This window comes from Nonomuraea sp. NPDC004580 (genome assembly GCF_040609855.1).
In the GTDB taxonomy this organism is placed as follows: domain Bacteria; phylum Actinomycetota; class Actinomycetes; order Streptosporangiales; family Streptosporangiaceae; genus Nonomuraea; species Nonomuraea salmonea.
In genome coordinates, this window is the sequence record NZ_JBEXLH010000001.1 from 1 (window position 1) to 56805 (window position 56805).

Here is a 56805-nt window from a genome sequence, read left to right on the forward strand (position 1 = left end):
AAGGCGGCCGGGGGCGGTGGCGCCGCCGCCTCAGCCGCGCCCTGCGCGAGCATGCCGGAGCCGGGCGCCGACTGCTGCAGCAGCCGCATCATCACCTGCTCGGCCGTGGGCCGCTGCGCCGGGTCCTTGGCCAGGCAGGCGGCCACGACCTCGCGCAGCGTGCCGTCCAGCACGCCGAGGTCGGGCTGCCGGTTGAGCACCCGGTTGATCACCGCGGGCATCGTGTCGCTGCCGAACGGCGCCCGCCCCGACGCGGCGAAGATCATCGTCCCGGCCCACGAGAACATGTCGGCGGCGGGACCCACCGTGTGCCCCATGATCTGCTCAGGCGGCATGTACGACGGCGTCCCCACCACCGAGTCGCTGATCGTCGAGGTGGCGTTCAGCGCCCGCGCGATGCCGAAGTCGATCACCCGCGGCCCGTCCGCGCCGATGATGACGTTGGCCGGCTTGAAGTCGCGGTGCACGATGCCGGCCTGGTGGATCGCGGCCAGCGCGGTCGCGGTGCCGATGGCCAGCCGGTGCAGCACCGTCCCCGTGCGCGGACCCTGCTCCTGCACCACCCGCTGCAGGGAGGGGCCCTCGATGAACTCGCTGACGATGTAAGGACGGTCCTGCTCGATGCCCGTGCCCAGCACCGCGGCCGTGCAGAACGGCGCCACGTGCCTGGCCACCTCGACCTCGCGCAGGAATCGCCCCACGCTCACCTCGTCGCCCGACAGGTCGGGCCGCAGCCACTTGACCGCCGCCTTGCCGCCGTCGGCGTTCTCGCCCAGGTAGACGACGCCCTGACCGCCCTCGCCGAGCCGGCCGAGCAGGCGCAGGCCCCCCAGCGAGCGCGGATCTGCCGGGCGAAGCGGAGCGAAGGATGCCATGTCAGGATTCTGGCCCCATGCCGCTGGTACGGGGAAACTTCGCAGTTCCAGTGATCGAGTCGGTACGTTCCTGGCGAAACTCCGGACCCCGCGCGTGCATCCCTGAAAGGCTGGACACGTGAGCTGGAACGCACGAGCCCTCGATGTGCTGGCGGCCGGGGAGCCCACCCCGCTGATCGAGTTCCCGGTGCGCGTGCCGGGGATCACGCTGTTACTCAAGGACGAGTCGCGCCAGCCCACCGGCAGCCTGCGGCACCGGCACGCCAGGGCGCTGTTCCGCCGGGCCGTGCTCGACGGGCTGGTCACCGAGGGCACCACCGTGGTCGAGGCGACCGGCGGCAACGCGGCGGTGGCGCAGGCGTGGTTCGCGCGGCGGCTCGGGCTGCCGTACATCGTGGTCATGCCGGGCAAGGCGGGGCCCGAGCGGGCGCGGCCGGTGGAGGAGCTGGGCGGCGAGTGCCGGTTCGTGACGCCGCCGCTCGCCGTCTACGACGCGGCGCGCGAGATCGAGGGGCACTTCCTCGACCAGTTCGGCCGCGCGGCCGAGCACGACCTGGCCGGTGAGCTGTTCTCCCAGGTGAGCCCCGACTGGGTGGTGACCGGCGCGAGCACCGGGGTCACCTCGGCGACGCTCGGCGGCCATATCAAGGAGCACGGCCTGGGCTGCCGGGTCGCGGTGGCCGACCCGGAGAACTCCGCGTACTTCCCCGGCTGGACGCTCGACGCGCATGACTACGCGACCGGCATGCCGTCGCGCGTCGAGGGCATCGGGCGGCCGCGGATGGAGCCGGGGTTCCGTCCCGAGCTGGTCGATCTGGTGGTGCCCGTGCCCGACGCGGCGAGCGTGGCCGCGGCCCGGCACATCAGGGAGGTCACCGGACTGCCCGTGGGGCCCTCGTCCGGCACCGCGCTCTGGGCCGCGCTTGAGCTGATCGAGCGCATGGTCGTCCGGGGTGAGCACGGCACGATCGTCTCGCTGATCGGCGACGCCTCCGAGCGCCACCTGGCGACCTGCCACGACGACGCCTGGGCCACGGAACGCGGCCTCGACGTCGCCCGCCACGCCGAGCGGCTCCGCCTGGTCAGCCCCAGCGGCGGCTGAGGGGCGCTGAAGGGGCGTCAGGTCAGGGGGTGGGTGACCCAGACGTTCGGTTCCACGTAGACGGCGTGGTCGTGGTCCACGTCGCAGTGCACCGGCGTGAGCGCCCCCGGCACCTCCACCGGGCCTGTACGGTCGAACGGCAGACCGGTCCAGGCCCGCCACTCCGCCAGCGTGCCCGGCACCACCATCGACCGGGGCGCCACCTTGACGATCTCGGCGCCGGCCCGCACGTGCACCCGCAGCCACGGGTCGTGGGGCAGGCCGTCGGGGCGCTTCCTGAAGGCGTACTCGGCCATGGGGGTGTGGGGTTCGAGGTGCTTGCGGTTCGGGCGTACGGGGGCGACGAGCGTGCGGAAGCCGAGCCGGGCGGCGTGCTCGCGCATGGCGGCCACCATCAGCCCCGACAGCCCGTGGCCCTGGAGGTCACGGCGCACGGTGATCTCTAGCGCGGAGACGGCGTCGGGCTCCTGGCCGCGCTCGCGGGCCAGCCAGGCGGCCCTGATCACGCCGTCCCAGCCGTCGTCGGGCAGCCCGTCGCCGCCGGCTGCGTACGGGACCATGCACGCCCGCGCCACCGCCCGCCCGGGCTCGGCGTCGTCGTCGGCCACGAGCACGTGGTCCTTGTGACGAGTGGTGACGAAGGGGTAGTAGAGGTCGGCGATCGGGTCGCGCAGGACGAACTCCTGCCAGGTGTGCTCCATTTCCCACAAGGTCGCGGCGAATTCCGGACGTTCTGCGAGCGTGGTGATGCGGAGAGCCATGTGATCATCCTGCCCTGCGTACATCCGAAAATCGCCCGAAATATCGACACTTAAGCCCGCTACCTGCGGTGCGCTAGCGTCGGCGGCATGACAGAACTTGACGCCAGGCTACGAGCCATCACCGACCTGATCGTGGCCGAGGCTCGCGAGGGCGGCGGCAGGCACGAGTACGACGGCCGGATCCAGGACCTGTCGCCCGACGGCGTACGGTCCGGACTGGCGCGGCTCGGCGAGGGACCCGCGCCCGCGGACGCGCACGACGCCAGGCACCTACAGGTGTTCGAGGAGTCTCTGCGCACCCAGCTCGGCGAGCTGGAACTGCACCGCAAGAACCCCCTGATCCACCTGTCCAACCTCGATCTCGCCTGCTACGACCGCGACTACGCGCCGGAGGAGGAGCGCGCGGCGGCCAAGTCGGCCCACCTCGCGCTCTGGCCCGAGGCCGTCGACCAGGCGCTCGCCTCGCTCGACCAGGTCCCAGCCCCCGTCGCGACCTCCCTGCTCGGCGCGGTCAAGGGCCTGGCCGCCGGGGTCACCGACGAGGCCGCGCTGGCCGCGCACGCCAGGCTCGTCGCGCACGTCGAGCGGGCCGCGCGCGAGGGCGACCCCGACGCGGCGCTCGGCGGCGACGCGCTCGCCCGCCTGATGGGCACCGCCGAGGGCCTGCCGGTGGACCTCGGCAGGCTGGCCGAGCGCGCCGACGCCGAGCGCGACCGGCTGCTCGACCGCCTCACCGAGTCCTGCGCCAAGCTGGGGGAGACCGGCAGGCCGCCGCTCGACGTCGTACGCGAGCTGGTCAAGGACCACCCCGACGCCGACGGCGTCATCGAGGCGGCCAGGATCGGCACCGAGAAGGCCATCGCGTTCACCCGCGAGAAGGACCTCGTGCCCTACCACGACGGCGAGTGCATGGTCGGGCTGGCGCCCGAGTCGCGCCGCTGGGCGATGGCCATGATGGCGTGGAACTCGCCCGGCGAGCCCGAGGGCCCGTCCTGGTACTACATCACCCCGCCCGAGCCCGACTGGCCGCGCCAGGAGCAGGAGGAGTGGCTGGAGGTCTTCAGCGCCACCACGCTGCCCGCCATCAACGTGCACGAGGTGGCCCCTGGCCACTTCTCGCACGCCAGGGCGCTGCGCAGGGCCCCGTCGGAGGTGCGCAGGCTGCTGCAGTCGATGGCGTTCATCGAGGGCTGGGCCCACTACGCCGAGGAGCTCTGCGTCGAGGAGGGGTTCGGCGACGGCGACCCGCGCTTCGAGATCGGCGTCTGGGTGGAGGCGCTCATCCGCGTCACCCGCCTGGCCTGCGCGATCGGCGTCCACACCGGGCAGATGACGGTCGAGGACGGCGCCCGCCGCTTCGAGTCCGACACCCACCTCGCCGGTCCCGCCGCGCTGTCGGAGGCGCGCAGGGCCTCCTTCGACCCGACCTACGGCCGTTACACCTGGGGCAAGCTGCTCATCCTCGACCTGCGCGAACGGGCACGCCAGGAGTGGGGCGCCGGCTTCACCCTGCAGCGCTTCCACAAGGCCCTGTTCGACCTGGGCTCACCGCCCCTGGGCCTGATGGACGCCGTCCTGTAGCGTCGCACGGACTGATCGGGGAACGACCTATGGCGTGTCCCTAGGAGGGTCTGTTCATGTGGACCAGGGACGAGGAGGACCTGTCCTGGCTGCTCGGCGTCAACCTGTGGGGCGTGCTGCACGGCATCCGCGCGTTCGTGCCGCGCATGATCGAGCAGGACACCGAGGGCCACGTCGTCAACACCGTCTCCGTGGCGGGACTGCTGGTGACGCCGGGGACCGGCGGGTACGCGGTGTCGAAGCACGCCGCGCTGGCCGCGTCCCTGGCGCTCGCCCAGGACCTGGCCGCGGCGGGGTCGAAGCTGCGCGTCAGCGCGCTGTGCCCCGGCGCGGTCAGGACCCGCATCGCCGACTCCGACCGGCTGCGCCCGCCCAGCCTCGCCATCGCGCCGGGCGCGGACGAGGTGGCCGTCAAGGAGCGGGTCGGCAAGGCGGCCGAGCGCGGCGTCGAACCGTCGGAGGTGGCCGACCTCGTGGTCGAGGGCATCCACGAGGAGCGGTTCCTGCTGCTGACCGACCCCTCGTACGCGGCCGCGCTGCGCCTGCAGACCGAGACGCTGCTGACCGGGACCCTGCCCGGCTACCACTGACGGTCGTGGGCGAGCACCCGGACGACGGTGCCGCCCGGCGGCTTGACCAGCAGGCGTACGGTGTCGCCCGGCAGCACGTCGCGATAGAGGCCCTGCTTGACCCGGAACGCGGCGGCCCGCTCGGAGCGCCCGTCGTGCAGCGCGATGTAGTAGTCGCGCCGCACGCCCTCCTCCTGCGGGATCACCGTCACCCAGCGCTTGACGACGTGGCCCGTCACCTCCTGGCGGCCCGAGCCGCGCGGCAGCTCGGCGGGCGCGATCTCGACGCCCTGCCAGCCGCTGCCGGTGAAGATCCACTCCTGGTCGGGGTTCGCGGGCAGCGGGCCGGGCCCGGCCACCTCCCGGCCGCGCGGGGTCAGCAGGAAGCCCCTGCCGCCCGACAGCAGCGAGACCCCCGCCACCAGCGAGACCATCGTCGCGATGATCGCGGGCCAGGAGAACAGGGCCACGGACACGGTCGCGTACCAGGGGACGATCAGGGCGGCCGTCAGCAGCACGGGCACGAGCACCGTGCGCCAGCGCCTGCGGGCCAGGCCGAGGTCGATGGCGTGCCGGCGGACGAGCTTGACGAACCCGCCCTCCAGGTCGGAGCTCTCGGGCATGAGGGCGATCACGGGCGCCGCGGGCCGGTCCGCCATGCGGGCGCGCACGCGTTCGAGCACCCAGGTCTCGTACGGGCGCAGCGGCTCGCGTACGGGCGGATCAAGCGTCAGGCGGTCGCCCTCGATCGTCGCCCAGCCGCGTACCGCCAGCTCGAACAGCACGGTGTAGAACACGTCCTGGGCGCGCATGCCGCGTAAGAGCTCGGCGACGGGGGCGGGCACCGGGTGCTCGGACGCCTCCGTGCCCCTGTCACGGCCGGACACCTTGAAGGCGGCGGCCAGCGTCGCGGCCCACAGGGCCCACGCGGTCGCCGGCCAGACAAGATCCATCGTTCTGTGTTTAGCACGTCCCACCCGGCCAGGCCAGGTGTCCTGGCCAAGGCCGATAGACTGGTGTCACCGCACTTCGCCTTTTCAGGGGGTTCTCACGGTGTCTGAATTCGACACGGTCCTGGTGGTCGACTTCGGCGCTCAATACGCGCAGCTGATCGCCAGGCGGGTGCGTGAGTGCCATGTCTACTCCGAGATCGTCCCGTCGACCATGCCGGTCGAGGAGATGATGGCGAAGAACCCGAAGGCGATCATCCTGTCCGGCGGTCCTTCGTCGGTCTACGCCGAGGGCGCGCCGCCGGTGCCCCACGGGCTGTTCGACACGGGCGTGCCCACGTTCGGCATCTGCTACGGCTTCCAGGCCATGGCGCAGGCGCTGGGCGGCGAGGTGGCCCGCACGGGCGTCGCCGAATACGGCGGCACCCCGCTCAAGGTGCTCGACGAGGGCGTCATCTTCGCCGGCCTGCCCACGTCGCAGACCGTGTGGATGTCCCACGGCGACAGCGTGGCCGCGGCCCCCGAGGGCTTCGCGGTGACCGCCTCCACCAGCGAGACGCCGGTCGCCGCGTTCGAGAGCGTCGAGCGCGGCCTCTACGGCGTGCAGTTCCACCCCGAGGTGCTCCACTCCGAGCACGGCCAGGCGGTGCTCAAGCACTTCCTCGAGGCCGCCGGGTGCCGGCCCTCGTGGACGATGCTCAACATCGTCGAAGACTCCATCGAGGCCGTGCGCCGCCAGGTCGGCGACGGCCGGGCCATCTGCGCGCTGTCGGGCGGCGTCGACTCCGCGGTGGCCGCCGCGATCGTCCAGCGCGCCATCGGCGACCGGCTGACCTGCGTCTTCGTCGACCACGGGCTGCTGCGCAAGGGCGAGGCCGAGCAGGTCGAGCGCGACTTCGTGGCCGCCACCGGGGTCAAGCTGCGGGTGGTCGACGCCGCCGACCGGTTCCTCAAGGCGCTCGAAGGGGTCAGCGATCCCGAGGAGAAGCGCAAGATCATCGGGCGCGAGTTCATCCGCGTCTTCGAGGACGAGCAGCGCGCCATCATGGCCGACGGGCCGGTCGACTTCCTCGTCCAGGGCACCCTCTACCCCGACGTCGTCGAGTCCGGCGGCGGCACCGGCACCGCCAACATCAAGTCACACCACAACGTCGGCGGCCTGCCTGAAGACCTGCAGTTCACGCTGGTCGAGCCGCTGCGGGCGCTGTTCAAGGACGAGGTGCGCAGGGCCGGCGAAGAGCTGGGCCTGCCGGCCGCCATGGTGTGGCGGCAGCCGTTCCCCGGGCCGGGGCTCGCCATCCGCATCGTCGGCGAGGTGACCGGCGAGCGGCTCGACCTCCTGCGCGATGCCGACGCCATCGCCCGCGAGGAGTTGTCGCGGGCCGGGCTCGACCGGCAGATCTGGCAGTGCCCGGTGGTGCTGCTCGCCGACGTACGGTCGGTGGGCGTGCAGGGCGACGGCCGCACCTACGGCCACCCCGTGGTCCTGCGGCCGGTCACCTCCGAGGACGCGATGACCGCCGACTGGGCGCGGGTCCCCTACGACGTGCTGTCGCGCATCTCCACCCGCATCACCAACGAGGTGCGGGAGGTCAACCGCGTGGTGCTCGACGTGACGAGCAAGCCCCCGGGCACCATCGAGTGGGAGTAGACCCACCCCGCTGATCGGCCGCACGCCACCGCAGCCCCGGCCCGTCATGGGCCGGGGCTGCGAGCTTTGCCACGGGGTGTTCAGGCCACCGGGGCTTCTGCGGGGGTCGCCGGCCGGGTGGTGACCTGGCGGGTGCGCCTGGGGAGCAGGGTCAGGGCGGCGATCAGGCCCAGCAGGGCCAGGCCGGCCGAGCCCATGAACGCCGCGTGATAGCCCGACACCAGGGCCTGCGGCGTGTCCGCGTCGCCGGTGACGGCCGTCGCGACGGTGGCCAGGGCGGCGATGCCGACCGAGATGCCCACCTGCGTCGTCGTGTTGAACAGCCCCGACACCATGCCCGCCTCGTCGGCCGCCGCCTGCGACGTGGCCGCCACGGTGACGGCGCCGATGAGCAGGCCGAAGCCGAACCCGCCGAGCAGCTCGGGCGCCAGCAGCGTCCCGATGAAGTCGTCCCGCACGCCGATGCGCAGGTAGAGCAGCGCGCCCACGGTGATGAAGACGAGGCCGGCGACGGCGGTGGCGCGCACGCCGTACCGGGTGAGCACGCGCCCGCCGAGGAACGACGCGGTCAGCGCGATCGTCACCGAGATGGCGACCAGCGACATGGCCGAGCGGGTGGCGCTGTGGCCGAGCACGTCCTGCGTGTAGAGGGTGAGCAGGAAGAAGATCGGCTGCATGCCGGCGGCCACCACGAACATGATGAGGTTGCCCGCCCGCAGCGTACGGCGGCGGAAGACGTCGAGGGGCACCAGCGGGGCGGCCGAGCGCCGCTCGATGATGAGGAACGCGCCGAGGAGCGCGATGGACAGCGCACCGAGCGCGAGGGTCCTGGCCGACGTCCAGCCGGCCTGCGGCGCGTCCGTCAGGGTGTAGATGAGCAGGCCGAGCCCGGCCGTCGAGGTGAACGCGCCGGCCATGTCGAAGCCGCGCTCACGTCCAGCGGCGCGTACGGCGGGCAGCATGACCAGCGCCAGCGCTCCGACGACCAGCCCGATGGGCGTGTTGACGAGGAACACCGACCGCCAGCCGAACCAGTCGGTGAGCAGCCCGCCGAGCACCGCCCCCGCGGAGGCGCCCATGCCGCCGACCGCACCCCAGAGGCCCATGGCCTTGTTCAGCGCCGGATCGTCCTTGAAGATCACCATCACCAGCGACATGCCCGCCGGCGCGACCAGCGCCCCCGCCAGCCCCTGCAGGGCGCGTACGGCGATCAGCACGGCGCCCGACGACGCCACACCGCCGATCAGCGACACCAGCCCGAACATGACCATCCCGGCGATGAACATCCGCCGCCGACCGGCGTGATCCGCCAGCCGCCCGCCGAGCAGCAGCAATCCGCCGAACACCAGCGAGTACGCCGTCGTGGTCCACGACAGGTCCGTGGCCGTCATGCCCAGCTCGCGCCCCATGGGCGGCAGCGCGATGCCCACGATCGTGGTGTCGAGGATGAGCACGAACTGGGTGGCGGCCAGCAACGAGAACGCGGCCCACTTGCCTTTCATGACCAACTCCCTTAGGGAACTATTTGTAACAGCCGCCATGATGTGTGACCATCGAGGTCAACCGGAAGAAGGCACTTTCATGTCTCAGAGGAACACCGCTGTAGCAGCGCAGCTCAAGACGTTGGATGACGCCGACCTCTTCTTGGAGAGCGGCGAGTGCCCGGTCCCGCCGCGCGAGATCCTCGACCGCATCGCGGGCAAGTGGTCGATCCTCATCGTGGTGGCGACCGCGCGGCGGCCGAGGCGCTTCACGGAGCTGGAGCGAGAGATCGAGGGCATCAGCCGCCGCATGCTCACCCTGACCCTGCGCAACCTGGAGCGCGACGGCCTGCTGGAGCGTACGATCTACCCGACGGTGCCGCCCAAGGTGGAATACCAGGCCACGGAGATGGCATTGGAGTTGTACGAGGCGATGCTGACGATCACCAACTGGTCGCGTAAGCACAGCGCCTGCGTGGCGGCGTCGCGGCAGCGCTACGACGAGCGCCAGGCCGCGGAAGCCGATGACATATGACGGCTCTCGTGTGCATAGGGGGGAAAATGAGGGGAAGTGAGGTTTCCCCTGGGCCGGTTCCCCGCGATCGCTGACGGGCGCCGGCGGGGGTCGGTGTGTGCCCGGTGTCGTCAAGCGATCCGAGCGCGGCCGGCGACAGGCCGGTGGCGGTTCGGGAGCGGTTCAGAAAGGGTGGCAAGGCCTTCATGGCCCACGGGAGCGAAGACGGCAGCGACGCCGCCGGGCAGCCGCTGGTGCTGCTCGTGGAGGACGATCCGCAGGACGCGCTGATCGTCGAGGAGTTGCTTGAGGACAGCGGCCTCTTGGTCCGCCTGGAATGGGCCCGCTCGGTCGACGAGGCCCGCCGCGCCCTGGCCGGGCTGCGCCCGCAGTGCGTGCTGCTCGACCTCGGCCTGCCGGACGCCCACGAGTTCTCCGCGCTGTCGGCGGTGATCGAGGAGGCGGGCGACGCGGCCGTGGTGGTGCTCACGGGCCTCGCGGAAGAGCAGGCGGGCCTCGCGGCGCTGACCGCGGGAGCCCAGGACTACCTGGTCAAGGGCCGGGTGGAGGCCGAGTGGCTGGGCCGCGCGCTGCGCTACGCGATGCAGCGCAAGCAGGCCGAGCAGGCCGCCGTCGCGCTCAACGCCGAGCGCATGCGTGCCAAGGAGAACGAGCGGCTTGAGCGCGGCCTGCTGCCGACGCCGCTGCTGCAGAGCATGCCGATCGAGGTGGCATCGCGCTACCGGCCGAGCAGGGGCTCGGCCACGCTGGGCGGCGACTTCTACGACGTCGTCGAGGACGACGAGAAGGTCGTGCACGCGCTGATCGGTGACGTGTGCGGCCATGGCCCCGACGAGGCGGCGCTGGGCGTCTGCCTGCGCATCGCCTGGCGGGCGCTGGTGCTCAGCGGCGTCACAGGGCCGACGCTGCTGCGCCGGCTCGAACGCGTCCTGGAGGCCGAGCGGCCCAGCTCCGAGATCTTCGTCACACTGTCCACGCTGGAGCTCGACCACGACCGCCGTACGGTCAGGATCTGGCGGGCCGGGCACCCCGGCCTGCTCGTGCACGACGGCGAGACGGTGACGCTGGCCGAGCCGGGCCGCGGCCTCGCGCTCGGCTTCCCGGTGGAGACAGACTGGCACCAGGACGTGCTGGAGCTGCCGGAGGGCGGCGGGCTCACGCTCTACACCGACGGCCTGTTCGAGCGGCGCCTGCCCGGCGAGCCGGCCCGCTGGCTGGGCGAGGAGGGCCTGCTCGACCTGGCCGCCCGGCACACCCATCTCGACGGCGAAGGCTTCCTCGACGCGCTGATCGCCGACGTCGAGGCCGCCACGGCGCCCGACGCGCCCGCCGACGACCTCGCCGTGGTCCACCTGCGCTGGATGGAGCGGTGATGGGCGAACGCTGGCACCGGCTGACGGTGCACGGCTGGTTCGTGGCGGTCATCTCGGCCATCACGACCCTGCTCCTGGTCTGCGCGGTGGTCGGTGTCGTCACGCTCGACCGTACGAGCCGGCTCTCCGAGCAGCTCATCACCCGCATCTCGCCCGCCCTGGTCGAGGCGGCCAACATGCAGAAGGCGCTGATCGACCAGGAGACCGGCGTCAGGGGCTTCCTGCTGACCGGTCGCGCCGAGTTCCTCAGCCCGTACAGCGAGGGTGTGCGCGCCGAGCGGGCCAGCCGTGATCGGGTGGCCGCGCTGCTGGCCGACCGCGAGGACCTGCGGGCCGACCTCACCGCCATCAGCGAAAGGGCCGCCGCCTGGCGCCGCGACCACGCCGAGCCCATGACGGCGCACCGGCAGCGCGACGAGGCGGTGCCGGACGCCACGGTGGATGCGGGCAAGCGTGCGTTCGACGGCATCAGGGCGCTGCTCGAAAGCCAGATCGCCCACCTGACGCAGGCCCGCGAAGAGGCCAAGGCTCAGCTGGCGGGAGCCGAGCGGGTGCGCAACTTCGCCTTCCTCGGCATGCTCGTGGTGTTCACACTGGCGGCCGGCGCGGTGGCCGCGCTGCTGCGGCGCGCGGTCGGCCGGCCGCTCGACGAGCTGCGGGCGGCCTCGCGGCGCGTCGCGGCCGGCGACTTCGGGCTGGGCATCCCGGCCAAGGGGCCCGCCGACATCCGTGAGGTGGCCAACGACGTCGAGCAGATGCGCGTACGCATCGTGAACGCGCTGAACGAGTCCGGCCGGCAGCACGCGCTGCTGCGTGAGCAGGCCGAGGAGCTGCGCCGCTCGAACGCCGAGCTGGAGCAGTTCGCCTATGTCGCCTCGCACGACCTGCAGGAGCCGCTGCGCAAGGTCGCCACGTTCTGTCAGCTGCTGGAGAAGCGCTTCGGCGACGTGCTGGACGAGCGCGGCAGGCAGTATGTGCACTTCGCCGTCGACGGCGCCACCCGCATGCAGGTCCTCATCAACGACCTGCTGCGGTTCTCCCGCGTCGGCCGGGTCTACGACGAGCGCGAGCCCGTGGACCTGGAGAAGGCGCTCGACAAGGTGATCGACGACCTGTCGGCGCCGATCGAGGAGTCGGGCGCGACGTTCGAGCGTCCCGACCCGCTGCCCACGGTCGTCGGCGACGCCACGATGCTGCGCCTGCTCTGGCAGAACCTCATCAGCAACGCCATCAAGTTCCGCGACCCCACCTGCCCGCCGAAGGTCCGCATCGACTGCGAGCGCGGCGAGGAGGGGGAGTGGGAGTTCTCGGTCGCCGACAACGGCATCGGCGTCGAGCCGGAATTCGCCGATAAGATCTTCATCATCTTCCAGCGTCTGCACAGCCGCGAGACCTACACCGGCACCGGTATCGGCCTGGCGATGTGCAAGAAGATCGTCGAGACGCACGGCGGACGCATCTGGCTCGACACCGGCTACACCGGGGGCGCCCGCATCCGCTTCACTCTGCCGGCCAGCGAAGACACCGAACACGACGGCACGGAACACGACGACACCGAACACGAAGGAATCGACTCATGACCACCGGGCAGCCCATCGAAGTACTCCTCGTCGAGGACGACCCCGGTGACGAGCTCATCACCCGCGAGGCGTTCGAGGACAACAAGATCGGCAACAACCTCCACGTCGTCAGGGACGGCCTGGAGGCGCTCGACTTCGTCTACCGGCGCGGCGATTACGTCGGCGCGCCCCGCCCCGACCTCATCCTGCTCGACCTCAACCTGCCCAAGTACGACGGCCGCCAGGTGCTCGAACAGATCAAGGGCGACGCCGAGCTGCGCTCGATCCCGGTCGTCGTGCTGACCACCTCTTCCGCCGAGGAGGACATCCTGCGCAGCTACCAGCTCTTCGCCAACGCGTATGTGAGCAAGCCCGTCGATCTCGACCGGTTCATGGCGATCATCCGGCAGATCGACGAGTTCTTCGTCACGGTCGTCCGGCTGCCCGGTCGCGCGGCCGCGTACGGCGGGGACGATCGTCACTGACCGGCCGCCCTCGCGGCACCAGGCTGCCGAGCAGCAGCGGCACCAGCAGCGCCCCGATGAGGATGGGCGCGGCCATGTAGCGGAAGTCCTGCGCCGAGATGTCGGCGAGGACCGCGAGCTGCTGCCCGGCGACCACGGCGGCCACGCCGAGCACCAGCCGGTCACGCCGGACCAGCGCTGCCAGCGCCACCGCGACGTACGCCAGGTACGCCCACGACCCCCCGCCACAGGATCCGGTCCCACTCGGGGGTCAGCGAGCCGGCCGGGCCGGGTGTCACTCCCCATGGTTCCCGTCCCGAGCTGCGGGAGTGCTTACCTGAAGTAGCTCTCCCCGGCCGCCGGGCCACCCTTGCCGCGCAGCAGCGTGGGCACGGTGACGAGGTGGTAGCCGCGCTTCTTGAGCTCCTTGAGTATCTGCGGCATGACCTGCACGGTCTGCGGCACCACGTCGTGCATGAGGATGACGCCGTCGCGCTTGGCCAGCCTGAGCACGGCCGCCTTGATCTTCTTGGCGTCGCGCAGGCTCCAGTCGAGCGTGGTGCCCGTCCAGAGGATCTGCGACAGCTCGTTCTGGTACGCGACCCCGAGCACCCGCTCGTCGCTCTGCCCGTACGGCGGGCGGAACATGGTGGGCCGCTGCCCGGTGGCCTTCTCGATGGCCTCCTGGGCGAGCTTCAGCTCCTCGTTGATCTCGTTGTCGGAGTGCGCGGGGAGCGCGGCGTGGGAGTAGGTGTGGTTGCCGATCGCGTGCCCCTTGGCGACGATCTGCGCAGCGATCTTGGGGTGCGCCTCGACCCGCTTGCCCACCAGGAAGAACGTGGCCTTCGCGCGAGCCTTCGACAGCGTCTTGAGCAGGGCGGGGGTGTGGGCGCCCGGCCCGTCGTCGAACGTCAGCGCCAGGCACTTGACCCGGGAGCAGTCGGTGGCGGGCGCCTGGGCGGGCGCGGATGTCAAGGCAAGAGAGGCTGCGACAAGGGCATGAATCACCACATGCGCAAGCCTAGAGCCAACTTCGATCGCGGATGTGGCGGCAATGTCTCGTTCTGAGAACCGATCTCAGCGACGCAGGCGGGCGCGCAGGAACAGGGTGACGCCGCGCAGCGAGGTGACCGGCAGCCACCGCTCGGCCCTGACGACCGCCGACAGCCCGGCGTTCACCAGCACGGGCATCCTGCGCAGGTCGCTGCCCGCCGAACGGCGCCGGTGCAGGGCCACCAGGGGGCGCAGCAGCACGTTCCAGCTCCACACCCGCTCGACGGTCAGCCCGGCCTTCTCGACGACGACGGTGAGCGTCTCGCGGTCGTAGCGGCGTACGTGGCCGACGGCCTCGTCATGCGCCGACCACAGCGCCATGTCGCACGGCACCGCGATCAGCGCGTGCCCGCCCGGCGCCAGCACCCGCGCGATCTCGGCGGCGACCAGGTCGTCCTCGCGGACGTGCTCCAGCACGTCGAACGCGGTCACCAGGTCCATGCTGCCGGGCAGGAACGGCAGGGCCCGCGCGTCCGCGCGTACCGCGTCGAGCCCGCGCTCCCTGGCCGACTCGACCGCCTCGGGGCACATGTCGGTCGCCGTCGCCGCCCAGCCGGCGTCGGCGAGCACCCGGGTGTTCCCGCCGCCCGCCGCGCCGACGTCGAGCGCCCTCCCCGGCCGTCCCAGGCGGGCCAGCCGGCGGAGCTGCGCGCGCAGGATGGCCCGCCGCTCGCGGTACCACCAGTGCGTGTCCTCCACCGCGACCAGCCGGCGGACCTCGTCGCTCTTCACCGGTCAATTCCTCGTACGGGCCAGGACCAGGCGGTCCAGGGCGGCGAACCTGAGCAGCGTGAGCAGGCAGTACGTCGTGACGATCGCGCTCACCTCGGCGGCGAGCCCCGCCCACGGCGGCACGGTCAGCACGGCCAGCGTGGTCAGCACGTACGTCGCCAGGACGAGCGCCGGCGCCCGCAGCCGCATGGCGGCCCGCAGCCCAGGGGCCCAGCGCCGGTTGGCCGCCAGCGTGCACAGGCAGGTCAGGACGAGCGCGCCCAGGTTGGCGGGCACCGGCGGCCAGAGAGCACGCAGCGGCAGGTAGAGCAGCGCGTACAGGACGGCGGAGACGGTGCCGATGGCGGCGAACGAGGTGATGGCCGCGCTCGTCACCATGCGCGGTGAGAGCACGGGGTCGGGGTGGGCGGGCGCCGGCTCGCGCCTCGCCACCTCCACGCGGGCGCCGCCGCGCGCCATCGTCCGCGCGACCCTGGCCAGCCCTCTGAGGTCGTCGATGGCGGTCCTGACCACCTGGACGCGGGAGTCGGCGTCCTCGATCCAGTCCACCGGCACCTCGTGCACCCGCAGCCCGTTGTGCTCGGCGAGCAGCAGCAGCTCGGTGTCGAAGAACCACGAGTCGTCCTCGACCCTGGCCAGCAGCGGCCTCGCCACGTCGGCCCTGACCGCCTTGAACCCGCACTGGGCGTCGCTGAAGCGGGCGCCGAAGCCGTACCTGAGCAGGGCGTTGTAGCCGCGCGAGACGATCTCCCTGCGCAGCGAGCGCCGCGTGCGCGAGCCGTGTGCCAGGCGGGTGCCGATCGCGATCTCGGAATGGCCGCTCGCCACCGCGGCGAGCAGCGGGAACAACGCGTCGAGATCGGTGGACAGGTCCACGTCCATGTACGCGACGATGTCGGCGGGACTGGCCTGCCAGGCCGCCCGCAGGGCCGCGCCGCGCCCCCTGACCTGGATCCGCCGGGCGTGCACCTCGGCGAACTCCCCGGCCAGCGCCCCCGCCACCCGCCACGTCGCGTCGGTGCTGCCGTTGTCCACGATCGTGACGCGCCACGGCAGCGGGAAGCCGTCGAGGCGGTGGAGCAGCGTGCGTACGCAGCCGGGCAGGGCGCGCTCCTCGTTGAGCACGGGGATGACGATGTCCACGCTCGCCAGGCTCGGCGCCGGGTCGAGCAGGAGAGGGCTCGGCTCCAGGGCGGTACGGGTGTCCACTTCACTCCCCCGATCGTGCTCGTGGCCATGGCCAACACGATGGTGGTGGGGAGGCCGGGCGTGCCGGACGGGTTTCTCCGCGGCATTCCGCGGCGCGGTGGAAGCCTTTACCTTCCTGGGCTCAGCTCGTAGACGGAGGTGGTCGCGTTGCGGAAGCGCAGGCGGGCGTACGCGTCCAGCTCGGGCCTGATGCCCGTGTAGAGCCAGCGCACGCCGTAGTCCGTGGCGAGCCGCCGTACGTTCTGCGCCGTCGGCGTCGTGAACGCGGCGTCGTTGGCCGCCAGCCTGGCCTGGTCGGCGTACGGGATCTCCAGGTAGGACCGGGTGCCGGCCCTGGCCAGCGTGCTCTCCGCGTACGCCCAGCCCTCGACCAGCACCCGCCGCTCGGTGAACGCCGAGACGTAGAAGTGCCTGCTGTCGCACACCTTCCACCTGGGGTGGTGGCAGTGCAGGTCGGTGGCCACCACGTCGCCCGGTGAGGAGTGGTCGCGCAGCCATCGTCCCGCCGCGAGGGCGCCCTTGGGGATCAGCCGGTGCCGGCGCTCCTCCGGGGTGACGTGGGCGGCGATCACGCGTACGGAGGTGGGCAGCGCGTACCCGGCGAGCAGCGCCACCACGGCCAGCACGTGCCCGCGCCGCCACACCGCGAGCGCCGCGACGGCGAGCACGGCGTACGGCGCCACCACCCGCGCCGGCGGCCCGCCATCGATGTCGGGCGCCGCGACCAGCAGCGCGCCACCGGCTCCCAGCCCCGCCAGGCAGGCCGCCCGCGCCCACGGCACGGGAGGCGCCGCCAGCACCCCGCAGACCGCCGCGATCGACAGGTAGGGCCGCGCCGCCTCCAGGAAGTAGAGCTGCGACTGCGCCGGATGCCCGAGCAGCACCGCCGCCCCGATCCCGGCCGCCCCGATGCCCAGCATCAGCAGCAGCGGCGGCTCCAGCGCCCGCCGCCCCAGCCCGGCCACCCCGCCCCACACGCAGGCCAGGCAGAACAGATGCACCCCGGTCAGCACCGCCAGCGTCGGGATGGTGCCCTGCCCCCAGAGCGCGCGCATGGTGGCGAACGGATCGACCCGCGTGCCCTGCCCGCCGCCGTACAGAACGACGTGCGCCACCACCAGGAACCCCAGCGCCAGCCCCGCCGCGACCAGCCATCGCCGCTCCGCCCGCCGCCGCACGGCCACGACCGTGATCAGCCCGGCCGGCAACAGCGGCAGGTACGTCGCCTTCGCCCCGCTCAGCACCGCCAGCAGCACCGCGAGCGCCGCCCACGGCACCCGCCGCCGCACGAGCAACGTCATCACGGCCGCGAACAGCAGTGCCCCGAACGTCTGCGTCGGGCTGGCCCACACGGTGAACATCGACCGCGAGCTGAACACCACTCCCTCGACCAGCTCGGGGCTGAACAGGAAGTACGTCACCCCGGCCGCCGCCGCGCCGGCCGCCCAGCTCCCGCCCAGCCGCCGCCCCAGGACCGCCACCAGCACCACCGTGGCCGCCGCCATGGGCAGCGTGCCCAGCCGGTAGACCAGCGTCAGCGGCTCGATGCCGGTGACCCGGCTCGTGGCGGCCAGCTCGGCGTAGACGAACCAGTGGTAGGACAGCGGCTCGCCCAGCACCACCGGCAGCGCGGGCGGCATGTGATGCCGCAGCTCGCCGACCAGCGCCAGGTGATAGGGCAGATCTCCGTACGCCGCCCCCACCGGCACCCCGTAGAGATGCACCGCACTCCAGACGATCAGGAACGCCACGATCCCGGCCAGCACCCACGCGCACCACGGCGGCACCCGCTCGCGCAGCCCAGGCCCGCGCCAATGCCGCCGCAGCCTGGGCACGCCCACGAACGCCGCCACCACCGCGACCGGCACGACCAGCACCAGCAGCGGCTGCCCCACGGCTCTGGCAGGCAGGTAGGCCAGCACCTCGACCGCGTACCCGAACGCCAGCCCCGCCGCCAGATCCTCCGCCATCGACCGGCCGCCACCCGTCAGCGCCCGCCACAACAACGTGCCAGGCAGCACCAGGCCCACGCCGACGTACCCGGCGAACACCACCAGATCACGCCAGGACACCCCGCACCACAGGAACACGGCGACGGCGAGCACGCCTGCCAGCGCCGCCGGCGCCCACCCCGAGCCGAGCCTGCGCCCCCTCGACATCGTCAGGCGCACCAGCGTGCTCGCGGGCGGCGCCAGCGTCATGCGACGACGGTCACCAGTCGCGTGAACTCGGCCGGCAGGTCGACGCCGTCCCACACCCGGTGGAAGCTCAGCGCGCCGCCCACCGGCACCATGCGATCGACGCCGCGCCCGGCCAGACCCCTGGCCAGCTCCTCCAGCTCGCCCCTGCCGAACCCGAAGTGGGTCATCGTCTGGTCGCGCCGCTCGACCAGGGCCACCAGCTCCGCCAGCGACTCTAGCCTGGCGTGCGCGAACGTGCCCGCGCCCAGCCAGCGCCGGGGAGCAGCCGCCGCGGCCGCCAGGCGTACGCAGGCCAGGGCGTTGCCGTGGAACTCCACGCTCTCCGCCACCCCGTCGGCCGCCAGCCCATAGGTGGACACCCGCTTCTCCACCGCCATCGCCGCATCGACCCCCCACCCGCGCACGGTCACCACCCGCGACACGTGCCCGGTGAAGTCGGCCCGCGCGGCCTCGCAGTCGTCCTCCGGGCCCACCCAGAACACCGTGCGCGGCGACGAGCAGGCCGCCTGGTCGAACCAGTAGGTGTCGTTGACGAAGCCCTCCGCGATCGACACCCGTGCCGCTCTCGGCGCGCACAACCAGGCCGCCGCCCGCACCACCGCGAACGACGAGCGGTCGGGGAAGGTCAGGTCGCGGGCGTGGGGGGCCAGGGGGTGGCGGCGGATCTCGCGTACGGAGTGGTCGCCGCCCCACACCACCCGCAGGTCGCAGGCGGCCGACAGCGCGGCCGTGACCTCGTCGGAGCGGTGGTAGGAGACGATCCGCTGCGTCGCCGCGATCACCGGGTCCGCCGTGGCCAGGGTCTCGTGCAGCGTCTGCAGGATCACCTGGGCCACCGCGCCCGAGCGGGGCGACAGGCGGACGACGTTGCGGTTGCCCATCAGGGCCGACAGGGCCCAGGAGTAGACGAAGACGGTGTCGACGTTCGCGGGCGGGAGGTGGAAGATCAGGCCGCGCGGGACGCGTACGTGCTCGCCGGCCAGCTCCGCCACCGTACGGGCCAGCTCGCTCGGTCGCAGGAAGAAGCCCAGCGAGCCCAGCTCGGGGTGACGGCGCGCGAGCTCCGGCCGCAGCAGCCGCCTGCCGAACGCCGCCAGAAACTCCCTGACCCGCTCATCACCCACCTCCAGCCGGCTCTCGCCCACCTGCTTCAACAACTCCTCGACCGGCACCGCCGGCCCCGCGGGGAACAGCACCTCGACCTGGGGACCGCCTTCGGCGGCGCGGCCCTGCTGAACGCGGGCGTCCTGCGGGGAGCGGGCGTCGGACATCAGCCTCGCCCCATGGTGTCGCTGCAGCCGCGCGCCTCGGCCCGTGGCAGCCTGCCGAGGACCTCGAACCGCTTGCCGGGCCAGGCCCCGTCATCGACGCCGCGCACCACGCCGAGGTCCTCGGTCAGCAGCACGTGACCTGGATAGGACGTGGGAAGCGTGCTGACCACCTCGACCAGCCCGGGGACGCCGGTGGGCGCCTCCTGCCAGGTCTCGGGGTCGCGGATCACGACGTCGGCGAAGTCGGGACAGTAGAGCCCGTCGCCTTCGGGTCCTTCCAAGAAGACCGTCCCGATCTGCTCGACCATGCCGTAGAAGTTGTGCACCCTGCTCAGCCCGCACTCGTCGGCCAGCCGCCGCCGGAATTCGGCGTTGTCGACCGCCTGCTCGGCCAGCCGCTTCCAGCCGCCGGAGTGGATCAGCACCCCCTGCGACAGGTCCGCGCCCAGGCCCAGCAGGTGCAGCCAGACCATGAACGTGAACCCGAAGATCAGGAACGGCTCGCCGCCGTGCCGGGCCAGGAAGTCGTGGACGGCCCGCGTGTCCGCCTCGCCCCGATCGTCGAGCACGAAGGTGTGGTCGCGGCCGAAGTTCATCATCCCGAGCACGCCCGCGCCGCGAGCGCTCAGCATCGGGTCGCGGACCACCGACCGCATGTCGACCACCAGCATCGGCAGCCGCCGCTCGCCCAGCACCTGCCGCATGGTGGCGGCCAGCATGCGGGTCTGCGCCGCCGCGGCCGCCCGGTCGAGGTGGATGCGGCTCGGCGCCTGCCCGGTGGTGCCGCTGGAGGTCAGCACCCTGAACACCTCATGGGCAGGCACGCTGCGCAGCTCGTGGGTCTTGAACAGGCGTACCGGCAGCCACGGCAGGTCGGCCAGCCGGGCGTAGGGCGGCGTAGCGCCGATGGCATCGAGGATGCGGCCGTAGGGTGGACACGCCAGGCGGTGCCGCTCGGTCAACGCGGCCAGCTCAGGCAGCAACACGGCCTCCCGCCGCGCCGCCCCCAGCGTGAACACCGACTGCCCCGGCGCCGCCAGGACCGGCCCCGCCACCCCGATCTGCGGACGGGTCATGCGATCGACTCCAACGCTCGGCTGCCGATCACGCCCGTCGCCAGGGCCTGTCCTGCCATCCCCGTCATGTCATGGACTCCAGCGCTCGGTAGTCGATCTTGCCCGTCGGCAGCAGGGGCAGGCGGTCGATGTGGCGGACCTCGAAGCCGCTCCAGTGCAGCCGCAGCTGTGCGGCGAGTTGCCGGGCCAGCAGCGCCATGGCGGGCTTGGCGAGGGTTTCCGTCCAGATCGTCACGCGGTCGTCGCCGCTGGTGGCGGCCACCGGGCCGGAGCCGCGCAGCAGGCGTTCGACGTCGTCGAGGTTGACGCGGGTGCCGAAGACCTTGGCGATGCGTTTGGTGCGGCCCGTGACGTACAGGAAGCCCTCGTCGTCGAGCCGGCCCAGATCGCCGGTGCGCAGCACGCCGCCCAGGTCGTCGCCCCTCGCCAGGTCGGCGGCCGTCTCGGCGTAGCCCATCATCACGTTGGGCCCGTGGTAGACGACCTCGCCGCCGTCGATCTCCAGCCGCCCGCCGGGCACCGCCACGCCCACAGAGCCCGGCTTGTCGTCGAGCCGGTCGGGTGGCAGGACCGCGATGCGGGCGGTGGCCTCGGTCTGGCCGTACATGACGTAGAAGCGCTCCGCCTGGGCGGCGAACTCCTTGACCAGCTCGGGCGCCAGCCGCCCGCCCGCCTGGGTGAGCGTGGTGAGCGCGGGGTAGTCGGCGTGGTCGAAGCGCAGCCTGCGCAGCATCGTGTACTGGTAGGGGACCGCGGCGAGCGACGTACAGGAATGGGCCTTCAGATCGGCCCAGAACGACCGCTCCAGCAACCCCGCCTCGGTGAGCACCACCGTGCCCCCGGCGACGAGGTGACTGTTGAGCACCGACAGCCCATAGCTGTAGTGCAACGGCAGACTGGTCGGCGCGACGTCGTTCGGTCCGAGACTCAGGGCCGCGGCGATCGCCCGAGCATTGGCCAGCACCGCCGCCCGCGAGATCCGGACCAGCTTGGGATTGCCCGTGGAGCCGGAGGTGGCCAGCAACAACCCGAGGTCGGGATGCGGATCAGGCGCGGTGCGCCGCCGCCCCAGCTCACCGCCCGCCTGCGTGAACCCGATGAGCGCGCTCGGCTCGAACCGCTCGGCCAGCTCGCCCAGCGCGGCGGCCGGCAACTCAGGATCAAGCAGCGCGATGGGCCGGCGAGCCTCCAACGCCCCCAGGTAGCAGAAGACGGACGCCGGCGTGTTCCGCATCCCGCAGAACACCGGCCCGGGCGGCAACTCCTCGAACCGTCCGGCCGCCCGCCGGACGGACCGCGCCAGGTCCTCCCCGGCGACCCCGTCCCGATCGCCGGCGGCGATGAGCCGAGCCTGCGGATGCGGGAACACGCCGGTGGCGTGCGGCTGCGGGTCTGCTGACATCACTGGACCAGACCGCCGTCCACGCCGAGGACCTGGCCGGTGATGAACGCGGACTCAGGTGAGAGGAGGAAGGCCACGGCCCGTGCGACGTCGTCGGGCTCGCCCAGGCGGCCGAGCGGGGTCGCCGCGATCGTGGCGAGGCGCTCGTCGTCGCCGAGGGTGGCGAGCATGTCGGTACGGATGTAGCCGGGCGCCACCGCGTTGACCCTGATGCCGTGCGGGCCCAGCTCTTTGGCCGCGGCGAGGGTGAGGCCGAGCACCGCCGCCTTCGTGGCGGAGTAGACCGTCTGCCCGGCGCCGCCCGCCCTGCCCATGATCGACGACACCAGCACCACGGCCGGCTCGCTGCCCCTGCGCAGCAGCCTGAGCGCGGCCTGGAGCGTGTGGGTGGCGCCCACGGCGTTGACCTCGAAGAGGCGGCCGATCGTGTCGCGGCTCGTCAGCCCGAGCAGCCCGGCCGCGTGCACACCGGCGTTGACCACGAGCGCGTCGAGCCGGCCGTGCCGTTGGTAGATGCGCCGCATCATCGTGTTGACCCGCGCCGGGTCGGCGACGTCGCCGTGCACGGAGCCGGTGGCGCCACCGGTCTCGGCGGCCACCTCGGCCGCCGCCTTGGCGGCCCGCTCCTCGTCATGGCCGTGCATGACCACGGCGTGACCGGACGCGGCCAGCCGCACCGCCACCGCCCGCCCGATCCCTCGCGTCGACCCGGTGACCAGCACCACCCGCCGCTCCACGAACGCCTCGCCCTCGGTCACGGACCCCACCCGGGCCTCCTCACACGACCCGAGCTCAAGGTGCGATGGGTGCGGACCGGGGTGGGGGTCAGACGGCGGCGGCGCCGATGCCATGCTTCTCCAGCAGCTCGGCCGCCTTGGCGAACGAGCTCATGTCGATCATCTCGTCGGTGTCGATCATGATGGAGAACTCGTCCTCCATCGCCGCGACGAGCGCCATGTGCGCGAGGGAGTCCCACTGCGGGATGGCGCGGTATTCGAGGTCGTCGACGCCGGCGTCGGGCGGAAGGTTGAGCGCCATGCGGAACACGGCCCGCAGGCGGTCGAGATGACTCATAATCACTCACTCTCTGTCCTCAAGCCATGACGAAGTGTAGCCGTATCGCGAAGCGGATGAAAAACCAAGCCCCCGACCTGAGTAATGGAAGCGTATAACGATGCGTGACCCATGGTGGGTGCTGGGAATGTCGGGAAGGACACGCCAGCCGTACGGGGGGAATGATGGACGAATCCAATCACTGGTACGGGCACTCCCGCATTCTCGGCAGATACTGTGGCCTGCTGGACGAGGCGCCGAAGCGCATTCAGGGTTTCCTCCAGCACGGATGGAACTATCTGCACGGATTCCCCCCGAACGACCACTGGTGCAGCCCGGGTTACCCCCGTTTCATCTGGTCGGACGTCCTGCGCCGCCGGGGCTGGTCGATGGGCAGGAGGGGGCACTATCTCATCGGCGCGCCGTGGATCTACCTTCTTCACCAGGAGCCCGGCCTCGGCGTGCGTGAGGATCGCGAGGGTACGATCTGGTATCCCTTTCATGGCTGGGAAAAACATTCCGTCATCGGGGACCATGCCCGGCTCGCCGATGAAATCCGAGATGTCGAGATTGGCCCGGTAACGGTCTGCCTTTATTGGTTGGAATTCGCAAATCCGGACATTCGGCGGGCGTACGAATTGAGGGGGTTCCGGGTCATCTGTCACGGCGAACGCGGCTCCCGCTGGGAGGCGAAGGGCCGCGACTTCCTGCGCAAGCAGCTCGTCGAGTTGCGGCGCCACCGCAGGGTGGCCTCCAACCGGCTCGGCAGCGCGCTGTTCTACGGCGCGTCGGTGGGGTGCGAGGTGGCCGTCTACGGCGACCCCATGCAGTTCGAGGACGAACGGCCTGAGTACGGCGGCACCGCCCGCCGCATGCGCCTGTGGCCCGAGCTGCACGGCACGCACGTCGATCGCGAGCTGGCGGCCGAGGTGGCACGGCGCGAGCTGGGCTTCGAGTATCAGGCGACACCGGAGGAGCTACGGCGGATGTTCGGATGGAAGCGCCCCCCGGCGGCGGCCCCACGCAGGCGCCTCGCCCCGTCCGCGGCCGGCCACGCCAAGGTGAGTGCAGGAGTGCGGGGATGAGGGTGAACGAGGCGCCGGCGAACGTGCGGCTGATCGGCGGCGAGATGCTGCTCTGGTCCGACATGTCCGGCATTGGGGGCGTCACCGAGTGGCGCGGCGCGGCGCTGGAGCTGATCAGGCGGCTGGTCCCCGCGGACGGCAGGGTGCTGCTGGTGGGCCCGCATCCGCAGCCGCTGGTGGACGACGTGGTGGCCAGGGCGGGCGAGGCGGCGGCGCTGCTGCGCTCGTTCCCCGACGCCCGTGACCTGGGGGAGCGCCATCCGGGGCTGGAGGTGTTCTGCGGCCGGCTTGAGGTGCTGGCCGTCGAGGAGCCGTACGACCTGGTGCTGGCCCTCGACGGCCTGCTGCGCACCCACTCGGCGGAGGCCCCGGCCTCGGCCTGGAGCGAGTCGCTGGCCGCACTGGCCGAGCTGACCAGGCCGGGCGGCCGGCTGGTCCTCGGCGTACGCAACGACCTCGGCATCGACCGGTTCATCGAGGCGAGGCCGGCCGACCGCGAGTGCGGCGACGACCAGTGGGCCCCGCACGGCTTCGACCCCAGCTACCCGGGCGGCCCCGCGGCGCTCGACCTGGGCCTGGAGTCGGCCGGGCTGAGCCTGCAGCGCTGCTACGCCGCCTACCCCGACCGCCAGGCCCCGCGCTCACTGCTGTCGCGCGAGGCACTGGCGTTCGAGCTGCCCGAGGCGCTGACGTTCCCGCTGAGCGCCCGCGAGAGCGACCGCATGCTGGTGGCCGACCCGCTCAGCCTGACCAGGCTGGTGTTCAGGCACGGGCTGGGCGAGGAGCTGGCGCCGCTGTGGCTGGCCGTCGCGACGCGCCCGCCCGGGGCGTCCGACCCGGTGCATCCGGTGGAGCTGCCGCTCGGCCTCATCGAGGAGGGCCAGGCCCTGTACGAGCTGACCGCCGGCGGCACCCGTCGCCTGCCGGGCGGCGAGGAGCACCCGGTGCCCGCGGGCCGCGTCGTGGAGGAGATCCTCGTCGAGGCATGCGCCCGCGAGGACGTCAAGACCGTACGCGAACTGCTGTCGGAGCTGGCCTGCTGGCTGGAGGCCGGCGGCGACGCGTCGGCCGCGACCGACAGCCTGGTCTACGACGGCGAGCGGTTCGCCGCGGTCAACCCGCCCGCGGCCCCCGCCACGCCGCCCGAGCCGCGCGTGGCGCTGTGCCGGATCCTGTGGCGGTTCGCGGTCAGGCTGCTGGCGGCCGGTCACCATCACCCGTGGCCGTGGCCACTGGAGGCCGACCAGCTCGCGCTGACCCTGTGCGGCATGGCCGAGCGGCCCTGCGACCAGGGCGATCTCGACCTGGCCCGCAAGCTGGACGCCGACCTGGGCCAGCCGGCCGAGCTGGGCGAGCACGCGCCGACGTACCGGGATCTGCTGGGCGCCCGCGACCGGCTGGCCGATCAGCTCACCGCGGCCCTGGCCAGGATCGCCCGCCTGGAGACCAAGCTCTCCTACCGCGAACGCGAGCTCGTGCGGGCCAAGGCCAAGCTGCGCAGGACGCAGCGCAAGGCCACCGCCTACCGCAGAACGCTCGGCTACCGCCTCTCCCGCCGACTGGCCCGCCCCCGCAAGGTCGCCCGCCGCGTCATACGCCTGCTGTCCGGCTGACCCACCATGAGGAGCTCCTGTGCCGGTTCTTTCGGTGATCGTCCCGTTCCACAACGTCGAGAAGTACATCGGACCCTGCCTTGACTCCATAACCGCGCAGACGCTGGACGACCTGGAGGTGATCTGCGTCGATGACGGCAGCGGCGACGACGGCGCCGCGGCCGTCGCGGCGAGGATGGCGGACGACCCGCGCATCACCCTGCTCAGCCAGGACAACCACGGGGTGGGCCACGCCCGCAACGTGGGCGTGCGCCACGCCACCGGCACCTACCTCGCCTTCGTGGACGGCGACGACACCGTGCCGCGCGACGCGTTCAAGCGCATGGTGTCCTCGCTGGAGACGACCGGCTCCGACCTGGCCTGCGGCAACGTCATGCGGCTCTACCGCAACCTGCTCATCCCTTCGTGGGCGCACCGGCAGGCGTTCGCGAGGCCGGCCAGGCGTACGCACATCACCCGCCACCCGCTGCTGGTCCGCGACCGCATGTTGTGGAACAAGGTCTACCGCCGCTCGTTCTGGGACCGCCTCGGGCTGCGCTTCCCCGAGCGCATGTACGAGGATCAGCCCGTCGCCATGGCCGCCCACGTCGGGGCGCGGTCGGTGGACGTGCTGGCCAGGGTCGTCTACCACTGGCGGCAGCGCGACGAGCAGGGCGCCTCGATCACCCAGCGCTGCCTGGAGCCGGCGAACCTGCGCGACCGCCTGCTGTCGGTGACGCAGACGGCCGGGCTGCTCGCCCGCGGCGCCCCTGGGCTGAAGGCCGACTTCGACCGCGACACGCTGGACATCGACATGACGGTCGCCGTCGAGGCGATGGCGGCGATGGGCGAGACGGCCGACCCCGACCTGGTGGACCTCGCCGTCCGCTACCTCGACGGCGTGTCGCAGGAGGCGTGGCTGAGCATCCCGTTCGAGCACCGCCTGATGGTGCACCTGCTGCACACGCGCAGGCTGGATGAGCTGTCGCGGGTCTTCGCCGAGGCGCGGGAGGGCCGGTTGCAGCCGAAGGTCGGCTCGTCGGGGTGGTGGCGCAAGCGCTGGTACGGCCGCCACCCCTCGATGCCGGGCCACCTCTCGGACGTCTCCGGCGAGCTGGGCCTGCGGGCCAGGCTGGTCAGCCTCGACTGGCACGACGACGTGCTGCACGGCGCGGGCCGGGTGGCGGTCGGGAAGTTCGACATCGGCGACCTGCGGCGGGTGCGGGTGCGTACGTGGCTGCGCGAGCGCGGCACCGGCGAGACCGTGGTGCTGTCGGAGAACGGGAGCTTCCCCCTCTGGGAGGAGGTCGAGCAGGAGGACGGCGGCCGGCTGCCGGAGCACGCGTTCCCGTTCAGGTTCGCCTTCGACCCCGAGACGCTGACGCGGGCACAGCTCGCCCGGCACGGCCAGTGGGACCTGCACGTACGGGTGCGCGGCGGCGGGCTGCGGCTGGAGTGCAGGGTGGCGGGGCCGCGCTGGCTGCCGCCGCTGATCCCGGCGCCGCGCCGCAGGTCGGGGGTGTGGCTGGTGCCGGTACGCAGCGCGAAGGGCGCCTGGGGCATCCGGGTGCGCACGGCCCAGGCGATCATCGGCGAGTGCCGGGTGGACGGCGGCGACCTGGTGCTGGCGGGCCGCATCTCCGACCTCGGGGACGGAGAGCCGGTGCTGCGGCTGCAGCGCAGGAGCGACGGCGAGGAGATGTACTTCCCGGTGGAGCTGGCCGGCCAGAACTTCCACGCACGAGTGCCGCTGGCCGGCATCGACGCGTGCGTGGGCCACGAGTCGTGGTGGGAGGTGCTGATCGACCAGGGCCGCGCGCTGCGCCCGCTCGTACGCTCGCGGCAGTGCACGGTCACGACCGTGGCCGAGCGCCGCTTCCTCATCGACCGCGGCGAGGACGGCTGCCTGCTGCTGGCCGAACGCTGAAGGCTCAGCGCAGGATCCCGGCCAGCGTCTCGGCGACGTGGTCCTGCTGGGCGTCGGTCAGGCCGGGCCACAGCGGCAGCGACAGCTCCTCGAAGTAGTAGGCCTCGGCCTGGGGGCACAGGCCGCGCCGGTAGCCGATGTCCTCGAACACCGGATGCCAGTAGGCCGGCATGTAGTTGACCTGCACGCCGATGCCGGCCGCTCGCATGCGGTCGTAGACCTCGCGCCGCCGCCCGTCGCCGATCCTGACGGGATAGAGATGCCAGCTCGGGCGTACGTAGGCGCGCTGCGCGGGCAGCGTCAGCCCGGGCACGTCGCGCAGCAGCGTGTGGTAGCGGGCGACCAGCTCGGCGCGCCGCTCGCGGAAGCGCCCGAGCCTGCGCAGCTGGCTGATGCCGAGCGCGCAGAGCACGTCGGGCAGCCGGTAGTTGAGCCCGAACGTGTGCACCTCCTGGTGCCAGCCGCCCTCGCCGGGCGTGCGCTGCTCGGCCGGGTCCCTGACCAGGCCGTGGTTCCTGAAGCGGGCCGCGCGCCGCAGCATCGCGGGGTCGGGCGCCGCGATGGCGCCGCCCTCGGCCGTGGTCACGGTCTTGGTGGGGAAGAACGAGAACGTCGTCAGGTCGGCCAGCGCCCCCACCGGCCGGTCCTTGTACGTCGCCCCGATCGCGTGCGCGGCGTCGGCCATCAGCGTGGCGCCCGCCCGTTTCGCCACCTTGCGCAGCTCGTCGTAGTCGGCGGGGTGGCCCGCGTAGTCGACCGCGGTGATCGCCCGCGTCCGCGTCGTGACGTGCGCGGCGGCGGCGCCGGGGTCGAGGTTGCCGGTGTCGGGCTGCACGTCGGCGAAGACCACCCGCGCGCCGAGCAGCGCCGCCGTGGCGGCCGTGGCCACGAACGTCAGCGGCGAGGTGATCACCTCGTCTCCGGGGCGCACCCCGGCCGCGACGTAGGCGACGTGGAGCGCGGCGGTGCCCGACGTGACCGACACGCAGGGCACGCCGCCCGTCCACTTGGCCAGCTCCGCCTCGAACGCGCCGACCGCCGGCCCCGTGGTCAGCCAGTCGCCGCGCAGCACCTCCGTGACGGCCTCGACGTCGGCCTCGTCGATGGACTGGCGTCCGTAGGGCAGCATCAGCCGGTCACCATCGCCCGCAGGTCGTCGACCGACAGCCACTGGTCGTTGGTGTCGGAGCGGTAGGAGAAGCCCTCGGGCAGCGTCTCGCCGGTCTCGGGCGGCCGGTAGCCCCAGGTGGCGATCGTCGGCTGGACGACGTAGCGGTCGGCCAGGCGCAGCGCCCTGCGGCTGTCGTCGGGGCCGATCATCTCCTCGTGCAGCTTCTCGCCGGGACGCACGCCGATCTCGTAGACCGCGCTCTGCGGGGCCAGCGCCTCGGCCAGGTCGGTGATGCGCATGCTCGGGATGCGCGGCACGTAGAGCTCGCCGCCCTGCATCATGTCGAACGAGTCGACCACGAACCTGACGGCCTGCTCCAGCGTGATCCAGAACCGCGTCATGCGCTTGTCGGTGATCGGCAGGCTGCCGCCCTGCTCGGCCAGACGCTGGAACAGCGGGACCACCGAGCCTCTGCTGCCCACCACGTTGCCGTAGCGGACGACGGAGAAGCGGGTCTCGTGGGCGGCGGCGTAGTGGTTGGCCGAGACGAACAGCTTGTCGGCCACCAGCTTCGTGGCGCCGTAGAGGTTGATCGGGCTGCTGGCCTTGTCGGTGGAGAGCGCGACGACCTTGCGCACGCCGCAGTCGATGGCGGCCTCCACGACGTTCTGGGAGCCCGCGACGTTGGTGCGGACGTATTCGAACGGGTTGTACTCGGCGGTGTCGACCTGCTTGAGCGCGGCGGCGTGGACGACGTGGTCGACGCCGTGCATGGCGCGGGTGAGGCGGTCGCGGTCGCGTACGTCGCCGATGAACCAGCGCAGGCGCTCGTCGTCGCCGAAGAGCTGCTTGCTCTCGTACTGCTTGAGCTCGTCGCGGGAGAAGACCACCAGGCGGCGCACCCCCAGCGAGTCGAGCGCGTGGCGGATGAACGCCTTGCCGAAGGACCCCGTGCCTCCGGTGATCAGTATCGATGATCCGCTGAGAATGCTCACGTGGCCCCCTGAGTCGCGCCGGACGGCGCTGTAGTCGTCGTGGCAGCCGGTAGCATAGCGCGATCGCACAACGACGCAGAGTCACACGGGGGATTGGGGCTTCGGTGCGGATCGTGGGGATCATTCAGGCCAGGATGGGATCGACGCGGCTGCCCGGCAAGGTGCTGCGCGAGCTGGGCGGGCGGTCGGTGCTCGGCTGGGTCGTACGCGCGGCGCGCGAGGCGGGGGCGCTCGACGACCTGCTCGTCGCCACCACCACCGAGCCGGCCGACGACGCGGTGCTCCGCGAGTGCGACCGGCTCGGCGTGGCCTGTCACCGGGGGCCGGTCGATGATGTGCTGACCAGGTTCGTCCAGGCTGTGGACGGGCGGCGGTGCGACGCCGTCATGCGGTTCACCGCCGACTGCCCGCTGCTCGACCCGGCCGTGATCAGGGAGGCGGCGCTGGTGTTCCGTGCCGTGCCTGAGCTCGACTATCTCAGCACCGGCCTGGCCCGTACGCTGCCGCGCGGGCTCGACGTCGAGATCGCCGGCCGGGCCGCGCTGGCCAGGGCCGACCAGGAGGCCACCGGCTTCCACCGCACCCACGTCACCTCCTACCTCTACGAGCATCCCGGCGACTCCCGGCTGCTCGGCCTGGCCTACCGTCCGGCCGCCGACGACCTCCGGGTGACGCTCGACACCGAGGACGACTGGCGGCTGATCGCGGCCGTGATCGCCGCCCTGGGCGACCGGTGCCTGCCGGCCAGGACGCTCATCTCCTGGTTGCGTGAGCATCCCGAGGTGACCGGTATCAACGCCCACGTCCGCCAGAAGGCTTTGCAGGACGCGTGACGCGTGGGTGGGGTGCGGGTGGGGACCCGGTGCGACGCCGGGGCGCGGAGCGGGGTCGGGCACCTGGTGCGGTGCGTGGCGCTGGCCGAGGAGCTGGTCGCGCGCGGCGTCGAGGTGGTCTTCCTGGGGGAGGTCCGTGACTCGCCGTGGGGGCGGGCCCAGCTCGACGGGCGCGGGCTGCCGCTGGTCCCGGCGCCGGGCGAGCCCGAGAAGCTGGCGGCGCTGGCGCGCGGGCTGGGCTTGGACGCCGTGGTGCTGGACTCGTACGAGCTGGCGCCGGCCACCGGGTCGGTGCTCAGAGCGGCGGGGCTGCCGGTGCTGGCCATCGTGGACGGCGACCCGCTGGGCCAGGAGGCCGACCTCTACCTCGACCAGAACCTCGGCGCGGAACACCGCCCCTTCACCCTGCCCGTCACGCTGCCCGTCACGCTGCCCGCCGCCCTGCCCGTCACCCTGTCCGCCGCCCTGCCCCTAACCCTGCCCGGCCGCCGCCTCGCCGGGGCCGGCTACGTGCTCCTCCGCGACAGCGTCCGCCGCCGCACCCGAGCACCCCGCCCGAACGGCCCGCCGCGCGTGCTGTGCTTCTTCGGCGGCACCGACAGCGCGGGGGTGGCGCGGGGCTGGGCGGACGCGCTCGACGCCACCGGGCTGCCCCTCCTCGGCACGGTCGTCAGCCCGGTGCCGTTCGACGCGGGGCCGATCGCGGTCATCCCGCCCACCGACCGCCTGCCCGAGCTGATGGCGGCGGCCGACCTGGTGGTGACGGCGGCGGGCTCGGCCGTGTGGGAGCTGCTGCACCTCGGCGTGCCGATGGCGCTGACCTGGGTGGCCGCCAACCAGCTCATCGGCTACGAGGAGCTGGTGCGCCGCCGCGCCGCGGCGGGCCTCGGCTCCGCCCCCGGCCCCGAGGCGGTCGCCGTTCTGGCGGAGCTGCTCGCCGACCCCGCCGCCCGCGAGGAGTACGGCGGACGGGGCCGCGGGCTCGTGGACGGCAGGGGGCGGGAGCGGGTGGCCGATGCGCTGCTCGATCTCATCCTCCGATCAGGTCCCAGGTCATCGGAGTGCCCAGCCGCGCGTCGCGGACGAAACGACGCCCCATGACCTGGGCGGCGGCGTCGGGGTGCAGGCCGCCGGCCGGGCGGATCGATCGGACGTTGTCGGGGGTGACCGGGTCGCCGGCGCGCACGTCACGTACGACGTGAAGGGACCGGCGGAAGCGCAGGCCCTCGCGCTCCGACGGGCGCGGCCCGATCACGGTGTCGCCCAACGACTCCCAGGCCCGCCTGCTCTCCGTCACCAGCGCCGCCAGCTCTGCGGGCTCCAGCGAGAAGGCGGCGTCCACGCCGCCGTCGGCCCGCGACAGCGTCACGTGCTTCTCGATCAGGCAGGCCCCCAGCGCGACCGCCGCCAGCGCGGCCCCGATGCCGGGCGTGTGGTCGGACAGCCCCACCATTTCACCGGTCAGCGCCGACAGCAGCGGCAGCGAGCGCAGGTTGCTCTCGCCGGGCGGCGCGGGATAGGTGGCCGTGCAGGACAGCACGACGAGCTGCGCGCACCCGGCGCCCCTGGCCGCCGTCACGGCGGCGTCGATCTCGGCGACGGTGGCCATGCCGGTCGAGATGATCAGCGGCTTGCCGGTGCCGGCCGCGAGCCGGATGAGCGGCAGGTCCACGATCTCCGACGAGGCGATCTTGTACGCCGGCACCCCCAGCTTCTCCAGCACCTCGACCGCCGTGGGGTCGAACGGCGCAGAGAAGGCGACGAGCCCCCGCTCCCGGGCCCGCCTGAAGATCGGGTCGTGCCACTGCCACGGCGTGTGGGCGCGCTCGAAGAGCCGGTAGAGCGTCTCGCCGCCCCACAGCTCGTGCTCGTCGCCCACCCGGAACGCGGGCGCGTCGCAGTCGACGGTCAGCGTGTCGGGCGTGTACGTCTGCAGCTTCAGCGCGTGCGCCCCCGCGTCGGCTACGGCGTCCACGATGGCCAGCGCCCGCTCCAGGCTGCCGTTGTGGTTGCCGGACAGCTCGGCGACGACGAACGGCGGATGCCCTGGGCCGACCGGCCGCCCCCCGATGGAGATCATGTGTGGTCCTTCCTGAGCTCGATGGTCACGACGTCGCGCAGGACGCCGTCGACGTCCCGCCGGTAGGAGCCCGTCTCGGCGAAGCCGAAGCGCCGGTGCAGCCGCAGCACCGGCTCGTTGCCCGCGAGCACCTCGCCGCGCAGCAGGCTCAGCCCGAGCGGCCCGAAGGCGTGCTCGATGGCCGCCCGCTCCAGGCCGACCCAGGCGGGCAGCAGCTCCCCGTGCCGCTCAAGGCCGTCGAGGTCGAGGTAGTAGCCCCAGTACGCGGCGCCGCCCGCGATGCCGGTGTAGGTGACGACCCCGGCCGGGGCCCCGGCGTGCTGGTAGACCATCACCCGCCTGGTGCCGTCGACCCGGGTGGCCAGCCACCAGCGGGTGTGCTCGTCCGGCGTGATCTCGTGCGTGGTGAAGCTGGTGGCGCGGACGCGAGGGTGGTTGCGCCAGTGGCGCATGGCCGGCAGATCGTCCTCGTGCGCGTCTCTCAACACGGCGTCCCCCTACCGTAAGTACTCGATCCTTTGCACAACGTAGCGGATTACGCGCTCGGTAAAGAGCTCATCAGGGAGGGCCATCGGGCACGTAGTGAGGTCGGCCGTCACGGCATGCTGCCCTCGAACGCACACCGAGTGCAAGGAGCAATTCGGCATGATCCCCCTGCTCAGCGTGGTCGTCCCCGTTCACGACGTGGAGCCGTACCTGACCGAGTGCCTGAAGTCGCTGGCGGCGCAGACGCTGGAGGACATCGAGGTGATCATCGTGGACGACGGGTCCACCGACGGCGGCCGGCGGGTCGCCGAGGACTTCGCCGCGCGCGACGGCCGGTTCGTGCTGGTGAGCCAGCGCAACCTGGGTCCCGGGCCGGCGCGGAACGTGGGTGTCGGCCGGGCGCGGGGCACGTACCTGGCCTTCGCCGACGGTGACGACGTCGTGCCGCCGGACGCGTACGAGCGGCTGGTCGGCACGCTCGCCGAGACCGGCTCCGACCTCGCGACCGGCGCCGTGCGGCGGCTGGTGGACGGCGGGCTGGAGGAGTCGACGCTGCACGAGAAGGTGTTCAGGCGCCCGCACCTGTGCACCCACATCACCGACAGGCCGGTGCTGGTCAGGGACCGCACGGTGTGGAACAAGGTGTACCGGCGCGACTTCTGGGAGCGCTGCGGCCTGCGCTTCCCCGCCGGCATCTACGAGGACGTGCCGGTCGCCATGCAGGCCCACGTGCTGGCGACCAGCGTGGACATGGTCGGCGACGTGGTCTACCACTGGCGCAAGCGCGAGGAGGGCGGCACCTCGATCACCCAGCGCCGCTCGGAGCTGCCGAACCTTCAGGAGCGGCTGTCGGCCATCCGCTCGGTGCGCACGTTCTTCGACGACCGCGCGCCCGAGCTGCTCGACGGCTTCGACGCGCTCGTGCTGGAGAAGGACACGATCTTCCTGTTCCAGGCGCTGGAGCGGTGCACGGAGGACCCGGGGCCGCTGCTGGACCTGGGCCGGGCCTGGCTGGCCGAGCTGGGGCCGCACGTGCTGGCCGGCGCGCCTTCGCTGCGCCGCCTGGAGCTGCACCTGCTGCGGCGCGGCCTCATCAGGGAGCTGCGCACCGTACGGGAGTTCCGCCGCGGCCGTGAGGAGGTCGCCCGCGTGGTGCCGCGCGGCTGGCGGACGACCGGCTGGTACGGCGACTACCCCTTCTTCCGCGACCGCCGCCTGCGCATCCCTGACGAGGTGTTCGACGCCCGCGACGAGCTCAAGCTGGTCGCCAAGGTTGAGGAGTGCACCTGGACGGGGACGGACTACCGGCTGCGCGCATACGTGGGCATCCACCGGGTGGAGCGCAAAGTGCCCAAGGTGAGCCTGTGGCTCAGCGACGGCCGCCGCAGGGTGCCGCTGGAGGTGCGGCGCAAGGGCAGGTACGGCGTCCTGGCGGTCGTGGACCCGGCCCGGCTCGACGGGGATCGCCCCTGGAAACTGGGGGTGCGGGCCGAGCTGCGCGGCCTGGTGTTCAAGGGCTGGTGCCGCGACGGAGAGGCGGGCGGCACGTGGCGATGGTCAGTGCCGGGATGGTCAAGAACCGTTATGGACATCCCCCAGTAGTTCCAGACAGTAATCGCTCCGGCGCGTCGCGTGGTCATGCTGGGATCCATGAGGACCTATTCGCTGGATGACGTCTACGAGACACGCAAGCGGAGGGACTCCTGGTGGACCGTCTATTTCGTGGATCCGGTCGCCTGCCGGGTCGCCCTTCCCGTCGCCAATCACACCCGGCTCACGCCCAATGCGCTCACCGTGCTTTCGCTGGTCCTCGGCACGGTGTCGGCCGCCTGTTTCGCGGCGAACCACCTCATAGCGGGCGCGGGCTTCTTCTATCTGAGCTTCATGATCGACTGCGTGGACGGCAAAATCGCCCGGCTGAAGGGCACGGGCACGCCGTTCGGGCTCTGGCTCGACTACGTGGGGGATCGGATCAGGGTCGTCCTGTGCGCCGGGGGGCTGGCGTACGGGCAGTACGCGCTGACGGGCGACGTGCACTACGTCGTGCTCGGCGCGGCGGTGGCGGTCCTGGACCTGTTCAGGTACGTCAACGCGCCGCAGATGAAGCGCGTACGCGAGGCCATCAGAGAGGAACGGCAGGAGGCGGAGCCGGACCCGCTGGGTCAGGACCCGATCGACGCCGACCCGCTCGGCGCCGACCCGGTGGGCCCGGAGCCGTTCTTCGCCGAGCGGCCGGAGGGCGAGCCGCGGGGGCGCGCTCAGCGGCGGATCTTCGCCCGGTTCTTCCGCAGGCTCAACAGGTTCCTGGCCCGTCATCGTGTGCGCTCGCACCTCGTGAGCGGCATCGAGTTCCATGCGGCGGTGTTCGTGGTCGCGCCCATCGCGGGGGCGTGGGCGCTGATCCCGCTCGCCGCGTCGTCTGGGGCGCTGCTGCTCGCCAACGAGGTCTTCCTTGTGTACCGGATGTGGCTCTTCACGCGCAGGCACGGCGTGGGCTCGCCTCAGGAGAGCCGAGAGCACGTTCTCGTCTAAGTTTTCGGGGGTTAGTACGACATGAACGACCGGCCAGTCTTCGTCATCGGATGCCCGCGATCCGGCACCACGATGCTCCAGCTCATGCTCCACTCGCACCCGCGCCTCGCGGTGCCACCGGAGACGCGCTTCCTCGTTCCCGCTTATTACCGCCGCCGCAAGTGGGGCGACCTCCGGGTCGCCCAGCGCCGCCGCGCCCTGGCGCAGTGGATCGCGACCGACCGCAGCACCAAGTTCCGCGAGCTGAAGATCGACAAGGACGAGTTCGTCCGGCAGGCCGTCGAAGGCCCCGGCTCGCTGGGCTCGGTGCTCGGCACCGCCTTCAAGATGTACGCCGACCGCTTCGACAAGGCCCGCTGGGGTGACAAGCGGCCGAGCTACGTCAAGCAGGTGGACATGCTGCTGCGGCTCTTCCCCGACGCCCAGTTCATCCACCTCATCAGGGACGGCCGCGACTGCGTGGCCTCGCTGAAGGAGATGCCCTGGTACACCCTGGACTCCTTCCACGCCGTCTCCACCTGGGCAGAGGCCATCGACGCGGGCGGCAGGCTGCGTCGTACGCTGCCCGACGACACCTACTACGAGCTGCGCTACGAGGACCTCACCGACGACCCGATGACCGAGCTGAAGAAGCTCTGCCACTTCCTCGACGAGGACTTCTCGCCGGCGATGATCTCGCCGCGCGAGGCGGCCAGCGTGGCGGTGCCGCAGCACAAGGTCTGGCACAGCAACACCCACCGCGAGGTCACCCGCAGCCGGGTCGGCAGCTGGGCGAACCGGCTGGAGGACTGGGAGGTGGCGCTGTGCGAGCACATGCTCGGCGACCGCCTGGAGTCGATGGGCTACGAGCTGAGCGGGGCGCCCAAGCCGTCCAAGGAGCACATCACCACGGCGCAGAAGACGATGCAGAAGCGCAGGGCCAGCAGGATGCGCAAGCACATGCGCGATCGGTTCAACCGGCTGCGCGAGCCCAGCCCGATCGCCGCGCTGCTCACCTCGCGCCAGCGGTCGCTGGCCGGCGTGCCGCAGCAGCGTAAGGAGCTGACCGAGCCGGTCTGAGCGCTCGGGTCTGAGCTCTCGGGTCAGCGCCCTCGGGCCAGCGCCCTCGGGTCAGCGCTCGATGTGGGCGAAGACCCGTTCCCAGCCGTCCAGCACGTGGTCGAGGCGGAACGCCTCGGCCCGTGCGCGGGCGTCGGCGCCCAGCCGGCGCCGCTCCTCCTCGTCGGCCACCAGCCGCGCGAGCTCCGCCGCGAACGCGGCCACGTCTCCAGGCTGCACCAGCACAGGGCCGGCCGAGCGCACGCCGCCCGACACGTCGAACGCCACCGCGGGCACCCCGTGCGCCGCCGACTCCAGCAGGACGATCGGCAGCCCTTCATGCTCGCTGGTCAGCCCCAGGATCGAGGCGGTCAGATACTCGGCGGGCATGCGTTCGGCCGGCACCACCCCTCGGAACACCACGCGGTCCCCGACCCCCTCGCGCTCGGCGTGCGCGCGCAGCCGTTCCAGCTCGCCGCCGGCGCCGATGAGGTGCAGCTCCCACGGCGGCGGCGCCTGCGATTTCGCGAACGCGCTGATCAGCCGGTCGAACCGCTTGACCCCCTCCAGCCGGCCCACCCCCAGCACCCTGGGCGTGTCCAGCCGGGACATCTCCTCCGGCCAGCGGGCCAGCGGGTTCGGCAGCGCGCCCGCGTTGGGCAGCAGCGCGTGCTCGGAGAAGCGCCGCGCGTCGTCGTCGCTGAGGAAGAGCGCCTGATCGAGCGGCGGGTAGTGGCGGCGGATCGAGGCCAGGTGCCAGCAGCCGCGGGCGTGGCCGTACGAGCCGTGATACTGGCCGATCGGCCGGAAACCGGGCGGCAGCAGGCCCGACACGCGGGCCACCACAGACGGTGAGGTCAGCACCGCGTATCCGGGCGGGATCTCGCGCAGCAGCCCCTTCAGCCGCCGGTCGGCCAGCCTGCGGGCGATCGGCCCGTCGGCCGGCCGCGGGCTGATCAGGTGGCGGTGGTAGCGGGGCTCGTCCACGTAGCGGAACGGGCGTCCGGTGCGGTGCAGGCCGATCACGTGCACCTCGTGGCCGCGTTCGGCGAGACCCTGGGCCAGGGTGTGGGTGACCTGCTGGATCCCGCCGAGCGTGTCGGCGTCCAGGCAGGTGAACACGACGCTCACCGGGCCTCCTCGAAGAAGTCGGCGACGATCCTGGCCGCCGCGTCGCCCCGCTCGTCGGCGCACCACATGCGGCGGAAGGCGGCGTAGCGCTCGGCGTACGACTCGTGCACGGCGGGCAGCCTGCGCAGCACCCCGGCCAGGTCCTCGGTGCTCGTCACGCACGGCCCTGGCGCTATGGACGGCAGGTCGTGGTAGACGCCGCGCTCGGACAGGCGGTAGTCGTCCCAGTCGTCGATGTAGAACACCATCGGCTTGCCGGTCAGCGCGTAGTCGCACATGACGGAGGAGTAGTCCGTCAGCAGCGCGTCGGAGGCCAGCATGAGGTCGTTGATCTCGGGATAGGAGCTCGCGGGGCGGACGAAGTGCCGCAGGTGCTCGGGCGGCTGGTAACGCTCGATCGGATGCGTACGCAGCAGCACCACCCATTCGTCGGCCAGCTCCTCGGCCAGCAGCTCCAGGTCCACCCGTACCGAGCGGCCGCTGCCCTTGGCCTGGTCGCGGTAGGTGGGGGCGTACAGCAGGACGCGGCGGCCCGGCGGCACCTCCAGCCGGCGCAGCACCTCCAGGGCCCCGCCGTCCTGCGTGGAGCCCCTGACGAGGGCGTCGCAGCGGGGCGTGCCGCAGCGGTACACCTTGCCCGCGTAACCGTTCGACGGCAGGAACACGCGGGAGAACTCCGCGCTCGGCGACACCAGCGCGTCCCACCGCGCCACCGCGGCCCGCCACCTGGCGCGCGGCCCGTTGAAGTCGCCGCGCAGGTCGGGCGCGTCGAAGCCGATCGACTTGATGCCCTGGCCGTGCCAGGTCTGCAGGTAGCGGGTGCCGCGCGGCTTGGGGTAGTCGAGCGGGAAGCCGTGGCTGTCCACCCAGATCCCGGCCCGCGCCATCGTGTAGACGTAGCGCCAGCTGCCCCTGCGTACGAGCTTGGCGTCGGAGGGGAAGTTGCCGCGCCCCTTGGCGACCGACCAGACCGTGTCGATGGGCAGCCGCCGCCTGCGCACCTCCTCGTAGATGGCGCGCGGGCTGCCGCTGTAGCCCTTGCCGACGTCCGACTCGAACAGCGCCAGGTTCCTGCGCGGCGGCAGCACCCTGACCAGCAGCTTGTACGCCAGCAGCTTGTTGCGCGGCGTGCTGATCCGCTTGAGCACCTGCCGTTTGACCCGCCGCAGCACCGCCCGGGTGACCGAGTCGGGCCGCACGCACAGGTAGGCCGCGTACCCCTCGACTCCGAGCGTGCACCCGGGCAGCTCGATCGGCTCGGTCCTGGGATCGGCGATGAGGCGGTCGGTCGTGGTGAGCCCGTCGGACAGCCGGGTGAACCCGATGCGCGGCTCGCACCGGCCGGTGGGCGTGAACTCGACGTGCGTGACGTACGCGCTCTGCGCCGACGGTTGCGGGTCGATCGGCACGCGGACCCGTCCGAGCTGCAGGAACGCCATCCACTCAGGCGGCAGCGCGCCGAACGGGTCGTAGCTGCGCACGGTCATCCGCACCCGCCGCCCGTCGGAGGACAGGTCGACCACCTCGTGCCGCAGCCGGGAGGCGGTGAAGGGCAGCTCGGCCAGCCGCAGCCGGGTGATGTCCATGCCGGGCGACGGCGTGCTGCCCCAGTAGGTCCTGCCACCGAGCTGCACCGCCGTCCTGGGCGCGGCGCGGGGGCCGGTGAGCGAGCCGGCCGCCACCCGCAGGTCCTCGACGCGGTCGTCCATGATGAGCTGCGCGCAGACCCGGTCCAGCGGGTCCAGCCGGTCGAACGCCGCGCCGGAGATCTCCTCCAGGTACGGCCGCACCACCGAGGCGAACTCCTTGACCCACACCAGGTCCCTGGCCGGCAGCGGGTTGAGGTAGACCCGCAGGTCCTGGCGCAGGAACCGGTACTGCCGGTGCGGCACCAGGTCGGCGGCCCCGTGCTCGCGCAGGATGTCGTCGCTCAGCCGGGCCGCGATCACCCGCTGGCGCACGTTCTCCAGGTCCTCGATGCTGAGCGAGATGGAGTCGTTCGCGGTCGAGCGGTGCCAGTGGTAGACGACCCAGGGCACGACGGCGAACCTGCGGGTCACCGCGTAGAGCTCGGTGGCGAAGACGTGGTCCTCGTAGTGGATGTCCTCGGGGAAGCGCAGCATGTTCTCGCGCAGCAGCCGCACGTCGTAGAGCTTGTTGGTGCTGAAGCTGTCGAAGAACAGCTCGGGCTCCTGCCCGATGCCCTCGACCACGCGCCGCCGGGCGAACAACGACGGGTAGTAGGGGCGCAGCCGGCCGTTCGACTCGTGCAACCGGGAGATCTGGCCCGCGACGAACTGGGCCCCCGTCCGCTCGATCTCGGCGAGCAGGCTCTTGCACGCGTGCCGCGGCAGCTCGTCGTCGCTGTCGAGGAACATCACGTACGGGGAGCGCGCGGCGTCGATGCCGTCGTTGCGCGGGGCGCCGCAGCCGCCGCTGTTGGCCTGCCTGCGCAGGTAGCGGACCCGGGGGTCGCTCGCGGCCAGGCGCCTGGCGACCTCGGGCGTGCCGTCGGTGCTCGCGTCGTCGGCGATGATCACTTCGAGGTCGCGCAGCGACTGGCCGAGCACCGAACGTACGGCTCTGGGCAGGCGGGCCGCGTCGTTGTAGGTGATCACGACCACGGTGCAGTCCGGCATCGCGCATCCCCCCGTGAGACATCCCGGCGGGATTGGGCTTCCCCCGCCCCGGGGGAAGTGACCGGACTTGATGGACTATTTGCCCAAAATCAGCGCGTCAGGCGACGAATCACCCAAATGATGACAAGGAGTGCGGCGAATCCGCCCACGATCGGCGCCACCCGCTTCAGCAGCGGCTGCCCGGCGATCTCCAGCAGGTCGAGCGCCTCCTCGTCGGGCGTGCGCGACGAGCGCAGCGAGCCCACCCGCCGCTCCTGCACCGGCTCGGGCTCCGGCACCGCGCTCAGATGCCGCTCCTCCTCCTGCTGCTGCTGCTCCTGCTCGGCGGGCGTCACCTTGAGCTCGACAGTGGGCTCCGACAGCAGCTCGGCCAGGTTGCCGGCGAACTTCTCGATGAGCTTGCCCCCGACCTCCGCCATCACGCCCCGCCCGAACTGCGCGGGCCGGCCCGTGACGTTGAACGAGGTCTCGACGGTGACCAGCGTGGAGTCGTCGCGCGGCTGCATGCGGGCCTTGACCGTGGCAGAGGCCGTGCCCGAGCCTCTGGCCTCCTTGCCCGACGCTCGGATGGTGAGCGAGTAGGAGTCTTTGTCCACGTCCTCGAACTCGGCGGAACCCCGGTAGGTGACCGTGATGGGCCCGACCTTGACCTTCATCCTGCCGGTGAACTCGTCACCCTCGACGATGTCCAAGGTCGCCCCAGGCAGGCACGGCGCGACCCGCTCGACGTCGAGCAGCACGGCCCAGGCCTGCTCGATCGGGACGGGAACAGTGAACTCGTGCTCGAACCGCATCGCCATCGATCCGCTCCTTCCGCCGATGCCTGTGACACTACGTCGCGAGGGGGACGCCCCGGAAGAGGGACGCCCCCGTCACGTCGTCAGGGCGCACCAGCCGCGGCACGGACCGCGCGATAGGTCAGCACCCTGGCCAGATGCCGCCGGTAGTCCGGCTGGGCGTGCAGGTCCGACGGGGGCGAGGTGCCGTCCGCCGCCTCGTCGCACGCCTGGCGAACCTGGTCGCCCAGCTCCACGCCGGTCAGGGCGGCCTCCGTCGCGCCGGCCCGCAGCGGGGTCGCGCCCATGTTCGTCAGCCCGATCCTGGCCTCGGCGATCGAGCCGTTCGAGCGCTTGACCGCGGCCGCCACGCCGACGATCGCCCACGCCTGCGCGGTGCGGTGGAACTTCTCGTAGTGGAAGCCCCAGCCGTCACCCAGCTTCGGGATCTTCACGCCGGCCAGGATCTCGCCCTGCGCCAGCGCCGGCTCCCAGTAGTCCACGAAGAACTCCGACGCCGGGATCTCCCGCTCGCCCTGCGCCGAGACCGCCACGAACACGCCGTCCAGCGCCAGCACCACGGCCGGCAGGTCACCCGCCGGGTCCGCGTGCGCCAGCGAGCCGCCGAACGTGCCCCGGTGCCTGATCGCCGGATCCGCCACGTGCGCCGTCGCCAGCGCCACCAGCGGGCAGCCCGTCGTCACCACCGGGGAGCGCATGACCTCGTCGTGCGTGGTCAGCGCACCGATGAAGACGTGGTCGCCCCGGTCGTGCACGCCCTTGAGCTCCTCCAGCCGGCCCACGTCCACCAGCGCGGACGGGTACGCCAGCCGCAGCCGCAGCAGCGGCAGCAGCGACTGCCCGCCCGCGAGGACCTTGGCGTCCTCGTCACCGGCCAGCACCTCGCACGCCTCGGCGACCGAGCCGGGACGCACGTACGCGAACTGCGCGGGGATCATGGCCGCTCTCCTTCCTGCGCCCGCTCCTGGAGGGCTCTCCAGACCCGCTCCGGCGTGCACGGCATGCGCACGTCGTCGATCCCGTACGGCCGCAGCGCGTCCACGACCGCGTTCACCACGGCCGGGGTCGAGGCGATCGTGCCCGCCTCGCCCACGCCCTTCGCGCCCAGCGGGTTGCTGGTCGCCGGCGACTCCGTCCTGTCGAGCGTGACGTCCGGCAGGTCGGCCGCCGACGGCAGCAGGTAGTCGGCCATGGTCGTGGTCAGCAGGTTGCCCTCGGCGTCGTACACGGCCTCCTCGAACAGCGCCTGCGCGATGCCCTGCGCGATGCCGCCGTGCAGCTGGCCCTCCACGATCAGCGGGTTGATCACCTTGCCGATGTCGTCCACCGCCACGTACGAGCGGATCCTCGTCCGGCCTGTCTCGGTGTCCACCTCCACCGCGCACAGGTGGGTGCCGTGCGGGAAGGAGTAGGTCTCCGGGTCGAACGTGGCCACGGAGTCCAGCCGCGCCTCCACCCCGTCGGGCAGGTCGTGCGCGGTGAACGCGGCGAAGGCCAGCTCCTGGATCGTCTTGCCCGAGTCGGTGCCGCGCACCTTGAACGTCCCCGCCTCGAACTCCAGGTCGTCGGGCGAGCACTCCAGCAGGTGCGCCGCCAGCACGCGCGCCTTGTCCTTGACCTTCTCGCACGCCTTCAGCACCGCGATCCCGCCGACGACCAGCGAGCGCGAGCCGTAGGTGTCCATGCCCTTGTGCGCGATCGCCGTGTCGCCGTGCAGCACCGTGATGTCCTCGAACGGCACGCCCAGCGCGTCGGCCACGATCTGGCTCCACGACGTCACGTGGCCCTGCCCGTGCGGCGAGCTGCCGGTGACGACCTCGACCTTGCCCGTGGGCAGCATGCGCACCTCGCCGTGCTCCCAGCCGCCCGCCCCGAAGCGGCCCTCGCCGAGCAGCCGCGACGGCGCCAGCCCGCACATCTCCGTGTACGTGCTCACCCCGATCCCGAGCTGCACCGGGTCGCCCCTGTCACGCCGGTCGGCCTGTTCGGCGCGCAGCTTGTCGTAGCCGAACAACGACAGCGCCCGCTCGGTCGCCGCCTCGTAGTTGCCCGAGTCGTACGTCAGCCCCGAGATCGTGGTGTACGGGAACTCCTCGTGCCTGATCCAGTTGCGCCTGCGCACCTCCAGCGGGTCCATGCGCAGCTCGGCGGCCAGCTCGTCCATCATCCGCTCGATGCCGAACGTGGCCTCGGGCCGGCCCGCGCCCCGGTAGGCGTCCGTGGGCATCTTCGTGGTGAACACGCCCGTGCAGCCGAACGCGTACGCGTCCATCTTGTAGATCGCGTTGAACATCGACGCGCCGAGCAGCGGGATGCCCGGCGTCAGCAGCAGCAGGTACGCGCCCATGTCGGCGATCAGCTCCACCCGCAGGCCGCGGATGCGCCCGTCGGCGTCGGCCGCGAGCCGGAGGTGCTGGATCTGGTCGCGGCCGTGATGCACGGTCAGGTTGCCCTCGGACCGCGACTCCGTCCACTTGACCGGCCTGCCGATCCGCCGCGCCAGCAGCAGGCAGAGCACCTCTTCCGCGGTGACCTGCAGCTTCGAGCCGAACCCGCCGCCCACGTCGGGCGCGACCACCCGGATCTTGTGCTCGGGGATGCCGGTCGTCACCGCCAGCATGACCCGCAGCACGTGCGGGATCTGCGAGGACGTCCACAGCGTGTACGACTCGCCGTCGGTGTCGGCCAGCACCGCCCGCGGCTCCATCGCGCTCGGGATGAGCCGCTGCTGGGTGAACGTCCGCTCGATCACGACCGGCGCGTCCCTGAACGCCGCCTCGATGTCACCCGAGGTGATCTGCATGCTGTACGCCTTGTTGCCCGCCTCGTGCACCTTCGGGCTGTCCGGTGCCAGCGCCTCGTTCATGTCGAGCACCGCGGGCAGCGGCTCGTAGTCGACCTCGATCGCGTCCAGCGCGTCCGCCGCCCGGTACCGGTCGGTCGCGATCACGCAGGCCACCGCCTCGCCGACGTACCTGACCTCCGTCACCGCCATCGGCGGATGGTCGGGGATGACGACGTCCTCGGTCACCGGCCACGCGCACGGCAGGCTGCCCTGCTCCGCCGCCAGATCCTGGCCGCTGAAGGCCGCCACCACCCCCGGCAGGTCGCGTGCCCCTGAGACGTCGACCCGCGTGATGCGCGCGTGCGCCATCGGGCTGCGCAGGAACATCACGTGCAGCATCCCGGGCCTGGAGAGGTTGTCCGTCCACTGCGTGCGCCCCGTCAGCAGCCTGGTGTCCTCTTTCCGCCTGCGTGGCCGGCCGACCTCCTGGACGGTCATGACGTGCTCACCGCCTGCCCCATCTCCTGGGCGCCCCTGCGGACGGCCCGCACGATGTTGCAGTATCCGGTGCAGCGGCAGAGGTTGCCCTCCAGCCCCTGCCTGATCGTCTCCTCCGACGGCTCAGGGTCGTCCCTGAGCAGGTCGATCGCGGCCATGACCATGCCGGGCGTGCAGTAGCCGCACTGCAGGGCGTGCTCTTCGTGGAAGGCCCGCTGCATCGGATGCATCGCGCCGTTCGTGCCGAGACCCTCGATCGTGACGACGTCGCAGCCGTCGGCCTGCACGGCCAGGACCGAACAGCTCTTGACGCTCTTGCCGTCGAGCATGACCGTGCACGCGCCGCAGTTGCTCGTGTCGCAACCGATGGGGGTGCCGGTCTTGCCCAGCCGCTCTCGTAGCAGGTGAACGAGGAGGAGCCGCGGCTCGACGTCCTCCTCGTACGTGACCCCGTCGACAGTGACGGTGATTCGGGGCATACGTCCTCCCTCAGGAGCAGGGGAAAAGCGGACACTCCGAACCTACGCCGGTGTTTTTCCCGGTCAAGGGTCACTTACCGCGAAACACCCTGGCGATGATCGCCACCAGCCCCGCGAAGGCCAGCCCCAGCACCAGCACGCCCACCAGGACCAGCGGATCCGTGATCGCGCGGGTCACCGTCAAGATTCCCAAAACGATGAACAGGACACCGCTCAGCAGCGCCATCCAGTCGGTCCTGTGCAGCCGGCGCGGCCGCTCCTCCAGATCACGCCGCATGACGCACCGTCATGTCGCCCAGGCCGCCCTTGAGGTTGAGCACGATCGTCGACAGCTTGCCCTCCGGCTTGACCTCGGGCTCCAGCACGCGGTTGATCCGCAGGTCCACGCCGCCGCGCAGGGACTGGCCGATCATGATGTCGCCCACCTTGTTGGTCGCGTGCACCTCGACCCTGACCGTCGATGGCACGATCACCTCCAGCTCGCCCGCCTGCACCGCCGCGTTGAACGTCACCTTCGTCCCCGGTGGCAGCGCCAGCTCCGAAAGGTCGAGCCGGCCGTCGCCCAGGCCCACGTCGTACAGTCTGCCCGCCTCCGCCACGCTCGTCGGCGTCCAATCCGACGGGCCGATGCTCTTCGGCACGCCGCCCAGCATCAACCCCATCCCTATGAGCAGCGCGACCGTCGTGCCCCCCGCGACCAGGCCGGCGCCCCTGCCCCACCAGGCGGCCACGAGCAGGCCCGCGCCGAAGGTGATGAGCATGGCGCCGCCGACGATGGTGGGGCTCACTCCGGCGGCCGACCTGGCTTGGACGGCCACGACGATCCCTCCCATGATGATGGCCAGCAGGACAGTGATAGCGCCGATGTACGACTTCGGCTGCGGCCGGCGCTGCGGCCGCCGCTGATGCACCGGCATCGGGGGGCGGCCGTAGAACGCCGGGTCGTACGGTGAGTACCCGGCCCGCCTGGCCGGATCCAGCGGCCGGTACGGGCCGTGCGGCGCGAACGGCTCGCCCTGACTGTGGTCGATCGCGGTCGGCGGGTCAGGACGGTAGTCGCGGGGCCGCTTCGGCACCGGATGCTCGGCCGTCACCGCCTCCGGCGAAACGGGCCCTTCGAACTGCTCCCGCCACCGCAGCCGCTCCTCCCAATCCCTGGCCCCCGCACCGGACGTGCCTGCGCCGGTGACTGGTTCGCTCGGGGGCGGGAGAGGTTCGCTCGACTGCCCTTGGCGGTGGCGCCTGGCTTGGTAGGCGGCGTCACGCACGCCTTCCGCCGTCTGACGCAACCCCTCGACGTTCCAGGCCGGCTTGTCGCCGACCCGCCGGGTCGCCTCGCCGTCGGCCTCCGCGCCCGTCTCCGCGCCCGTCTCCGCGCCCGTCTCCGTGACCGCCTCCTCGACGGGCACCCCCTCCTGCCGCAGAGCCGCCTCGCGCTCCTGCGGCGCCTTCGCCGGCGCTTCGGTACGGTCGGTCGTCCCTGCGTCGACGGGGGCGTCGGTGCGCTCCGGGCTTGGGACGGTGGCCGAAGGCGAGGCAGGGACCGAAGTGGTGGTGTCGGACGGGGCCGAGTCGAAGGCCCCCGATTCGGGTGAGCGGCGGCGGCTCAGGCGTTCGGGCATCGAGCGGGCCAGGCCCACCAGATCGACGCCGTTCGTGTGGGCCGCCAGCAGGGACACCGCCAGGAAGACGCCGACCACGAGCGAGCCGGTGTCGAGCCACACGGTGGCCACGTTGATCGCCAGGCCGAACGCCAGCACCGCCGTCAGCAGCACCAGCACGGTCTCGGCGTCGAAGTCGCGCCGCGTCCACTGCTCGATGATGCCGGGCCGCCCATTCGGCTCCTTCATCAGCAGGAACGCCGCGAGATAGAGGAAAAGCCCGATGCCGGAACCGAGCAGGAGCACCGCGAAGGCGACGCGGAACACCACCGGGTCAATGCCGGTGTGCCGCCCGAGCCCCGCGCACACTCCCATGAGGAAGCGTCCCTCGCCGCTGCGTCGCAGCTGGGAGGGGGGAGCAGCCGGTTGCCTTGGCGGTGCTTCTGTCATGCGTACCATCGTGACCCACGCGTGCGACGCCCGCATCCGGGAGACCCCTGACAGGACCCGGGGGTTGTTCCCTGATGCCCATGTGGCCCGGGACGTGTGACCATGGCCATGTTATGGCTGACCAGAAGACACTCGCCGAGCAGAGCGGCGACAAGCCCTTTCGCCGGATGCAACGCCCCATGGAGGGACGCCTGCTCGGTGGTGTCGCCCAGGGGCTGGCGACCCAGCTGAAGCTCGACCCGGTCGTGATCAGGCTGATGTTCGTGCTGCTCACCGCCGTGGGCTGGGCGGGCGCGCCGGCGTACGCGGTGCTGTGGATGGTGACGCCGCGCGAGCCGTACGAGGGGCAGGTGCCGCCGCGCGACTGGAGTCAGCTGGCCGCGTTCACCGCGATCGGGGTGGCGGTGCTGGCGTTCGGCTTGCTGACGGGGGCCTCGCAGGGCGGCATCGGCCTGCTGCCGTTCGCGGTGGGCGGGATCGGCGCGCTGATCCTGTGGCAGCAGGCCGACCCGGAGCGGCGCCGGAGCTGGATGAGCGGCGCGGCGCTGAGCATCAGGAAGAACCGCGTCCGTACGCTGCTCGGCATCGCGCTGGTGGTGACCGGCGCGGTCGGCTTCCTGTACTCGCAGGGCGAGCTGGCCCAGGCCAGGCCGGGCCTGATGTTCACCATCGTGGTCGTGGGCGGCCTGGCGGTGATCGCCGCCCCCTGGCTGGCGGGCCTGTGGAAGGAGCTCCAGCTGGAGCGCCGCGAGCGCATCAGGCAGGAGGAGCGCGCCGAGGTGGCGGCCATGGTGCACGACTCCGTGCTGCACACGCTGACGCTCATCCAGCGGGTGGCGCACGACCCGCGTGAGGTGTCGCGGCTGGCCCGCTCGCAGGAGCGCGAGCTGCGCAACTGGCTCTACCAGCCGGCGCAGGACGCCGACGCGACGGTGGCGGCGGCCGTGCGCAGGATCGCCGCCGAGGAGGAGGACGCGCACGGCGTGCCCATCGAGGTGGTCTGCGTGAGCGACATCGACCTCGACGCGGCGGGCAAGCTCGCGGCCATGCTCAAGGCGTCCCGCCAGGCGATGGTCAACGCGGCGAAATACTCTGAGAGTCCGTCCATTTCGGTGTACGCGGAGGTCGAGGGTGAAGAAGTCACGATTTTCGTGAAGGATCGGGGCAAGGGGTTCGACCTCGACGCGATCCCGCTCGACCGGATGGGCATCAGGGAGTCCATCATCGGCAGAATGGAGCGGCACGGCGGCACGGCCCGCGTACGCACCGCGCCGGGTGAGGGCACGGAAGTGATGTTGACGATGAAGGTGGAGAAGGCATGACGCGCGTACTGATCGTCGATGACCACCGGTTGTTCCGGTCGGGCGTGCGCGCCGAGCTGGGCGACTCGATCGAGGTCGTCGGCGAGGCCGAGGACGTCGAGACGGCGGTCAAGGCGATCGCCGCGCACCAGCCCGACGTGGTCCTGCTCGACGTCCACATGCCGGGCGGCGGCGGCCAGGAGGTGCTGCGGCGGGTGCTGGGCTCGGGGTCGCAGGTGCGGTTCCTGGCGCTGTCGGTGTCCGACGCGGCCGAGGACGTCATCGGGGTGATCAGGGGCGGGGCCCGCGGCTACGTCACCAAGAACATCAGCGGCAAGGAGCTGACCGACGCCATCAACCGGGTGGCCGAGGGCGACGCGGTGTTCTCGCCGCGGCTCGCCGGGTTCGTGCTGGACGCGTTCGCCTCCTCCGAGGCGCCGTCCATCGACCCCGAGCTCGACTCGCTCACCCAGCGCGAGCGCGAGGTGCTGCGGCTGATCGCGCGCGGTTACGCGTACAAGGAGATCGCGAAGGAGCTGTTCATCTCGGTCAAGACCGTCGAGACGCACGTGTCGTCGGTGTTGCGCAAGCTCCAGCTGTCGAACCGGCACGAGCTGTCGCGCTGGGCGACCGCCCGCAGGCTCGTCTGAAGCCCTTCCTTTCGGACGCCGCTTCTGACCAGCGGTTTGTTCAAATTTGGATCGTTACAGGATAGTAATCACCATTTCGCACACGAATCGACCGTCCCGGTTGTCTCACAAGGAGGTAGTCGAAAGCACTCAGTCCAGGAGTAACCCCTTTGATGCGCGTCACCCGGATGCTTCCGGCACTGGTCGCGCTCGCCGCCGCGTCGGCCTGCGCGGCACAGAGCGCCCCCGTATCCCGAGCCCAGACCCCCGTCGTCGTCGCCCCGGCGGCCGTCACGACCGCCCCCACCCCGACGCCGAGCCCCACCGCCTCCGGTACGGCTCGCAAGAAGGTCACGCTGGGCATCGCCGACATCACCCCGATGGGGGAGAAGACTGAGAAGGTCGGCGTCGGATTCCCGATCATCGTCACCTTCGACCGTGACGTGAAGAACAAGGCCGACGTCGAGGCCCTGCTCGAGGTGAAGCCCGACAAGCCGGTCGATGGGGCCTGGCGCTGGGTGTCGAAGCGCAAGGTGATCTACCGGACGAAGACGTACTGGCAGCCGTACCAGAAGGTGCTCTTCACCGCGCGGCTGTCGGAGCTGCCCGGCAACACCGGCGCCAAGAACGTCTCGCGCAGGTTCGCGGTCGGTGCGAAGAACATCTCCGTCGTGGACACCCGCAAGCACCACATGAAGGTGTACCGCAACGGCAAGCTGGCCAAGAAGATCCCGATCAGCGCCGGCAAGGGCGGGCTCGTCCGCAACGGCGTGGACGTCTACCTCACCACCAGCGGAACCCACCTCACCATGGGCAAGAAGGCCGTGGAGACCATGACGTCGTCCTGGATGGGCGTCACGGACCCCAAGGACCCGCGCTACTACAAGGAGGAGATCCCGTGGGCCGTGCGGATCTCCGACAGCGGTGAGTACGTCCACCAGAGCGCCGGCTACTACCACTTCCTCGGCCGCTCCAACCAGAGCCACGGCTGCGTGCGGGCCACCCCGGCGGGCGCCAAGTGGTTCTACACGATCGCCCAGCGCGGTGACGTCGTGAAGATCACCGGCACCAAGCGCAAGCTCCAGTGGAACAACGGCTGGAGCTACTGGCAGCTCAACTGGACCCAGTGGAAGAAGGGCAGCGCCCTGAAGAGCTGACGGACTCGACCCGCTTCGACGACACCGCAGGGCCACACCCACGCCAGGGGGTGCGGCCCTGCGCCGTCTAGAGCTTCTCCAGCGGCGCGTACGACAGCAGCAGCGTCTTCTCCCCGCCACTGCCGAAGTCGATCTTCACCTTGGTCTTCTCCGCGACCCCGTCGACGGACACCACCGTGCCGAGCCCGAAACTGTCGTGCGAGACCCGGTCACCGGGCGCCAGCGTCGGCACCGTCCGCCCGCCACCGCCGCTCTTGGCCGGGGCGGGGCGCGCGGCGGGCTCGCGCCGCGTGGCCGCGCTCCAGGCCGACTTCTCCGGGTCGGTACGCCAGTCGATGAGCTTGCCCGGCACCTCGTTCACGAACCGCGACGCGGGGTTGAACGACGGAGCGCCCCACGAGCTGCGCACGGCCGCCCTGGTGAGGTAGAGCCGCTGCTGGGCCCTGGTGATGCCGACGTAGGCCAGCCGCCGCTCCTCCTCCAGCTCCTTCGGCTCGCCCAGCGACCGCACGTGGGGGAACACGCCGTCCTCCATCGCCGTCAGGAACACGACGGGGAACTCCAGCCCCTTGGCGGTGTGCAGGGTCATCAGCGTCACCACGCCCTGCCCGCCGTCGGAGTCGGGGATCTGGTCGGCGTCGGCCACCAGCGACACCTGCTCAAGGAACTCGACCAGCGTGCCCTCCGGGTTGGCCTCCTCGAACTCCGAGGCCACCGAGATCAGCTCGTTGAGGTTCTCCAGGCGGGACTCGTCCTGCGGGTCCTCCGACGCCTCCAGCTCGGCGCGGTAGCCGGTGGCGACCAGCACCTCCTCGGCCAGCGCCGACGGCGGCACCCCCTCGGCCTTGCCGATCAGCTCCTCGAGCAGCGCGACGAACTCGCGTACGGCGTTGAGCGAGCGCGTCGCCATGCCGTGGGCCTCGTCGGCGCGGCGCAGCGCGTCCCAGAACGAGATGCGCTCGCGCGACGACAACGCCTCGATCATCGCCTCGGCCCGCTCGCCGATGCCGCGCTTGGGCACGTTGAGAATGCGCCGCAGCGACACCACGTCGTTGGGGTTGGCCAGCACCCGCAGGTAGGCCAGCAGGTCCTTGACCTCCTTGCGCTCGTAGAAGCGCACGCCCCCGACCACCTTGTAGGGCAGCCCGGTGCGGATGAAGATCTCCTCGAACACCCGGGAGGCCGCGTTGGTGCGGTAGAACACCGCCACCTCACCCGGCTTGACCCCCTCCTCGTCGCTGAGCCGATCGACCTCCTGGGCCACGAACATGGCCTCGTCGTGCTCGTTGTCGGCGACGTAGCCCACGATCTTGGGGCCGTCGCCCTGGTCGGACCAGAGGTTCTTCGGCTTGCGCGACTCGTTGCGGGAGATGACCGCGTTGGCGGCGGCCAGAATGTTCTGGGTCGAGCGGTAGTTCTGCTCCAGCAGGATCGTGCGGGCGTCGGGATAGTCGCGCTCGAACTCCAGGATGTTGCGGATCGTCGCGCCGCGGAAGGCGTAGATCGACTGGTCGGCGTCGCCCACCACGCACAGCTCCGACATGTCGGACCCCGAGCGCACCAGCTCGCCGTCGTCGGTGCGCAGCTCGGGATGCCCCACCAGCTCCCTGATCAGGATGTATTGGGCGTGGTTGGTGTCCTGGTATTCGTCGACGAGCACGTGCCTGAACCGCATCCGGTAGTGCTCGGCGACGTCGGGGAAGAGCTGGAACAACGTCACCGTGTTCATGATGATGTCGTCGAAGTCCATCGCGCCGGCCTCGGTCAGCTTGAGCTGATAGGCCTTGTACGCCTGCGCGAGCGTCTTCTCCAGGTGTGAGCCCGCCCGGTCGATCGCGCTCTCGTAGTCGACCAGCTCGTTCTTGAAGTTGCTCACCTGCGCGGAGAACGAGCGCGGCGGATAGCGCTTGGGGTCGAGGTCCATCTCCCTGCACACCATGGCCATCAGCCGCTGGGAGTCGGCCTGGTCGTAGATGGAGAAACTGGACGGGAACCCCAGCCGCTTGGCCTCACGCCGCAGGATCCGCATGCAGGCGCTGTGGAACGTCATCACCCACATCGCCCGCGAGCGCGGGCCGACCAGCTTGTCGATGCGCTCCTTCATCTCCTTGGCGGCCTTGTTGGTGAAGGTGATGGCGAGGATCTCGCCGGGATGCACCTCGCGCTCGGCCAGCAGGTAGGCGATGCGGTGCGTGAGCACCCGCGTCTTCCCCGAGCCCGCCCCGGCCACGATGAGCAGGGGACTGCCATGATGGATCACGGCCTCGCGCTGCTGCGGATTGAGGCCATCGAGCAAGGGGTGGTCAACAGAGACTTGGGTCGGCACCCACCCAGGGTAAGACGCTCCACCGACAAAAGGCGCCCGGAATGCCGACGAGAGGGTGCCGGTTGACCCCCACAGAATGTCAGGAAAGAGGGATCATGCTGCCTGAGAGCGAGATCAACCGCGTGCTCGTGGTGAGCGCCCACCCCGACGACGCCGACTTCGGCTCCGCCGGGACCATCGCGCTGTTCGCCGACCGGGGAGTGGAGGTCACATACCTGCTGGTCACCGACGGCGACGCGGGCGGCAACGAGCGCACGCTCGACAACTCCGGCATGGCCGAGCTCCGCCGCACCGAGCAGCTCGCCGCCGCCAAGGCCGTGGGCGTCAGCGACGTACGCTTCCTCGGCTACTCCGACGGCCAGGTGACCCCCACGCTTGAGCTGCGGCGCGACATCGCCCGGGTGATCCGCCAGGTCAAACCCGACCTCGTCATCACCCACCACCCCGACCGCAACTACCAGTTCATCGCCCCCAGCCACCCCGACCACCGCGCGGTGGGCGGCGCCGCCCTCGACGCCGTCTACCCCGACGCCCGCAACCCCTACGCGTTCCCCGAGCTGCTCAAGGACGAGGGCCTGGAGGCGTGGACCGTCCGCGAGGTGTGGCTCAACGGCGGCCCCACCCCCGACCACTGGGTGGACATCACCGCCTCGATGGACCGCAAGCTCGCCGCGCTGCAGTCGCACGTGAGCCAGGTCGCCCACGTGGAAGGCTTCGCCGACTTCGTCAAGAGCCGCTTCGGCGCCTGGGCCGAACAGGCCGGCTTCGGCGAGGGTCGATACGCCGAAGGCTTCCAGGTGGTCCCCACCGCCTGACCCCCAGACCCTCTCACGGCCTCAGGACATTGAACCAAGCGGCACGAGGGCGAAGGCTCGCCGCTCACCCCGCCGGCCAAAGCGCCGAGCACCCCCGATGCGGGCTGAGGAGAAGCGTGCGGGCGTCTTTCCGTGAGGTGAGACGTAGCCTGCAAGGATGCTGCTCCGCTCGATCGCCGTGCTGGCCGCCGCCAACGTGCTCAACAACAAGGTCGTCCCCCGCCTGGGACCTCTGACGTCCACCCTCGCCACCGGCGCGCTCGTCGCGATGGCCCGTAAGTCCGGGCTGACGTGGGAGGAGATCGGGTTCGAGGACGGGCGCCGGGGAGCGGTCGCGGGGGGTGTGCTGGCGGCGGCGGTGGCCGCGGTCTACACCGTGGGGGTGGCGTCGCCGCGTACGAGGCCGCTCTTCCACGACGAGCGGGCGCTGTCGTTGTCGCGTGCCCGGGTCTTCGAGGAGGCGCTGCTTCAGGTCCCCCTGGGGACGGTGCTGCTGGAGGAGGTCGGGTTCCGGGGGGCGCTGTACGGCATGCTGCGCAAGAGCCACGGCACGGCCGCCGCCACGGCCGTCTCCTCCGGGTTGTTCGGGCTGTGGCACATCCTGCCGTCGATCGACATGGCGCGGGCCAACCCGGCGCTGGGCGCGCTGACGGCCGGAGAGTCGCCCGGGCGGCTCGACGTGGCCCGGGTGGTCGTGGGGAGTGTCGTGTCGACGGCGGCGGCCGGAGTGCTGTTCTGCGAGCTGCGCCGGCGCCGGGGCCTGCTCACCCCCGCCATGCTCCACCTCGCCACCAACTCCCTCGGCTACCTCTTCGCCCGCCTCGCCGCCCCCCAAGACCCCGCGGGTGGGGTGGTCAGGAGGCGGTGGGGCGCGTGAGGCGGGTGCGGCGGCGTTCTTCCGGGGTGAGGCCGCCCCAGATGCCTTCGGACTCGCCGGCCTCTAAGGCGTACGCGCGGCATTCCTCCACGACCTGGCAGCCGGCGCAGATCGCCTTCGCACGGGCCTCCTGCGGCGGGGTGGGGGCCAGGGGGAAGAAGAGGTCAGGGTCGCTGGTGCGGCATGCCCCCCTGCGCAGCCAGCCGATCTCCTCCAATGGCATGCACCAACGGTAGGCCGAGGACAAGATCGGTGGCATCATTCTCTGGGTTGAACCCTGGCCTACGACCAGGCGATTACGTCGTCAGCAGGCGGTGACGCCGTTCTGGTAGCCGGCGGCGAAGGACCTCTGGCGTTGTTCGGCCGTTCCGTGCGCCGAGGGGTCGAGCCAGTCGTCCGTGGGGTCGCCGGCCGCCGCGAGGCTGTAGAGCAGTTCCTCCTCGTCGCCCTCCTCGGCGGCCAGGGCGCCGGACGCGACCATGCCGCTCAGGGCGGCGCCCGCGTAGCAGTCGGCCTGGAGCTCCATCTGGATGTTCAGCTGGTAGCCGGTGCGGAGCTGCGCCTGTACGGCATGCCCGAACTCATGCGGGATGATGACATAGACCGACCCGTCGCCCATCTCGCTCCACAAGGACTCCATCCAGTCCTGGTCGAACGCGATGAAATGCCCCAGCGGGCAGTAGAAGGCGTTGTTCGGGACGGCGGGCTGGTCGCCGCAGCTCGGCCCGAAACGTCCCGAGTAGGGGATGAAGTCGTTGATAGGCCGATAAGTCCGGCCGGACTCCTGGAACTGCAGCCGCCAGAACTCCTCCGTCAGCGTCCGCGCGGTCCGTACGTCCCCCTCGAACGTGTCGTCCCCCGCCCTGTCCATCGACTCCCGCCGCACCACCCCACAGCCCGTCGAGACGACGACCAGGACCAGCGTCAGGACGGCGGCCATGAACCGGGCCGAGCGGGGCGAAGTCACACCTCCAGCATGCGTCACGCGTCCCACGTGTGCACGGGTTCGTTGGTGTGCATGCGTTCGATGTACTCCAAGGTCATGGCCCGCAGTGCCGCGTGCCGGTCGCCGCCGTGCGCGCGTACCCGGTCCACCTGCCAGCTCGCCCCCGTGCGCCCCGTCAGGCACCGCCCCTCGATGACGGACAGCAGCCGATCCGCGGAAGCCCCGTCCACGCCCCACTTCGCCAGCCCCTCACGCGCCAGAGGCAGCAGCCGCCGCAGGATCAGCTCGGCGGCCGGCACCTCGCCCACTCCCGGCCAGTACAGCCGCGCGTCGAGCCCGTGCCGCGCGGCGGCGGCCAGGTTGTCCGCCGCCGCCTGGAACGACATCCGGCTCCAGATCGGACGCTCGTCGTACGGCAGCACCTGCATCAACCCGTAGTAGAACGCCGCGTTGGCCGCGATGTCGAGGACGGACGGCCCCGCGGGCAGCACCCGGTTCTCCACGCGGAGGTGCGGCACCCCGTCGACGACCGCATACACGGGCCGGTTCCAGCGGTAGATGGTGCCGTTGTGCAGGGTCAGCTCGTGCAGCTCGGGGATGCGGCCCTGGTCGAGCTCGGCGCGCGGGTCCTCGTTCGCGCAGAGGGGCAGCAGGGCGGGGAAATAGCTGACGTTCTCCTCGAACAGGTCGAAGACGCTGGTGATCCACCGTTCGCCGAACCACACCCGCGGCCGTACGCCCTGCGTCTTCAGCTCCGCCGGCCGGGTGTCGGTGGCCTGCTCGAACAGCGCCATCCTGGTCTCCCTGTGCAGCTCCTTGCCGAACAGGTACGGCGAATTGGCCGCCACCGCCACCTGCGGCCCGGCGATGGCCTGGGCGGCGTTCCAGTGCGCGGCGAACATGTCGGGGCTGACCTGGAGGTGCAGTTGCACGCTGGTGCAGGCCGCTTCGGGGGCGAGGCTGTCGGCGTGCGTGTCGAGCCGTTCGACGCCCTCGATGCACAGGTGCAGGTCCTCGCCCCTGGCGGCGAAGATCTGCTCGTTGAGCAGGCGGTAGCGGGGGTTCGCCGACAGTGTGCCCTCGCCGATGTCCTGCTCGCGCAGCGTGGGCAGGATGCCGATGAGGACGAGGTGGGCGCCCTCCGAACGCGCGCGGGACTCGGCGTGGTTCAGCCTGGCGCGTACGTCGTTCTCCAGCCGCTGGGCGCCGTCCCCCCTCAGCTCCTGGGGCTCGACGTTGATCTCGACGTTGAACTGGCCCAGCTCGGTCGCCCAGTCCGGCTGCGCGATGGCGGCGAGCACCTCGGCGTTGCGCATGAGGGCCTCGCCCCGCGCGTCCACGATGTTGAGCTCGATCTCCAGCCCGGCGAGCGGGTGCTCGAACGCGAAACGGGACTCGCGCAGCATCCGGGCGAACACGTCGAGGCAGCGGTGCACCTTCTCCCGGTATTGCCGGCGATCGTCCCTGCTGAACACGACGACCGGCACGTCCCTGCCCATATCTCGAAATGTCGCACGCCGAAGCCGACTAGGCCATACCGCGAAGGCAAAGGAACCCCCGTCGTCCACAGGCCGTTCGAGTTGTCCACAGGTTGGTTCAAGACCCGCGGCGGGGCCCGCGGGGCTGGCTAGGGTGCAGGCATCCACTGTGCCGCGCTGATCGTCGTCCCCGACTCTGTGGCCGACCCGATCGGCTACTACCGTGCGAACGTCGCCAAGAGCCTCGACTTCGTCGAGCACCTGCTCCGCAACGGGTGCACGCGCATGATCTTCAGCTCGTCGGCGTCGATCTACCAGG

At 71.6% G+C, this 56805-nt stretch carries 52 protein-coding genes (1 of these 52 only partly in view); 22 read left to right on the forward strand and 30 right to left on the reverse strand.

Annotation, left to right across the window (positions count from 1 at the left end; genetic code table 11):
* On the reverse strand, positions 1 to 875 hold an 875-nt coding region (locus tag ABZW11_RS00005; protein WP_355410875.1), incomplete at its 3' end, for a serine/threonine-protein kinase.
* Between the two features lie 118 nt (positions 876 to 993).
* Here ABZW11_RS00005 and ABZW11_RS00010 point away from each other — a divergent pair.
* Positions 994 to 1977 carry a pyridoxal-phosphate dependent enzyme gene (locus ABZW11_RS00010; protein ID WP_355410877.1) on the forward strand — a complete coding sequence of 328 codons (984 nt, stop codon included), beginning with the start codon at positions 994 to 996 and terminating at the stop codon, positions 1975 to 1977.
* Positions 1978 to 1994: 17 nt separating this feature from the next.
* Here the strand turns inward: ABZW11_RS00010 and ABZW11_RS00015 are convergent, their stop codons facing one another.
* Positions 1995 to 2738: an N-acetyltransferase gene (locus tag ABZW11_RS00015; RefSeq protein ID WP_355410879.1), complete on the reverse strand. Its 744-nt coding sequence runs from the start codon at positions 2736 to 2738 to the stop codon at positions 1995 to 1997.
* Between the two features lie 87 nt (positions 2739 to 2825).
* Here ABZW11_RS00015 and ABZW11_RS00020 point away from each other — a divergent pair, with 87 nt between their 5' ends.
* Positions 2826 to 4319 carry a DUF885 family protein gene (locus ABZW11_RS00020; RefSeq protein ID WP_355410881.1) on the forward strand — a complete coding sequence of 498 codons (1494 nt, stop codon included), beginning with the start codon at positions 2826 to 2828 and terminating at the stop codon, positions 4317 to 4319.
* Between the two features lie 56 nt (positions 4320 to 4375).
* Positions 4376 to 4909 (forward strand): SDR family NAD(P)-dependent oxidoreductase, encoded by a 534-nt coding sequence (locus ABZW11_RS00025; protein ID WP_355410883.1) that lies wholly within the window; start codon positions 4376 to 4378, stop codon positions 4907 to 4909.
* Here ABZW11_RS00025 and ABZW11_RS00030 read toward each other — a convergent pair.
* Positions 4900 to 5841, reverse strand: coding sequence for a hypothetical protein (locus ABZW11_RS00030; RefSeq protein ID WP_355410885.1), 942 nt, complete (start codon positions 5839 to 5841; stop codon positions 4900 to 4902). The genes ABZW11_RS00025 and ABZW11_RS00030 overlap by 10 nt on opposite strands.
* Before the next feature lie 100 nt (positions 5842 to 5941).
* On the opposite strand from ABZW11_RS00030, the gene guaA reads away from it, so the two are divergent.
* On the forward strand, positions 5942 to 7489 hold the full coding sequence (guaA, locus tag ABZW11_RS00035) for a glutamine-hydrolyzing GMP synthase (RefSeq protein WP_355410887.1): 1548 nt from the start codon (positions 5942 to 5944) through the stop codon (positions 7487 to 7489).
* Positions 7490 to 7569: 80 nt separating this feature from the next.
* On the opposite strand, the gene ABZW11_RS00040 is transcribed toward guaA, so the two are convergent.
* Positions 7570 to 8991, reverse strand: a complete 1422-nt coding sequence (locus tag ABZW11_RS00040) for an MFS transporter (protein WP_355410889.1) — start codon at positions 8989 to 8991, stop codon at positions 7570 to 7572.
* Positions 8992 to 9070: 79 nt separating this feature from the next.
* On the opposite strand from ABZW11_RS00040, the gene ABZW11_RS00045 reads away from it, so the two are divergent.
* The 4 genes from ABZW11_RS00045 (at position 9071) to ABZW11_RS00060 (ending at position 12922) form a co-directional block, all read left to right on the forward strand.
* Positions 9071 to 9505, forward strand: a complete 435-nt coding sequence (locus tag ABZW11_RS00045) for a helix-turn-helix domain-containing protein (protein WP_355410891.1) — start codon at positions 9071 to 9073, stop codon at positions 9503 to 9505.
* Between the two features lie 185 nt (positions 9506 to 9690).
* Positions 9691 to 10878 (forward strand): SpoIIE family protein phosphatase, encoded by a 1188-nt coding sequence (locus tag ABZW11_RS00050; RefSeq protein ID WP_355410893.1) that lies wholly within the window; start codon positions 9691 to 9693, stop codon positions 10876 to 10878.
* Complete coding sequence (locus ABZW11_RS00055) at positions 10878 to 12458, forward strand: CHASE3 domain-containing protein (protein ID WP_355410895.1); 1581 nt, start codon at positions 10878 to 10880, stop codon at positions 12456 to 12458. The genes ABZW11_RS00050 and ABZW11_RS00055 overlap by 1 nt, the downstream gene beginning before the upstream one ends.
* Positions 12455 to 12922 carry a response regulator gene (locus tag ABZW11_RS00060; RefSeq protein WP_355410897.1) on the forward strand — a complete coding sequence of 156 codons (468 nt, stop codon included), beginning with the start codon at positions 12455 to 12457 and terminating at the stop codon, positions 12920 to 12922. Before ABZW11_RS00055 ends, ABZW11_RS00060 begins: the two co-directional genes overlap by 4 nt.
* On the opposite strand, the gene ABZW11_RS00065 is transcribed toward ABZW11_RS00060, so the two are convergent.
* From ABZW11_RS00065 to ABZW11_RS00110, 10 genes are all read right to left on the reverse strand, one after another.
* Positions 12864 to 13112, reverse strand: a complete 249-nt coding sequence (locus tag ABZW11_RS00065) for a hypothetical protein (protein WP_355410899.1) — start codon at positions 13110 to 13112, stop codon at positions 12864 to 12866. The genes ABZW11_RS00060 and ABZW11_RS00065 overlap by 59 nt on opposite strands.
* Positions 13113 to 13234: 122 nt before the next feature.
* Positions 13235 to 13876 (reverse strand): polysaccharide deacetylase family protein, encoded by a 642-nt coding sequence (locus ABZW11_RS00070; protein ID WP_355410901.1) that lies wholly within the window; start codon positions 13874 to 13876, stop codon positions 13235 to 13237.
* 102 nt (positions 13877 to 13978) lie between these two features.
* Positions 13979 to 14686 carry a class I SAM-dependent methyltransferase gene (locus ABZW11_RS00075; RefSeq protein WP_355410903.1) on the reverse strand — a complete coding sequence of 236 codons (708 nt, stop codon included), beginning with the start codon at positions 14684 to 14686 and terminating at the stop codon, positions 13979 to 13981.
* A 3-nt stretch (positions 14687 to 14689) separates the two neighbouring features.
* A complete protein-coding gene (locus ABZW11_RS00080; protein WP_355410905.1) occupies positions 14690 to 15895 on the reverse strand; it encodes a glycosyltransferase in 1206 nt (401 codons plus the stop codon).
* Between the two features lie 107 nt (positions 15896 to 16002).
* Positions 16003 to 18096 (reverse strand): hypothetical protein, encoded by a 2094-nt coding sequence (locus ABZW11_RS00085; RefSeq protein ID WP_355410907.1) that lies wholly within the window; start codon positions 18094 to 18096, stop codon positions 16003 to 16005.
* A complete protein-coding gene (locus ABZW11_RS00090) occupies positions 18093 to 19367 on the reverse strand; it encodes an acyl-CoA reductase (RefSeq protein WP_355410909.1) in 1275 nt (424 codons plus the stop codon). Before ABZW11_RS00090 ends, ABZW11_RS00085 begins: the two co-directional genes overlap by 4 nt.
* The gene (locus ABZW11_RS00095) at positions 19367 to 20443 is read right to left on the reverse strand and encodes an acyl-protein synthetase (protein WP_355410911.1); all 1077 of its coding nucleotides are present in this window, start codon (positions 20441 to 20443) and stop codon (positions 19367 to 19369) included. Before ABZW11_RS00095 ends, ABZW11_RS00090 begins: the two co-directional genes overlap by 1 nt.
* A gap of 64 nt (positions 20444 to 20507) precedes the next feature.
* Positions 20508 to 21845, reverse strand: a complete 1338-nt coding sequence (locus ABZW11_RS00100; RefSeq protein WP_355410913.1) for an AMP-binding protein — start codon at positions 21843 to 21845, stop codon at positions 20508 to 20510.
* Complete coding sequence (locus ABZW11_RS00105; RefSeq protein ID WP_355410915.1) at positions 21845 to 22612, reverse strand: SDR family oxidoreductase; 768 nt, start codon at positions 22610 to 22612, stop codon at positions 21845 to 21847. The genes ABZW11_RS00100 and ABZW11_RS00105 overlap by 1 nt, the downstream gene beginning before the upstream one ends.
* 58 nt (positions 22613 to 22670) lie before the next feature.
* Positions 22671 to 22919 carry an acyl carrier protein gene (locus tag ABZW11_RS00110; RefSeq protein ID WP_355410917.1) on the reverse strand — a complete coding sequence of 83 codons (249 nt, stop codon included), beginning with the start codon at positions 22917 to 22919 and terminating at the stop codon, positions 22671 to 22673.
* 161 nt (positions 22920 to 23080) lie between these two features.
* Between ABZW11_RS00110 and ABZW11_RS00115 the strand changes: the two genes are divergently transcribed.
* The 3 genes from ABZW11_RS00115 to ABZW11_RS00125 are packed head-to-tail and all read left to right on the forward strand — an operon-like array spanning position 23081 to position 27502.
* A complete protein-coding gene (locus ABZW11_RS00115) occupies positions 23081 to 23983 on the forward strand; it encodes a hypothetical protein (protein ID WP_355410919.1) in 903 nt (300 codons plus the stop codon).
* Complete coding sequence (locus tag ABZW11_RS00120; RefSeq protein WP_355410921.1) at positions 23980 to 25596, forward strand: hypothetical protein; 1617 nt, start codon at positions 23980 to 23982, stop codon at positions 25594 to 25596. Before ABZW11_RS00115 ends, ABZW11_RS00120 begins: the two co-directional genes overlap by 4 nt.
* 19 nt (positions 25597 to 25615) lie before the next feature.
* Positions 25616 to 27502 (forward strand): glycosyltransferase family 2 protein, encoded by a 1887-nt coding sequence (locus ABZW11_RS00125; RefSeq protein ID WP_355410923.1) that lies wholly within the window; start codon positions 25616 to 25618, stop codon positions 27500 to 27502.
* A 4-nt stretch (positions 27503 to 27506) separates the two neighbouring features.
* On the opposite strand, the gene ABZW11_RS00130 is transcribed toward ABZW11_RS00125, so the two are convergent.
* Entirely contained in the window at positions 27507 to 28631 is a 1125-nt protein-coding gene (locus ABZW11_RS00130; RefSeq protein WP_355410925.1) for an aminotransferase class V-fold PLP-dependent enzyme, read from the reverse strand.
* Positions 28631 to 29608, reverse strand: a complete 978-nt coding sequence (pseB, locus tag ABZW11_RS00135; protein WP_355410927.1) for a UDP-N-acetylglucosamine 4,6-dehydratase (inverting) — start codon at positions 29606 to 29608, stop codon at positions 28631 to 28633. Before pseB ends, ABZW11_RS00130 begins: the two co-directional genes overlap by 1 nt.
* Before the next feature lie 113 nt (positions 29609 to 29721).
* Here pseB and ABZW11_RS00140 point away from each other — a divergent pair, with 113 nt between their 5' ends.
* Entirely contained in the window at positions 29722 to 30441 is a 720-nt protein-coding gene (locus tag ABZW11_RS00140) for an NTP transferase domain-containing protein (protein ID WP_355410929.1), read from the forward strand.
* Between the two features lie 18 nt (positions 30442 to 30459).
* Positions 30460 to 31542, forward strand: a complete 1083-nt coding sequence (locus ABZW11_RS00145) for a hypothetical protein (RefSeq protein WP_355410931.1) — start codon at positions 30460 to 30462, stop codon at positions 31540 to 31542.
* Here the strand turns inward: ABZW11_RS00145 and pseI are convergent.
* Together pseI and ABZW11_RS00155 are read right to left on the reverse strand one after the other, a co-directional pair.
* Entirely contained in the window at positions 31472 to 32521 is a 1050-nt protein-coding gene (pseI, locus tag ABZW11_RS00150; RefSeq protein WP_355410933.1) for a pseudaminic acid synthase, read from the reverse strand. The genes ABZW11_RS00145 and pseI overlap by 71 nt on opposite strands.
* Positions 32518 to 33009 (reverse strand): GNAT family N-acetyltransferase, encoded by a 492-nt coding sequence (locus ABZW11_RS00155; protein ID WP_355410935.1) that lies wholly within the window; start codon positions 33007 to 33009, stop codon positions 32518 to 32520. The genes pseI and ABZW11_RS00155 overlap by 4 nt, the downstream gene beginning before the upstream one ends.
* A 157-nt stretch (positions 33010 to 33166) precedes the next feature.
* On the opposite strand from ABZW11_RS00155, the gene ABZW11_RS00160 reads away from it, so the two are divergent.
* Genes ABZW11_RS00160 through ABZW11_RS00170 form a run of 3 tightly spaced genes read left to right on the forward strand, consistent with a single transcriptional unit; the run spans position 33167 to position 36598 of the window.
* Complete coding sequence (locus tag ABZW11_RS00160) at positions 33167 to 34609, forward strand: glycosyltransferase (RefSeq protein ID WP_355410937.1); 1443 nt, start codon at positions 33167 to 33169, stop codon at positions 34607 to 34609.
* A 48-nt stretch (positions 34610 to 34657) separates the two neighbouring features.
* Positions 34658 to 35539 (forward strand): CDP-alcohol phosphatidyltransferase family protein, encoded by an 882-nt coding sequence (locus ABZW11_RS00165; protein ID WP_355410939.1) that lies wholly within the window; start codon positions 34658 to 34660, stop codon positions 35537 to 35539.
* A 21-nt stretch (positions 35540 to 35560) separates the two neighbouring features.
* Positions 35561 to 36598: a sulfotransferase gene (locus tag ABZW11_RS00170; protein ID WP_355410941.1), complete on the forward strand. Its 1038-nt coding sequence runs from the start codon at positions 35561 to 35563 to the stop codon at positions 36596 to 36598.
* 51 nt (positions 36599 to 36649) lie between these two features.
* Here ABZW11_RS00170 and ABZW11_RS00175 read toward each other — a convergent pair whose 3' ends face one another.
* The 8 genes from ABZW11_RS00175 to ABZW11_RS00210 all read right to left on the reverse strand — a co-directional run bounded on the left by ABZW11_RS00175 (position 36650) and on the right by ABZW11_RS00210 (position 46993).
* Positions 36650 to 37708 carry a glycosyltransferase gene (locus tag ABZW11_RS00175; protein ID WP_355410943.1) on the reverse strand — a complete coding sequence of 353 codons (1059 nt, stop codon included), beginning with the start codon at positions 37706 to 37708 and terminating at the stop codon, positions 36650 to 36652.
* Positions 37705 to 40347, reverse strand: coding sequence for a CDP-glycerol glycerophosphotransferase family protein (locus ABZW11_RS00180; RefSeq protein ID WP_355410945.1), 2643 nt, complete (start codon positions 40345 to 40347; stop codon positions 37705 to 37707). Before ABZW11_RS00180 ends, ABZW11_RS00175 begins: the two co-directional genes overlap by 4 nt.
* Positions 40348 to 40436: 89 nt before the next feature.
* Entirely contained in the window at positions 40437 to 41147 is a 711-nt protein-coding gene (locus tag ABZW11_RS00185) for an SRPBCC family protein (protein WP_355410947.1), read from the reverse strand.
* Positions 41148 to 41227: 80 nt separating this feature from the next.
* The gene (locus ABZW11_RS00190; RefSeq protein WP_355410949.1) at positions 41228 to 42082 is read right to left on the reverse strand and encodes a xanthine dehydrogenase family protein subunit M; all 855 of its coding nucleotides are present in this window, start codon (positions 42080 to 42082) and stop codon (positions 41228 to 41230) included.
* Complete coding sequence (locus ABZW11_RS00195; RefSeq protein ID WP_355410951.1) at positions 42079 to 44427, reverse strand: xanthine dehydrogenase family protein molybdopterin-binding subunit; 2349 nt, start codon at positions 44425 to 44427, stop codon at positions 42079 to 42081. Before ABZW11_RS00195 ends, ABZW11_RS00190 begins: the two co-directional genes overlap by 4 nt.
* Positions 44424 to 44906 (reverse strand): (2Fe-2S)-binding protein, encoded by a 483-nt coding sequence (locus tag ABZW11_RS00200; RefSeq protein ID WP_355410953.1) that lies wholly within the window; start codon positions 44904 to 44906, stop codon positions 44424 to 44426. The genes ABZW11_RS00195 and ABZW11_RS00200 overlap by 4 nt, the downstream gene beginning before the upstream one ends.
* Positions 44907 to 44976: 70 nt before the next feature.
* Positions 44977 to 45183 carry a hypothetical protein gene (locus ABZW11_RS00205; RefSeq protein ID WP_355410955.1) on the reverse strand — a complete coding sequence of 69 codons (207 nt, stop codon included), beginning with the start codon at positions 45181 to 45183 and terminating at the stop codon, positions 44977 to 44979.
* On the reverse strand, positions 45173 to 46993 hold the full coding sequence (locus ABZW11_RS00210) for a PspC domain-containing protein (RefSeq protein WP_355410957.1): 1821 nt from the start codon (positions 46991 to 46993) through the stop codon (positions 45173 to 45175). Before ABZW11_RS00210 ends, ABZW11_RS00205 begins: the two co-directional genes overlap by 11 nt.
* Before the next feature lie 77 nt (positions 46994 to 47070).
* Between ABZW11_RS00210 and ABZW11_RS00215 the strand changes: the two genes are divergently transcribed.
* The 3 genes from ABZW11_RS00215 (at position 47071) to ABZW11_RS00225 (ending at position 50044) form a co-directional block, all read left to right on the forward strand.
* The gene (locus ABZW11_RS00215; protein ID WP_355410959.1) at positions 47071 to 48279 is read left to right on the forward strand and encodes a PspC domain-containing protein; all 1209 of its coding nucleotides are present in this window, start codon (positions 47071 to 47073) and stop codon (positions 48277 to 48279) included.
* Positions 48276 to 48908, forward strand: a complete 633-nt coding sequence (locus ABZW11_RS00220) for a response regulator transcription factor (RefSeq protein ID WP_237106330.1) — start codon at positions 48276 to 48278, stop codon at positions 48906 to 48908. The genes ABZW11_RS00215 and ABZW11_RS00220 overlap by 4 nt, the downstream gene beginning before the upstream one ends.
* Positions 48909 to 49060: 152 nt before the next feature.
* Positions 49061 to 50044, forward strand: a complete 984-nt coding sequence (locus ABZW11_RS00225; RefSeq protein ID WP_355410961.1) for a L,D-transpeptidase — start codon at positions 49061 to 49063, stop codon at positions 50042 to 50044.
* Positions 50045 to 50111: 67 nt separating this feature from the next.
* Here the strand turns inward: ABZW11_RS00225 and pcrA are convergent, their stop codons facing one another.
* Positions 50112 to 52340, reverse strand: a complete 2229-nt coding sequence (gene pcrA, locus ABZW11_RS00230) for a DNA helicase PcrA (protein ID WP_355412004.1) — start codon at positions 52338 to 52340, stop codon at positions 50112 to 50114.
* Between the two features lie 125 nt (positions 52341 to 52465).
* Between pcrA and ABZW11_RS00235 the strand changes: the two genes are divergently transcribed.
* Positions 52466 to 53185: a PIG-L deacetylase family protein gene (locus ABZW11_RS00235; RefSeq protein WP_355410963.1), complete on the forward strand. Its 720-nt coding sequence runs from the start codon at positions 52466 to 52468 to the stop codon at positions 53183 to 53185.
* Positions 53186 to 53342: 157 nt separating this feature from the next.
* Complete coding sequence (locus tag ABZW11_RS00240) at positions 53343 to 54062, forward strand: CPBP family intramembrane glutamic endopeptidase (protein ID WP_355410965.1); 720 nt, start codon at positions 53343 to 53345, stop codon at positions 54060 to 54062.
* Here ABZW11_RS00240 and ABZW11_RS00245 read toward each other — a convergent pair.
* The 3 genes from ABZW11_RS00245 to ABZW11_RS00255 all read right to left on the reverse strand — a co-directional run bounded on the left by ABZW11_RS00245 (position 54040) and on the right by ABZW11_RS00255 (position 56507).
* Positions 54040 to 54285 carry a WhiB family transcriptional regulator gene (locus ABZW11_RS00245; RefSeq protein WP_355410967.1) on the reverse strand — a complete coding sequence of 82 codons (246 nt, stop codon included), beginning with the start codon at positions 54283 to 54285 and terminating at the stop codon, positions 54040 to 54042. The genes ABZW11_RS00240 and ABZW11_RS00245 overlap by 23 nt on opposite strands.
* An 81-nt stretch (positions 54286 to 54366) precedes the next feature.
* Entirely contained in the window at positions 54367 to 55029 is a 663-nt protein-coding gene (locus ABZW11_RS00250; RefSeq protein WP_355410969.1) for a neutral zinc metallopeptidase, read from the reverse strand.
* A gap of 14 nt (positions 55030 to 55043) precedes the next feature.
* A complete protein-coding gene (locus ABZW11_RS00255; protein ID WP_355410971.1) occupies positions 55044 to 56507 on the reverse strand; it encodes a glutamate--cysteine ligase in 1464 nt (487 codons plus the stop codon).
* Between the two features lie 141 nt (positions 56508 to 56648).
* On the opposite strand from ABZW11_RS00255, the gene ABZW11_RS00260 reads away from it, so the two are divergent.
* Positions 56649 to 56805, forward strand: partial view of an NAD-dependent epimerase/dehydratase family protein gene (locus tag ABZW11_RS00260; protein WP_355412006.1) — the beginning only. Its footprint extends 611 nt past the window's final position; the window shows 157 of its 768 coding nt (coding positions 1-157); it begins with the start codon at positions 56649 to 56651; its stop codon lies off the right edge, out of view.

Coding starts and splice junctions, on each gene's coding strand:
- ABZW11_RS00015 (WP_355410879.1), bottom strand. CDS start 2,738: ATGGCTCTCCGCATCACCACGCTCGCAGAACGTCCGGAATTCGCCGCG.
- ABZW11_RS00020 (WP_355410881.1), top strand. CDS start 2,826: ATGACAGAACTTGACGCCAGGCTACGAGCCATCACCGACCTGATCGTG.
- ABZW11_RS00025 (WP_355410883.1), top strand. CDS start 4,376: ATGTGGACCAGGGACGAGGAGGACCTGTCCTGGCTGCTCGGCGTCAAC.
- ABZW11_RS00030 (WP_355410885.1), bottom strand. CDS start 5,841: ATGGATCTTGTCTGGCCGGCGACCGCGTGGGCCCTGTGGGCCGCGACG.
- ABZW11_RS00040 (WP_355410889.1), bottom strand. CDS start 8,991: ATGAAAGGCAAGTGGGCCGCGTTCTCGTTGCTGGCCGCCACCCAGTTC.
- ABZW11_RS00045 (WP_355410891.1), top strand. CDS start 9,071: ATGTCTCAGAGGAACACCGCTGTAGCAGCGCAGCTCAAGACGTTGGAT.
- ABZW11_RS00050 (WP_355410893.1), top strand. CDS start 9,691: ATGGCCCACGGGAGCGAAGACGGCAGCGACGCCGCCGGGCAGCCGCTG.
- ABZW11_RS00055 (WP_355410895.1), top strand. CDS start 10,878: ATGGGCGAACGCTGGCACCGGCTGACGGTGCACGGCTGGTTCGTGGCG.
- ABZW11_RS00060 (WP_355410897.1), top strand. CDS start 12,455: ATGACCACCGGGCAGCCCATCGAAGTACTCCTCGTCGAGGACGACCCC.
- ABZW11_RS00085 (WP_355410907.1), bottom strand. CDS start 18,096: ATGACGCTGGCGCCGCCCGCGAGCACGCTGGTGCGCCTGACGATGTCG.
- ABZW11_RS00090 (WP_355410909.1), bottom strand. CDS start 19,367: ATGTCCGACGCCCGCTCCCCGCAGGACGCCCGCGTTCAGCAGGGCCGC.
- ABZW11_RS00095 (WP_355410911.1), bottom strand. CDS start 20,443: ATGACCCGTCCGCAGATCGGGGTGGCGGGGCCGGTCCTGGCGGCGCCG.
- ABZW11_RS00100 (WP_355410913.1), bottom strand. CDS start 21,845: ATGTCAGCAGACCCGCAGCCGCACGCCACCGGCGTGTTCCCGCATCCG.
- ABZW11_RS00110 (WP_355410917.1), bottom strand. CDS start 22,919: ATGAGTCATCTCGACCGCCTGCGGGCCGTGTTCCGCATGGCGCTCAAC.
- ABZW11_RS00115 (WP_355410919.1), top strand. CDS start 23,081: ATGATGGACGAATCCAATCACTGGTACGGGCACTCCCGCATTCTCGGC.
- ABZW11_RS00120 (WP_355410921.1), top strand. CDS start 23,980: ATGAGGGTGAACGAGGCGCCGGCGAACGTGCGGCTGATCGGCGGCGAG.
- ABZW11_RS00130 (WP_355410925.1), bottom strand. CDS start 28,631: ATGCTGCCCTACGGACGCCAGTCCATCGACGAGGCCGACGTCGAGGCC.
- pseI (WP_355410933.1), bottom strand. CDS start 32,521: ATGATCTCCATCGGGGGGCGGCCGGTCGGCCCAGGGCATCCGCCGTTC.
- ABZW11_RS00160 (WP_355410937.1), top strand. CDS start 33,167: ATGATCCCCCTGCTCAGCGTGGTCGTCCCCGTTCACGACGTGGAGCCG.
- ABZW11_RS00165 (WP_355410939.1), top strand. CDS start 34,658: ATGAGGACCTATTCGCTGGATGACGTCTACGAGACACGCAAGCGGAGG.
- ABZW11_RS00170 (WP_355410941.1), top strand. CDS start 35,561: ATGAACGACCGGCCAGTCTTCGTCATCGGATGCCCGCGATCCGGCACC.
- ABZW11_RS00180 (WP_355410945.1), bottom strand. CDS start 40,347: ATGCCGGACTGCACCGTGGTCGTGATCACCTACAACGACGCGGCCCGC.
- ABZW11_RS00185 (WP_355410947.1), bottom strand. CDS start 41,147: ATGGCGATGCGGTTCGAGCACGAGTTCACTGTTCCCGTCCCGATCGAG.
- ABZW11_RS00190 (WP_355410949.1), bottom strand. CDS start 42,082: ATGATCCCCGCGCAGTTCGCGTACGTGCGTCCCGGCTCGGTCGCCGAG.
- ABZW11_RS00195 (WP_355410951.1), bottom strand. CDS start 44,427: ATGACCGTCCAGGAGGTCGGCCGGCCACGCAGGCGGAAAGAGGACACC.
- ABZW11_RS00200 (WP_355410953.1), bottom strand. CDS start 44,906: ATGCCCCGAATCACCGTCACTGTCGACGGGGTCACGTACGAGGAGGAC.
- ABZW11_RS00205 (WP_355410955.1), bottom strand. CDS start 45,183: ATGCGGCGTGATCTGGAGGAGCGGCCGCGCCGGCTGCACAGGACCGAC.
- ABZW11_RS00210 (WP_355410957.1), bottom strand. CDS start 46,993: ATGCGGGCGTCGCACGCGTGGGTCACGATGGTACGCATGACAGAAGCA.
- ABZW11_RS00215 (WP_355410959.1), top strand. CDS start 47,071: ATGGCTGACCAGAAGACACTCGCCGAGCAGAGCGGCGACAAGCCCTTT.
- ABZW11_RS00220 (WP_237106330.1), top strand. CDS start 48,276: ATGACGCGCGTACTGATCGTCGATGACCACCGGTTGTTCCGGTCGGGC.
- ABZW11_RS00225 (WP_355410961.1), top strand. CDS start 49,061: ATGCGCGTCACCCGGATGCTTCCGGCACTGGTCGCGCTCGCCGCCGCG.
- ABZW11_RS00235 (WP_355410963.1), top strand. CDS start 52,466: ATGCTGCCTGAGAGCGAGATCAACCGCGTGCTCGTGGTGAGCGCCCAC.
- ABZW11_RS00240 (WP_355410965.1), top strand. CDS start 53,343: ATGCTGCTCCGCTCGATCGCCGTGCTGGCCGCCGCCAACGTGCTCAAC.
- ABZW11_RS00245 (WP_355410967.1), bottom strand. CDS start 54,285: ATGCCATTGGAGGAGATCGGCTGGCTGCGCAGGGGGGCATGCCGCACC.
- ABZW11_RS00255 (WP_355410971.1), bottom strand. CDS start 56,507: ATGGGCAGGGACGTGCCGGTCGTCGTGTTCAGCAGGGACGATCGCCGG.